Annotated in this window: 44 protein-coding genes and 2 pseudogenes; 10 read left to right on the top strand and 36 right to left on the bottom strand. The window is 68.8% G+C overall.

Annotated features, from left to right (window positions below):
• The 10 genes and pseudogenes from FL344_RS23425 to sppA form a co-directional block, all read right to left on the bottom strand.
• A pseudogene (locus FL344_RS23425) lies at positions 1-407 on the bottom strand (hypothetical protein); the annotation flags it as partial.
• Between the two features lie 4 nt (positions 408-411).
• The gene (locus tag FL344_RS23420) at positions 412-1,188 is read right to left on the bottom strand and encodes an enoyl-CoA hydratase/isomerase family protein (RefSeq protein ID WP_141620060.1); all 777 of its coding nucleotides are present in this window, start codon (positions 1,186-1,188) and stop codon (positions 412-414) included.
• A gap of 39 nt (positions 1,189-1,227) precedes the next feature.
• Positions 1,228-2,076: a 3-hydroxyacyl-CoA dehydrogenase family protein gene (locus FL344_RS23415; RefSeq protein WP_140862915.1), complete on the bottom strand. Its 849-nt coding sequence runs from the start codon at positions 2,074-2,076 to the stop codon at positions 1,228-1,230.
• 76 nt (positions 2,077-2,152) lie between these two features.
• Positions 2,153-2,596, bottom strand: a complete 444-nt coding sequence (locus FL344_RS23410) for a hypothetical protein (protein ID WP_141590593.1) — start codon at positions 2,594-2,596, stop codon at positions 2,153-2,155.
• Between the two features lie 2 nt (positions 2,597-2,598).
• Positions 2,599-3,099: a hypothetical protein gene (locus FL344_RS23405; protein WP_141620059.1), complete on the bottom strand. Its 501-nt coding sequence runs from the start codon at positions 3,097-3,099 to the stop codon at positions 2,599-2,601.
• A gap of 16 nt (positions 3,100-3,115) precedes the next feature.
• Positions 3,116-4,201, bottom strand: coding sequence for an iron-sulfur cluster carrier protein ApbC (apbC, locus tag FL344_RS23400; RefSeq protein WP_011553815.1), 1,086 nt, complete (start codon positions 4,199-4,201; stop codon positions 3,116-3,118).
• A gap of 376 nt (positions 4,202-4,577) precedes the next feature.
• Entirely contained in the window at positions 4,578-5,063 is a 486-nt protein-coding gene (locus FL344_RS23395) for a DUF4265 domain-containing protein (protein WP_141620058.1), read from the bottom strand.
• A 1,481-nt stretch (positions 5,064-6,544) separates the two neighbouring features.
• Positions 6,545-6,937 carry a DUF6086 family protein gene (locus FL344_RS23380; protein ID WP_141620055.1) on the bottom strand — a complete coding sequence of 131 codons (393 nt, stop codon included), beginning with the start codon at positions 6,935-6,937 and terminating at the stop codon, positions 6,545-6,547.
• Between the two features lie 34 nt (positions 6,938-6,971).
• Complete coding sequence (locus FL344_RS23375) at positions 6,972-8,045, bottom strand: lipid A deacylase LpxR family protein (RefSeq protein WP_141620054.1); 1,074 nt, start codon at positions 8,043-8,045, stop codon at positions 6,972-6,974.
• A 25-nt stretch (positions 8,046-8,070) separates the two neighbouring features.
• Positions 8,071-9,888 (bottom strand): signal peptide peptidase SppA, encoded by a 1,818-nt coding sequence (gene sppA / locus FL344_RS23370; protein ID WP_141620053.1) that lies wholly within the window; start codon positions 9,886-9,888, stop codon positions 8,071-8,073.
• 78 nt (positions 9,889-9,966) lie between these two features.
• On the opposite strand from sppA, the gene FL344_RS23365 reads away from it, so the two are divergent.
• Positions 9,967-10,290 (top strand): hypothetical protein, encoded by a 324-nt coding sequence (locus FL344_RS23365; protein ID WP_020478128.1) that lies wholly within the window; start codon positions 9,967-9,969, stop codon positions 10,288-10,290.
• Between the two features lie 19 nt (positions 10,291-10,309).
• Here FL344_RS23365 and rtcA read toward each other — a convergent pair whose 3' ends face one another.
• The 7 genes from rtcA to FL344_RS23330 all read right to left on the bottom strand — a co-directional run bounded on the left by rtcA (position 10,310) and on the right by FL344_RS23330 (position 18,904).
• Complete coding sequence (rtcA, locus tag FL344_RS23360; protein WP_141590619.1) at positions 10,310-11,392, bottom strand: RNA 3'-terminal phosphate cyclase; 1,083 nt, start codon at positions 11,390-11,392, stop codon at positions 10,310-10,312.
• Between the two features lie 153 nt (positions 11,393-11,545).
• Positions 11,546-13,483 (bottom strand): CocE/NonD family hydrolase, encoded by a 1,938-nt coding sequence (locus FL344_RS23355; protein ID WP_141620052.1) that lies wholly within the window; start codon positions 13,481-13,483, stop codon positions 11,546-11,548.
• 70 nt (positions 13,484-13,553) lie between these two features.
• Positions 13,554-14,987, bottom strand: a complete 1,434-nt coding sequence (locus tag FL344_RS23350) for a sigma-54 dependent transcriptional regulator (protein ID WP_141620051.1) — start codon at positions 14,985-14,987, stop codon at positions 13,554-13,556.
• On the bottom strand, positions 14,977-16,314 hold the full coding sequence (locus FL344_RS23345) for a PAS domain-containing sensor histidine kinase (protein WP_141620050.1): 1,338 nt from the start codon (positions 16,312-16,314) through the stop codon (positions 14,977-14,979). Before FL344_RS23345 ends, FL344_RS23350 begins: the two co-directional genes overlap by 11 nt.
• 28 nt (positions 16,315-16,342) lie before the next feature.
• Positions 16,343-16,546 (bottom strand): hypothetical protein, encoded by a 204-nt coding sequence (locus FL344_RS23340; RefSeq protein WP_141590627.1) that lies wholly within the window; start codon positions 16,544-16,546, stop codon positions 16,343-16,345.
• A gap of 338 nt (positions 16,547-16,884) precedes the next feature.
• Positions 16,885-17,496 (bottom strand): YdeI family protein, encoded by a 612-nt coding sequence (locus FL344_RS23335; protein WP_141620049.1) that lies wholly within the window; start codon positions 17,494-17,496, stop codon positions 16,885-16,887.
• A gap of 46 nt (positions 17,497-17,542) precedes the next feature.
• Positions 17,543-18,904 (bottom strand): hypothetical protein, encoded by a 1,362-nt coding sequence (locus tag FL344_RS23330; RefSeq protein ID WP_141620048.1) that lies wholly within the window; start codon positions 18,902-18,904, stop codon positions 17,543-17,545.
• A gap of 74 nt (positions 18,905-18,978) precedes the next feature.
• Here FL344_RS23330 and FL344_RS23325 point away from each other — a divergent pair, with 74 nt between their 5' ends.
• Positions 18,979-20,286, top strand: coding sequence for an MFS transporter (locus FL344_RS23325; RefSeq protein WP_141620047.1), 1,308 nt, complete (start codon positions 18,979-18,981; stop codon positions 20,284-20,286).
• Positions 20,287-20,299: 13 nt separating this feature from the next.
• Here the strand turns inward: FL344_RS23325 and FL344_RS23320 are convergent, their stop codons facing one another.
• On the bottom strand, positions 20,300-20,494 hold the full coding sequence (locus FL344_RS23320) for a hypothetical protein (RefSeq protein ID WP_090494403.1): 195 nt from the start codon (positions 20,492-20,494) through the stop codon (positions 20,300-20,302).
• Between the two features lie 303 nt (positions 20,495-20,797).
• Here FL344_RS23320 and FL344_RS23315 point away from each other — a divergent pair, with 303 nt between their 5' ends.
• From FL344_RS23315 to FL344_RS23305, 3 genes are all read left to right on the top strand, one after another.
• The gene (locus FL344_RS23315) at positions 20,798-21,796 is read left to right on the top strand and encodes a bile acid:sodium symporter family protein (RefSeq protein ID WP_141620046.1); all 999 of its coding nucleotides are present in this window, start codon (positions 20,798-20,800) and stop codon (positions 21,794-21,796) included.
• A 126-nt stretch (positions 21,797-21,922) separates the two neighbouring features.
• A complete protein-coding gene (locus FL344_RS23310; protein WP_228558002.1) occupies positions 21,923-22,477 on the top strand; it encodes a DUF2378 family protein in 555 nt (184 codons plus the stop codon).
• Positions 22,478-22,557: 80 nt separating this feature from the next.
• The gene (locus FL344_RS23305; RefSeq protein ID WP_194863217.1) at positions 22,558-23,634 is read left to right on the top strand and encodes a hypothetical protein; all 1,077 of its coding nucleotides are present in this window, start codon (positions 22,558-22,560) and stop codon (positions 23,632-23,634) included.
• Between the two features lie 30 nt (positions 23,635-23,664).
• Here the strand turns inward: FL344_RS23305 and FL344_RS23300 are convergent, their stop codons facing one another.
• From FL344_RS23300 to FL344_RS23285, 4 genes are all read right to left on the bottom strand, one after another.
• Entirely contained in the window at positions 23,665-24,708 is a 1,044-nt protein-coding gene (locus tag FL344_RS23300) for an alpha/beta fold hydrolase (RefSeq protein WP_141620044.1), read from the bottom strand.
• Entirely contained in the window at positions 24,705-26,276 is a 1,572-nt protein-coding gene (locus FL344_RS23295) for a GMC oxidoreductase (protein ID WP_141620043.1), read from the bottom strand. Before FL344_RS23295 ends, FL344_RS23300 begins: the two co-directional genes overlap by 4 nt.
• Before the next feature lie 12 nt (positions 26,277-26,288).
• Positions 26,289-28,652 carry a GMC oxidoreductase gene (locus FL344_RS23290; RefSeq protein ID WP_141620042.1) on the bottom strand — a complete coding sequence of 788 codons (2,364 nt, stop codon included), beginning with the start codon at positions 28,650-28,652 and terminating at the stop codon, positions 26,289-26,291.
• Between the two features lie 151 nt (positions 28,653-28,803).
• Positions 28,804-30,279 carry an ELWxxDGT repeat protein gene (locus FL344_RS23285; protein ID WP_141620041.1) on the bottom strand — a complete coding sequence of 492 codons (1,476 nt, stop codon included), beginning with the start codon at positions 30,277-30,279 and terminating at the stop codon, positions 28,804-28,806.
• Between the two features lie 314 nt (positions 30,280-30,593).
• Between FL344_RS23285 and gspG the strand changes: the two genes are divergently transcribed.
• Positions 30,594-31,046, top strand: a complete 453-nt coding sequence (gene gspG, locus FL344_RS23280) for a type II secretion system major pseudopilin GspG (RefSeq protein ID WP_141620040.1) — start codon at positions 30,594-30,596, stop codon at positions 31,044-31,046.
• Between the two features lie 18 nt (positions 31,047-31,064).
• On the opposite strand, the gene FL344_RS23275 is transcribed toward gspG, so the two are convergent.
• The 4 genes from FL344_RS23275 to tesB form a co-directional block, all read right to left on the bottom strand.
• Positions 31,065-31,766 carry a glutamine amidotransferase gene (locus FL344_RS23275; protein WP_141620039.1) on the bottom strand — a complete coding sequence of 234 codons (702 nt, stop codon included), beginning with the start codon at positions 31,764-31,766 and terminating at the stop codon, positions 31,065-31,067.
• Between the two features lie 40 nt (positions 31,767-31,806).
• Complete coding sequence (locus tag FL344_RS23270; protein WP_228565300.1) at positions 31,807-32,085, bottom strand: hypothetical protein; 279 nt, start codon at positions 32,083-32,085, stop codon at positions 31,807-31,809.
• 85 nt (positions 32,086-32,170) lie between these two features.
• A complete protein-coding gene (locus FL344_RS23265) occupies positions 32,171-33,136 on the bottom strand; it encodes a DUF1588 domain-containing protein (protein WP_228565299.1) in 966 nt (321 codons plus the stop codon).
• 106 nt (positions 33,137-33,242) lie between these two features.
• Positions 33,243-34,112 carry an acyl-CoA thioesterase II gene (tesB, locus tag FL344_RS23260; RefSeq protein WP_141620037.1) on the bottom strand — a complete coding sequence of 290 codons (870 nt, stop codon included), beginning with the start codon at positions 34,110-34,112 and terminating at the stop codon, positions 33,243-33,245.
• A gap of 266 nt (positions 34,113-34,378) precedes the next feature.
• On the opposite strand from tesB, the gene FL344_RS23255 reads away from it, so the two are divergent.
• The gene (locus FL344_RS23255) at positions 34,379-35,302 is read left to right on the top strand and encodes a bile acid:sodium symporter family protein (RefSeq protein ID WP_141620036.1); all 924 of its coding nucleotides are present in this window, start codon (positions 34,379-34,381) and stop codon (positions 35,300-35,302) included.
• Complete coding sequence (locus FL344_RS23250; RefSeq protein ID WP_141620035.1) at positions 35,299-36,276, top strand: hypothetical protein; 978 nt, start codon at positions 35,299-35,301, stop codon at positions 36,274-36,276. The genes FL344_RS23255 and FL344_RS23250 overlap by 4 nt, the downstream gene beginning before the upstream one ends.
• A gap of 82 nt (positions 36,277-36,358) precedes the next feature.
• Here the strand turns inward: FL344_RS23250 and FL344_RS23245 are convergent, their stop codons facing one another.
• From FL344_RS23245 to FL344_RS23235, 3 genes are all read right to left on the bottom strand, one after another.
• Positions 36,359-36,841, bottom strand: coding sequence for a peptidylprolyl isomerase (locus FL344_RS23245; protein WP_011553843.1), 483 nt, complete (start codon positions 36,839-36,841; stop codon positions 36,359-36,361).
• Between the two features lie 118 nt (positions 36,842-36,959).
• Complete coding sequence (locus FL344_RS23240) at positions 36,960-38,531, bottom strand: ribonuclease H-like domain-containing protein (protein ID WP_141620034.1); 1,572 nt, start codon at positions 38,529-38,531, stop codon at positions 36,960-36,962.
• A gap of 15 nt (positions 38,532-38,546) precedes the next feature.
• The gene (locus FL344_RS23235) at positions 38,547-40,964 is read right to left on the bottom strand and encodes a DEAD/DEAH box helicase (RefSeq protein ID WP_228558581.1); all 2,418 of its coding nucleotides are present in this window, start codon (positions 40,962-40,964) and stop codon (positions 38,547-38,549) included.
• Positions 40,965-41,085: 121 nt separating this feature from the next.
• Between FL344_RS23235 and FL344_RS23230 the strand changes: the two genes are divergently transcribed.
• The gene (locus FL344_RS23230; protein WP_141594238.1) at positions 41,086-42,333 is read left to right on the top strand and encodes an SLC13 family permease; all 1,248 of its coding nucleotides are present in this window, start codon (positions 41,086-41,088) and stop codon (positions 42,331-42,333) included.
• A gap of 15 nt (positions 42,334-42,348) precedes the next feature.
• Here the strand turns inward: FL344_RS23230 and FL344_RS23225 are convergent, their stop codons facing one another.
• On the bottom strand, positions 42,349-43,185 hold the full coding sequence (locus FL344_RS23225) for a hypothetical protein (protein WP_194858682.1): 837 nt from the start codon (positions 43,183-43,185) through the stop codon (positions 42,349-42,351).
• Between the two features lie 173 nt (positions 43,186-43,358).
• Between FL344_RS23225 and FL344_RS23220 the strand changes: the two genes are divergently transcribed.
• Positions 43,359-44,057 carry a general secretion pathway protein GspE gene (locus FL344_RS23220; protein WP_141620033.1) on the top strand — a complete coding sequence of 233 codons (699 nt, stop codon included), beginning with the start codon at positions 43,359-43,361 and terminating at the stop codon, positions 44,055-44,057.
• Between the two features lie 2 nt (positions 44,058-44,059).
• On the opposite strand, the gene FL344_RS23215 is transcribed toward FL344_RS23220, so the two are convergent.
• The 6 genes and pseudogenes from FL344_RS23215 to FL344_RS23190 form a co-directional block, all read right to left on the bottom strand.
• Positions 44,060-46,207 (bottom strand): cyclic nucleotide-binding domain-containing protein, encoded by a 2,148-nt coding sequence (locus FL344_RS23215; RefSeq protein ID WP_141620032.1) that lies wholly within the window; start codon positions 46,205-46,207, stop codon positions 44,060-44,062.
• On the bottom strand, positions 46,207-48,327 hold the full coding sequence (locus FL344_RS23210; protein ID WP_141620031.1) for a HEAT repeat domain-containing protein: 2,121 nt from the start codon (positions 48,325-48,327) through the stop codon (positions 46,207-46,209). Before FL344_RS23210 ends, FL344_RS23215 begins: the two co-directional genes overlap by 1 nt.
• A gap of 86 nt (positions 48,328-48,413) precedes the next feature.
• The gene (locus tag FL344_RS23205) at positions 48,414-50,768 is read right to left on the bottom strand and encodes a pseudouridine synthase (protein ID WP_141620030.1); all 2,355 of its coding nucleotides are present in this window, start codon (positions 50,766-50,768) and stop codon (positions 48,414-48,416) included.
• Between the two features lie 24 nt (positions 50,769-50,792).
• The gene (gene scpB, locus FL344_RS23200) at positions 50,793-51,782 is read right to left on the bottom strand and encodes an SMC-Scp complex subunit ScpB (protein WP_090494442.1); all 990 of its coding nucleotides are present in this window, start codon (positions 51,780-51,782) and stop codon (positions 50,793-50,795) included.
• Entirely contained in the window at positions 51,769-52,638 is an 870-nt protein-coding gene (locus FL344_RS23195; RefSeq protein ID WP_090494444.1) for a ScpA family protein, read from the bottom strand. The genes scpB and FL344_RS23195 overlap by 14 nt, the downstream gene beginning before the upstream one ends.
• Positions 52,639-52,801: 163 nt before the next feature.
• Positions 52,802-53,002: pseudogene (locus FL344_RS23190) on the bottom strand (tryptophan--tRNA ligase); the annotation flags it as partial.

Below are 53,002 nucleotides of genomic sequence, written 5' to 3'. Positions count from 1 at the left end.
CGCCCCCACAGCCCCGCGCCTTCGGCCAACACTCCGAAGCGCGCTGCGTCAGGAAACGCATACACCCGTGCCCCGGCGAGCATCCGGAAGGCCGTCCGTCCCAGCCGGAGCTGAGGCTCCAGGAACGGCGATACCACCAGCGTGGGCCCTGGCACGTCCAGCGGCGGCAGGGCCCACGGGTGGATGGGCCAGGACAGCACCCAACCCTCCTGGGCACCCGGCTCCCACTCGTAGCGGACGTCGGGGATGAGCGGCTCCAGGAAGCAGCCCGTGTAGAGGCACAGCGAGCGCTTCCAGGACACCAGCACGGGGGCTCGCTCGTCCTCGCCCCCACCGTCTTCCGAAGCCTGGGCCGGCACGGCGGCCAGGAGACACGCCAGCAGTCCCCCGGCCGCGAGCCCCTTCACCGCGCTACTTCCCGGTGAAGGTCGCGGGGCGCTTCTCCAGGAAGGCCTTCATGCCTTCGCGCTGGTCCTCGGAGCCGAACAGGTCGCCGAAGGCCTTGCGCTCGATGTCGTTCGCCGCGCGCAGGTCCTGGTCGGCGCCGGCCTCGATGACCTGCTTGGCCTTGGAGATGGCCAGCGGGCTGTTCTTGAGAATCTTCTCCGCCACGGCGCGGCAGTGCGCGAGCAGACCGTCCGCGGGGAGGACCTCCAGCACCATGCCAATCTCCTTCGCCTTCGCCGCGTCGATGCGGTCGCCGGTGAAAATGAGCTCCTTGGCGCGGGCGCGGCCCACCACGCGGGTGAGGCGCTGGGTGCCGCCGAAGCCGGGGATGACGCCCAGGCCGACTTCCGGCAGGCCGAGCTTGGCCTTCTCGGAGGCGTAGATGAAGTCACAGGCCAGGGCCAGCTCGGAGCCGCCGCCGAGCGCGAAGCCATTCACGGCCGCGATGGTCGGAATGGGCAGCGCCTCCAGCGCGGCCATGACCCGGTGCCCCAGGGCGCCGAACTCCTGGGCCTGCGCGTCGGTGAGCGCGGCCATCTCCGCGATGTCCGCGCCCGCGATGAAGGCCTTCTCGCCGCCGCCGGTGACGATGAGGACGCGCACGTCCGCGGGAAGGGACTTCAGCGCGGACTCGAGCTCCTGCAGCGTCTTCGTATTGAGGGCGTTGAGCGCCTTGGGGCGGTCGATGAAGAGGGTCGCGATGGCGCCCTCCTGCTCCAGCCGGATGTTCTCGTAGGCCATGTTCGAGGCTCCTGGGGTGGAAGTGGGTAACCGCGGGGCTCAGTACTTGTAGAAGCCGCGGCCGTTCTTCTTGCCGTACCAGCCGGCTTCCACGTACTGCCGCAGCAGGGGGCTGGGGCGGTACTTGGGGTCGCCCAGGCCCTTGTGGAGCACCTCGGCGATGTAGAGCACGGTGTCCAGGCCGATGAAGTCCGCCAACTGCAACGGGCCCATGGGCTGGTTGGTGCCCAGCTTCATCGCGGTGTCGATGTCCTCGACGGAGCCCAGGCCCTCCATGACGGCGAAGCAGGCCTCGTTGAGCATGGGGATGAGGATGCGGTTGACGATGAAGCCCGGGTAGTCCTTGGAGACCACCGTCGTCTTGCCCATCTTCTCCGCGAGGGCCCGCGTGGTGGCATACGTCTCATCGGACGTGGCGGCGCCGCGGATGATCTCCACGAGCTGCATCACCGGCACCGGGTTCATGAAGTGCATGCCGATGACGGACTCGGGGCGCTTGGTATACGCGGCGATCCGGGTGATGGGGATGGACGACGTGTTGGTGGCGAGCACGCCGCCCGGGCGCACGATTTCGTCCAGGTCCAGGAAGATGCCGCGCTTGAGGCCCTCGCTCTCCGTCACGGCCTCGACGGCGAAGTCCACGTCCTTGGCGTCGGTGACCTTCGTCACGGTGACGAGGTTGGCCTCGGCGGCCTGCTGCTTTGCCGCGTCGAGCTTGCCCTTCTCCACCAGCTTCTTCAGGCCGGCGCGGATGCGGTCGGCGCCCTTGGCGAGCCCCGCCTCGGAGACGTCCGCCAGCGTGACGCGAAGGCCCGCGACGAGTGCCACCTGCGCGATGCCCGCGCCCATCTGCCCTGCCCCGACGACGACAATGTGTTCCGTTGCCATGGCGTGTACGCACCTCTTGGGTCGGAAAGAGTGAAGAACGTTGTGCGGGCGGCCTTAGCCCACGCCCCCAGGTCGGTCAACGAACTGCGGCGGGCAACTGAAGCTGCCGGACGATGTACTGCCCTTCGCCGACGACGAGTTCCGTCTCCAAGCGCACACGGGTGTCGCTGCCCTCACGTTTCACGAAGAGCGCCGCGTCCCAGGTGCCCTCGGGCAGGTCCACCTTGTACGTGAGCTCAGGCGGTGGTCCCGAGGGGAAGAACCGCTCCTCGCGCTTGATGAGCTGGCCTTCCGGGTCGGAGATCTGCAGGTCCACGGCGCGCACGGAGGCCCAGCCCGGGCCCGCGAGCTGGAAGGCGACGTCGCGCTCGGGGGTGCCCGTCACCTGCCACAGGTAGAGCCCCAGGGCGACGAGCAGGAGCAACGGCAGCCGCTTGGCCAGCGCGCTCTTCCGTTCGTTCGGGCGCGGAGGCGGCGCGGCACTCGAGGGGGACTCAGCGGGAGGGGGCGTGTCCGCCACCGTTACTCCTTCTTGGTGCGCTTCGCGCTGGGGCGCTTCGCGTTGAGCTCGGAGATGACCACGCTGGGCGTGGCGGACCGGCGGGACTTGGTGGGGGCTTCCGACTCGGAGGACTTCTCCTCCTTCTCGGGAGGCACCAGGCGGATCTGCGCCTTGATCTCCACCGTCATGCCGGACATGAGCTTGAGGAACTCGTCGCGGAGCTTCTCGGACTGGAGGAAGCGGCGGAGCTCCTCGGTGACGGCGCGCGTCACCTCGTCCTTGGTCTTTTCGGCCTGACCGAGGATGAAGCCCAGGGCTTCCTTGGGGAGTTTGAGCTGGCCTGCGAGGTTGCGGATGCCCTCTTCCGTCATGAAGAGGGCACCCAGGCCGGCCACGGCCATGCGGCGGACGAACTCCGGAACGAAGCCCGCGGGCCCGTTGGAGCCACTGGAGCGGTCCTGCCGTTCGTCTTCGTCGAGCAGCGGATCGGGCGGGAAGTCGTCGTTGCCGGCCGGGGCCATGATGTCTCCTCGATAGTTAGCGGGCCTGCATCACCGGCAACGGAACGCTCTTGATGCTCTGGGCGGACACGCGCCCTGCGACGTTCCGCGCGACTTCCTGGAAGGCCTTCGCCTCCGGGCTGTCCTTGGCCCCCACGACCACCGGAACGCCGGAGTCTCCAGACTCCCGCACCTTCAGGTCCAGAGGGATTTCACCCAGGAATGGAATCCCGAACATCTGCGCGGCCTTGCGGCCGCCGCCGTGGTTGAAGATGGCCGTGGTGTGCGAGCAGTTCGGGCAGACGAACTGGCTCATGTTCTCCACGATGCCCAGCACGGGGATGTGGACCTTGTCGAACATCTGCTTGGCGCGAACCACGTCCGCGAGCGCCACGTCCTGCGGCGTGGTGACGAGCACGGCGCCCGCGGCCCGGACGGACTGGGACAGCGTGAGCGCCACGTCGCCGGTGCCGGGCGGCAGGTCGAGGACGAGGTAGTCGAGCTCGCCCCAGTTCACGTCCCGGACGAGCTGCATCAGCGCGCCGTGGAGCATGGGGCCGCGCCAGATGAGCGCCTGGTCGGCCTCCACGAGGAAGCCGATGGACATGACCTTGAGGCCGTGGGCCTCGAGCGGGTTGAGCGACTTGCCGTCCGGGCTGACGGGGCGCTTGTCGCCCAGGCCGGTCATCAGGGGGACGGAGGGGCCGTAGAAGTCCGCGTCGAGCAGGCCCACCTTGGCGCCGTGCTGGGCCAGGGCCGTGGCGAGGTTGAGGGCGACGGTGGACTTGCCCACTCCGCCCTTCCCCGCGCCGACGAGGATGATGTTCTTCACCTGGGGGAGCAGCGCGCCAGCGGGCATGCCCCCGCCGGCCGGGCGGACCCGGGCGCCCCACTCGATGTCGAAGGACTTGAGGCCGGGGACGGCCTTGAGGGCGGCCTCGGAGTCGGCCTGGATCTTCCCCTTCATGGGGCAGGCAGGCGTGGTGAGCTCGATCTTGAGTTTCGCGGTGTCCCCACTGACGTGGATGTCCTTCACCATTCCCGCCTTCACGAGATCGATGTGAAGCTCGGGATCCATCACCTTCGACATCGCAGCGAGGATGTCGGCCTGGGTAACGCTCATCAGGACACCTGAAACCTTTGGAAAACGGGCGGTTGTCAGCCGCCAACGGGCGCGGAATCTGCCAGCCCAGGGGGGGCTGTCAACGTCGTTTAACGGGGCTGTACGCCCAGCGCACCCTGTAGGTCCCAAGGACGGCCGGTGAGTGTCGGCCCGCTGAACGGGCCTATCAGGAGCGCTGGTGCGGGGGCCGGACGGGGGGACGAGGGCCCGGTGCGCTACTCGCTGGCTGCAACGGGGAAATCATTGTTTCGAGCACGGGTCGGACCACGAGGTTGTCATCGAAGTAAGGACACGACATCAGCCACATGCACGCAAATGTAATTTAGGTGTCGAGGGGGCGAGCACGTCAGAAGTTTTTTGCAAAGCATTACCCGTCCTATGTGGCCCAAGTTTGCCACCAGTCGAGCGGCGCCCCGGAAGTCGGCTCGTACGCATTGGAAAAACTCCAAGCAGAATCAGCGATGCGCAAGACGGCGTCATCAAAAAAGTCCGCAATCCTGTCGAAGCCACTGGCTGCGGGAACGGTAAAGACGAGGGTTGTTTCCCCTCCACCATCCATTCGACCTCCAATGCTGGCGACCTCATGCACGAGACGCTGAGCCTCTGCGCTGTAATTCATTCCCTGCTTCGGGAAGAAAAACCAAATACAGAAGTTTCCGCCGCGCCGTGTCACTTTGAAGCCCGATGGCTCGGCGGCGTTAATTGCGAACTCATCCCCCGCTGCGAGGCTCTCAACTAATCCAGGGGAAAACACCAGCCGGTAGTGATTGTCCTCAAGCTCATCCGCCGTAAGAATTTCAGTCAAGGGGCGCTGCCCTGGACCGATGCGCACCGGCAATTTGACTTCAACGCTCTTTTTCATAATCGCTCCCTATCTGCCATATGGGGCACCACAACTGCCTCGTTCAGCACATGACATGCTTGGCGTCACTCCTCCACGATTGTTAGTGGAGAGATTGCACGCCGCACGTCCGGTCGCTCCACCGCGAATCCACGGTGAAGTGCAACAATCGCTCGTGCATGGCATCCACCCGCTTGGGGTCCGGACACGCACGGGCGGCGATGGGCTCCACGCTCTTGCGCTCCCCTCCCGCAGCAGGCCCATGGCGTAGAGTGTCAGGGACCGGGGTAACGGACCGCGTTTGGGTCGGCCAAACGGATCGCGACTCCTGAACGATCAGAACTGGCCGCTCGCGGCCGACTGCTCTTTGCCGGCGCGCGGAGGGAGGGTCAAGGGCGCAGAACCGTTCAGGTTTCGGCGCAGCCGAACCTTGATGCTCCCGAGCACGCTGGCTGGTCGGACTGATCGAAACTGCGATCCGACGAGGTGACCCACGAGCGATCCGATAGGGCGGCCCATGACACGTAGAGGGCGAACGATCCGCGCCGACTCTCCTCGCCCAACACCTCGCCGATTCGCTGGAAATGCCTCTCAAGCCGCGGAACCGCGGCGGCGTTCATGAAGGAGTCGATGCCTGCTTTATGAGTGGGGCGGGTGGCGGCCAATGCAATCATGGCCTGCCCGCCCGGCCCTCCGTTACCCACTCCCCCTTCGGACTACCGCTGGCGCAGTGGTGCTAGGCAGTGGCTGGCAGACGCACGGGCTGCAAGGCGCAATGTGGAGCTCGTAATTATTACTGGCCCTCGAACGGCAGTGGTCGATACTGCCTGCGCACGCTGGTGACGTCGGCGGAGGCCGTGGACGTGGAGGTGCCACGCACGAGGCACCGCGGTAGACGGCGTCATCAAAAAAGTCCGCAATCCTGTCGAAGCCACTGGCCGCGGGTTGAGCACGCATGGCGCAGCGACCGCATTTTCGGAAGGCGCAGCGGATGAGAGGTCTCAAGTCAAGCGGGACGCACTCTACTTCTCACGTGCTCAATAAACTCCGCATGCAAGGGCGCATTGTACTTCTCCAGGTAATAGACAAGATCGGTAGGCCAAAACCAAACGCCGTCCGTAAGCACTGCCAAAGGCCCAATTATCTCCCTGGACGGTTCTAGCACATCACGCACAAGCCCAGCCGAAGCCGCGTAGACCTGCCCGTTCCGCAAGTACCTAGCTATAGCGACCTGGTCAGGAAGCCGAGGCTCACACGTTCGATTCGCGAGTGCGTCGCCACTCTTGTCGCCGTGCTTCAAATTCGAAAAGAAGCCAACGCGCTTTTGCATGACTTCACACCTCCTCCGGAGCCCTCACTGACTCCAGGCGAACCTTTGACCTTCGCTGGACGCCTATCACTTCCGGTGAGGGGAAAAGCCATCGCCATCGGACGGTAGCATCGGTTCAAAGCTGTGCTGTCGGACGCCCGGGTGTCAGGGCAGATACGATGACGACTCCCCATTAATCAATAAGCCCTTCATAAATAGGTCCCACCCGCGATTGCCCCGACACCAGTAATTGACCTCGGCGCGCAAGACGTTCCGTATCTCCGCGCATAGGAGAGGTCGAACCTGGCTCGCAAGCCAGAAGAATTCCATGCGATATTGAAAACGGACCAGCGAACAATGTCTTAGTTGCATTGCTCGTTTCGGAATCTAGTTCGTTCATTAGTGCTGAGACAAACGGCCTGAGCAGTAAAGGATTGATTTCCACCTCATCAGCGACCACTTCGCCAATTCCACTCTGTAGTTCCACTGCATTTTCTAAAGCTCGAACCTGGGCAAGAAATAGACGGGCCAGTCTGGGCGACGGATCCCACACCACTTCACCTTGCCACTTGAAGAAGACGCCCATGTCTGACCTCCATTGGTCCTTAGTTTCGACGCCTTCAGTGCAGATACGAGAGCTGAATCTGGGTGAACCGGTGTCCTGACAGGAGCGGATTGGGCGGGTCAGCCAGTTCCTGGGAGCGGAAGACCATGCCCAGGCCGAACTGGAACCCGCCCGTCCGGAAGGCCGCGCCGAACTCGCTGTCCCCGACGATGGGCGCCTTCCGGACGCTGATGCTCGGCCGAAAGAGCGTGCCATCCAGGAACAGGTTCCTCGCGACCACCCTCACCTGCCCTCGGGCGTACAGGTAGGCCTCCCAGGCGCGTTCATCTCGAATGGCCATCAGCTCCGAGGAGGCCTCCCCCGGCGCCCGCTGAGCCTCCAGTTCCTTGACCACGGACGGCATGATGGGCGCCAGGCCATACGGCCGGGCCAGATAGCCCACACGGACCGTCCCTCCCAGGCTCGCGTTCACGAAGACTGTGCCCAGCATCGCCCCGGCGGACCACGTCACGTCCACCACGGGGCTCCAGAGCAGCGGCTGCTCGCGGAGCGCGGAGAAGTGGAATGCGGGCTCGGTGGGCAACTGCTTCTCCCAACCCACCGGAATCCTTGCCACCGTGCGCCCGAAGATGTCGTTCAGCGTCCGGTGGACCCAGCGCTGCGTCTTCGCCGCCCCGGACGCCGGCCCCGTGACGCCCACCGTGGCCTGGAGCGTCAGCCTCGACGAGTCCGCGGGCGCCCTCCCCGCATAGATGTGCTGGAAGAAGATGCCCCCGTGCAGCCAGCCCCCGTAGGGCCGGTCGTTCGGGTCCGGGAACACGTCCTGCTCCGGCAGCGGAACAATCCGGCTCGGCGTGTACATGTTCTGCGCCAGCGAGCCGCCACACAGGTAGCGGTGCTGCACGCTGTCCGGAAGCCGCAGCGTCCGCGCGATGGAACGGCACCCGTCGTACTCCCCGAAGTGCTCGATGCGGACGCCGTTCGTGTAGAGCCGGTCGCTCTTGGCGAGCACGTCATTCTCGAAGTGGAGGCTCGTGACGAACGGCAGCTTCTCCTCCACCTTCGCGGCGGAAGAAGCCTCCGCCTGGGCCAGACAGGATGCAGTCAGCAACGCGAGTGCCTTCAGCATCCCTCCAGTCTACCGCTCGCGCCCGTCAGCCCCCGAATGGCCACTGGTCATCAGAAAACACTCTACCCACCACGTCGGCCACCCCGAAGCGCGCGGCATCTTCAAACGCCTCCGTGCCGCCCAACCCATTCAGGCTCAAGGCCGTGGGGCACAGCGCATACGTCTGCGCATGGGACGCCCCCATCAACAGCTTCAGCAGGTTCACCCGTTGCTTGGGCGCGCCATAGGTCATGATTTCGAACCGCTCCGCCGCCGGCACCTTCGCCAGCGAGAGCGCGTGGCGACAGGCCTCCTCGAAGCCCGCGACCTGGTCCACCAGCCCCACGGCCTTCCCGCGCACGCCCGAGTACACGCGGCCTTCCGCCAACTGGTGAATTTCCTCCTTCGTCCGCCCCCTCCCCTTCGCGACGATGTCGAGGAAGGCCTGGTACATCTCCTCCACCTCTGCCTCCAGCGTGGCCTCCTCTTGCGGCGTGAAGCCACGCGAGAACGAGAGCATGGCCGCGTTCTGTCCCCGGACCAGCACCGTCTTGTGCACCCCGAGCTTCTCCATCAGCCCGGACATGTCGAACTTGCCCGCGAAGACACCAATCGAGCCCACCATGGCGTGCGGCGCGGACCAGATCTCCTTCGCGCCCACCGCCACCATGTACCCTGCGCTGGCGCACACCCGGTCCATGTACGCGATGACGGGTTTCTTCCGCGCCACGCGTTGCACGGCCTCCAGCATCTGCTCCGACGCCAGCGGCGTCCCGCCCGGACTGCTGATGTAGACGACCACCGCCTTCGACCGCTTGTCCCGCCCCGCGGCACGCAGCGCCTTCACCACCGTCTCCGAGGTCGCCATCTTCCCGCTGGCCCCCTTGCCCGGGATGATGATTCCAGACACGGGCACCACCGCGACACGCGGGTTCCGCCGCAGCCGCTTCCATCGGACCGGCGGGAACGGAATCGTGGAGAGATAGGTCTCCATCGGCTCCAGCTCCGTCTCCTCCTCTCCATCCCCCGGCTTCGCCAGCCCGAGGTGCGCGGGCAGGTTCGCCTCGCTCACCAGTGCGTCCGCCAGCCCCGCGTCCACCGCCCGGCGAGCACTGAAGGGCCCCTGGTCGATCAGCGCCCGGACCTCCTCCGGCGTCTTGCGCCGCCCCCGAGCCACCACGTCCACCAGGTCCGCGTAGCGCTCATCCAGGAACGACTCCACCGTCCGCGTCTGGATGTCCGACACGACGGGCCGGGTGAAGAGCTCCGGCGCCGTCTTGTAATCCCCGCGCCGGATGAATTGCGGCCGGATGCCCACGCGCGACAGGCCCACGCCCAGGGCGGTGGACTCGGCGGCGTAGCCCACCAGCTCCACGCGGCCCATGGGGGGCAGGAGCACCTCGTCCGCCGAGCACAGGAGGGCATATCCCTCGTTGTCCACGTGGACCGCCCAGCCCACCACCCGCTTGCCCTGGGCGCGGAAGGCCCTCAACACCGCCACCAGCGCATCCCGCTTCGCCGCGGGCACGGCCAGGTCCTCCACCTCCAGGAGGATGCCCTTCACCCGGCCGTCCTTCGCCAGGAGCTCCAACGACTCGCGGAGGCGCTCCACGGACGTGACATCCGACGGCTCGGGGCGGCTGCCCCCCAGCTGCAACCGGCGCCGGCGTCGCTCGCGGTACGGCGGATCCCCCGTCAGCCGGAAGCGGACGTAGGCGGGCCGGTGGCTGGCGGCCATCATCCGGAAGGGCGCGCCCAGCAGGGAGACCAGGAGGAGGTACAGGTTGGCGAGGACGATGAAGGGCAGGCGCAGCATGGCGTCCGGGATGGAAATGTGGGTCCCCGGCCCGTAATGGACGCTCACTCAGCGTGCAAGCCCTGTTCAGTCCATCCGTTGGGTCGTGATAGCCTCCCCCGCCATATGCGATACCTCGTTCCCCGGATGTTCCTCGTCCTCGCGCTCAGCTCGGGTGGTGCCGCGCTGGCCCAGCCTCGCAAGCAGGTCCAGGATTTCCAGGCCCCCCGCGAGATGACCGCCGAGGAGCGTGAGGCCGCCAAGCAGCGCGCCATGGGCAACAACCTCAACTCCTACGGCAAGGACGTCCAGCTCAAGCAGAAGCCGATTCCGTGGATGGCCATCGGCCTCGCGGGGCTCGTGTTCGTGGTCGCCGTGCCTTTCGGCATCCGCGCCTACCGGAACACGTCCAAGGACATCGCCGGGCAGAACACCTTCGGCGCCAACCGCGGCGACGACGAAGTGGCCTGAGCCGGTTCCGGCCCGGACTTCAGGCGGGCCGGACCTCCACGGAACCTCCCGCCTCCACCGTGACGCGCACGGGCAGGAAGCGCTCCACGACACGGGCGTGGGTGGTGAGGTGGTCGGTGATTCGCGCCGCCGTGAAGCGCGTGGTGCCCGGTGACGCCGGCCCCAGGCGCCCGGCGGCCAGCAGCGCGGCGGGCAGGAGAATCTGATCGGCGAGGTGCTCATCGAGCGCCCCACCCGTCTCCATGAACCGCGCCAGGGCCTCTCCGCCCTCGCGGCCCACGTCCTCGGCGGGGCGGCCCCGCTCTCCCAGCGCGGTGAAGCCCGCGATGGTGTGCTCGAACTGGGCCAGGACGAAAGTGACGGTCCCCACCGAGCGCGTCACCGCCAGCGGGCGGTTGTCCGCCTCCGCCAGGATGCCGCGCTCACGCAGCGCTCCCACGGCGGCCCTGGATTGACGCTCGGCGATGGTGAACGGCAGCCCGCCGGTGAAGGACGACACGCGGACCTCGCGCAACATGCCTCGCGCGGGCAGCTCCACCAGCCGGGGCGGCTCCTGCGGCGGCCCCACCTCCGCGACAATCTCCCCCGCGCCCTCCGGGTAGAAGCCGGCGTGCACCAGGGACAGCAACACCGGCAGGCCATACGCATGCGCCACCGGCTGCCAGACGGTGGCCACGTAGTGGAAGCTGGGGCTGTGCGGCAGGTGCGTGCCGCCTCGCAAGGTCAGCCGTCCTCCGCCGGCCAGGGCCAGCGGATAGACGAGGCACTGGAAGAGCAACGGCGTGCTGCCCGCGGTGCCCACCTCCAGCAGGTAGTCGCCGGCGCGCACGGGGGCCGGGGTGAAGGAGAGCTCGGAGGCGCCGACGGTGGCGCCCTCGGAAGAAGCGGCGCCGCCACACAGGGCCTCGGCGCCGCGGACGCAGGCCAGGTGCTGGGGACGCAGACCGGGCGGATCACGTCGCTCGCGCAGGCGCGTGATGTGGAACGGGCGGCCGGTGATGAGCGACAGCGACAGCGCGGAGCGGAGAATCTGGCCGCCCCCTTCGCCCTCACTCCCATCCAGCCGCACCAGCCCGGTGTCGGGCCCCTGGGTGCCGGTCATGTCCCTCCCGTTTCAGGTGCCACCGCGTGAATGAAAGCCCAGGGTAACAGGAACGCAAGGCCGGCACCCCCACGAGAACACCCTTCCCTTCGCCGCTGCACAGAAGCAGCCCTGATGGCGGCGAACGGAGGGCTCCGCGTGGGGGGCCTCGCGCTACTCGTCCAACGAGGGCAGCACGCCCACCTTGATGAAGCTGGGGTTCGCCGTGGAGTGGTAGACGCGGTGGAAGGCGCGCGTGAAGTGCTCCTCCTTCGCCTCGAAGATGTTGGGCACGTAGGTCTGCGGGTTGCGGTCGATGAACGGGAACCAGCTCGACTGGACCTGAATCATCACGCGGTGCCCACGCTGGAAGGTGTGGAACACGTCGTTGATGACGAAGCGCACCTTCGTCACCTCGTTGGGCTTGAAGGGCTTGGGCTCGCTGTAGCTGTCGCGGAACCGGCCGCGGAAGGGCTCGCCGCGCACCAGCGTCTGCTGATGCCCCCGGTTCTTGTTTCCCTTCTCTTCATCGCCCTTGCGCCACCCGCGCACCTTGCCCGGGTTGACGTCCACCAGCTTTACCACCCAGTCCGCGTCGGTGCCCGTCGTGGAAACCCACAACTCCGCCTCCAGCGGTCCCGCCAGCGTGAGGTCGCGCTCCAGCGGCTCCGTCTCGAACACCAGCACGTCCGGCCGGCGCGCGGCGAAGCGCTGGTCCTCCGTCATGTAGTCCTTGCTCCAGCCCGTCATCATCTCCTGCGTGTACGGCACGGGCTTGGCCGGGTCGCTCACGTACTCGGCGAAGGACGCGCCCGTCGTCTTCGGCGCCGTCGTGGCCAGGCCCCCCTTGGGCTGGAAGTAGAGCCGCGTCTCACGCAGCCCCTTGGGCGGCCACGTGTCGAAGCGGCGCCAGCGGTTGGCGCCCGTCTCGAACACCATGGCCTCCGGCACGTCCGGCTTCGCGCCGCCCTTGAGGTGGTGCTTGAAGAAGTCCAGCGCCAACGTCTGGTAGGCCTCGCTGGTGGCGAAGCCGAAGTCCGCGTCGCCCAGGGACTCGCCTCCGCCGCGCTGCCAGCCGCCGTGCGGCCACGGGCCCATGATGAGGCTGTTGGAGATGCCGGGGTTCTGCTTCTCGATGGCGGCGTAGGTCCGCAGGGGGCCGTAGAGGTCCTCGGTGTCGTACCAGCCGCCCACCGTGAGCACCGCCGCCTTGATGTTCTTCAGGTGCGGGAGCAGGTTCCGCGCCTGCCAGAAGCTGTCGTAGTTGGGATGCGAGGTGACGTCCTTCCAGAAGGCGACGTCCCCCTTGAGGTGCTTCGCGTCCGCGTTGCCCAGGGGACCCAGGTCCAGGAAGAACTGGTAGCCGTCCGGCGTGCCGTGCTCGAAGCGCTGCCACTCCTCGTTGTCCGTGGGATGGGGCCGGGGCTTGCCGAACGTGGAGAAGAAGTTGAATGCCAGCGCCAGGTTGAAGGCGCCGTGGCGGTGCATGTCATCCCAGAACCAGTCGGCGATGGGGGCCTGCGGCGACACCGCCTTGAGCGCCGGGTGCGAATCAATGGCGCCCGCCGACGCGTAGAAGCCGGGGTACGAAATCCCCCACTGGCCCACGCGGCCGTTGTTGTTCGCCACGCGCTTCACCAACCACTCGATGGTGTCGTACGTGTCGGTGCTCTCGTCGAAGTCCTTGGGCCCGGCCTTCTTCGGCTTGTGGGGGCGGACGTTGACGAACTCGCCTTCGGACATGTTGCGGCCGCGCACGTCCTGGAAGGCGAAGATGAAGCCGTCCTTCTCGAACGCCTCGGTGGGGGCCAACGCGGGGGGATACCGGTCCACGCCATAGGGCGCGACGCTGTACGGCGTGCGCACCAGGATGATGGGATAGCGCTTCCCCGGTGACGCGTCCGCGGGGACGTAGACGGAGGTGAACAGGCGCGTCCCGTCCCGCATGGGAATGCGGTACTCGAACTTGGTGTACTGCGAGCGGACGCGTTCGGTGCGCTCGGGAGAGATGCTGTAGGGGCGCTTCGGGGCTGGCGGGGTGGACTGCGCCTGCGCCGGGCCTGCGACGGTGGCCAGCAGGACAGCCGCGAGGCATCGGGTCACGGGATGCATGCACGCTCCTGGAACGATGACGCTGGAAGGCCGGCCCGCAACACCGCGAGCGGCCCGCTTGTTCCCGGAATCAGCTCCGCTCTTCCCCGCCGTCGTCCAGCCCGTACTTGCGCAGCTTGTCATGCAGGGTGGCCCGGCCAATGCCCAGCCGCCGCGCCGCTTCACTGCGGTTTCCGCCCGCCATGCGCAGCGCGTCCAGGACCAGGCCGCGCTCGTACGCCTCCACGCGCTCCTTGAGCCCCGCGCCGGGAGCCCCGTCCTGCGGCCCTGGACGGACCGGGTCCGACGACGCCCCCGGGAAACCACTATCCGCGCCTGTCGGCTCGGCGGAAGGCAACGGGCCCAGGTCCAGCCGCCCCTCGCTGGACAGCGCGACCAGGCTCTCCAGCGTGTTCTCCAGCTCGCGCACGTTCCCTGGCCACGGCAAGGCACGGAGCTGCTCGAAGAAGCCGTCGGGGATTTTCAGTGGGCCGGTGTGGAACCGGTCGATGAAGCGGTCCAGGAACACCCGCGCCAACACGGGGATGTCCTCGGGGCGCTCGCGCAGCGGCGGCACCCGGAGCTGGACGACGTTGAGCCGGTAGTAGAGGTCCTCGCGGAACGCACCCTCCAGGGCCAGGCGGCGCAAGTCCCTGTGAGTGGCGGCGATGATGCGCACGTCCACCGTCACTGGCCGGTCCTCCCCCACCGGGCGCACCTCGCCCTCCTGAAGCACGCGAAGGAGCCGGGCCTGGAGCGTGGGTGCCAGCTCGCCCACCTCGTCCAGCAGCAGCGTGCCGCCATCCGCCTCACGGAAGAGCCCAGGCCGCGCGCGGTGGGCTCCGGTGAAGGCGCCCCGGGCGTGGCCGAACAGCTCGGCCTCCGCCAGCTCCTCGGTGAGTGCCGCGCAGTTGAAGCGCAGGAAGGGCCGGTTCGCGCGCGGCGAGGCCCGGACGAGCGCGTCCGCCACCCGCTCCTTGCCCGTGCCGCTCTCGCCGGTGATGAGCACCGTCACATCCCGTGAGCCCGCCCGTTGCACGAGCTGCGCGAGCCGGGCCATGGGCTCCGAGACGAACACCAACGAGCGGGACAGGTTCAGCTCACCTGATAGCCGTGCGTTCTCCTCGCGGAGCCGGACCGACTCCAGCGCGCGGGAGACGACCGCCAGCAGCTCATCCACCTCGAAGGGCTTGCGGAAGTAGTCGTAGGCCCCCGCCTTCATGGCCTCCACCGCGAAGCGCTCGGAACCATGCGCGGTGATGACGATGACACGAGGCGCTCGGGAGAACAGACTCAGCCGGCGCACCAGTTCCATGCCATCCATCCGAGGCATGCGCAGGTCGGAGATGACCAGCTCGTAGGGCCTGGCCGACAGCTTCTCCAGCGCGTCCTCGCCATCCACGGCTTCATCCACCTCGACGCCGGAGAGGCTCTTGAGCATCTCCCGCAGCGTGAAGCGAACGCCCGCGTCGTCATCCACCACCAGGACGCGCGTGGTGCCACCCTCCTTGGCATCATCCCACATTCGCGACTCCGTGCAGCGGCCGCATGATCTCCGCTGGCAGCTCTCGCGGGAGCGTCAACGCCGCCTCGCATCCGCCTCCTACCGCATTCGCCAGCGTGACGTCTCCGCCGTGCTGTCTCGCCAGGGCACGCGCCACCGTCAGGCCCAACCCGGAGCCCCTGGCCTTGGTCGTCACGCCCGCGTCGAACACACGGGGCTCGAGCTCGGAGGCCAGTCCAGGCCCTGAGTCGCGCACGAAGACGCGGGCCTCGCCCACGGGCAGCGCGCGGACCTCCACGGTGACACGCCCGCCCGTGGGACAGGCCTCGATGGCGTTGTGCAGCAGGTTCATCAACACCTGCTTCACCTTGCGCGAGTCACACACCGCCTCCACGCCCTCCGTGCCCTTGCGCTCCAGCCGCACGCCGTGTCCCGCCGCCAGTCCTTCGTGCAGCACCAGGGCTTCATCGCACAACGCGCCCAGGTCCACGGGGCTCACCGTCAAAGGCACCAGCGGCCGAGTGAAGTTGAGGAACTCCTCCAGGATGCCCTGCATCCGCACCACCTCGCCCGACAGCACCTGCAGGCGTTCGGCGGGCTGGGCGCGACCTGCTTCGCGCGCCATGAGCTGGGTGAGGCCCTTCACCGTGGCCAGCGGGTTCTTCAGCTCGTGGGCAATCTCTCCGGACATGGCCTCCAGGGCGCCCGCATACGAGCGATGCGTGGCCAGCAGTTCGTCGCGGCTGGCGAGCGCTTCGCTCAGCATGTTGTCGAAGGTCGTCCGGATGGCGCCGCCCGCCGCGCTGCACACGCAGAGCATGATGGCGGTGACGAGGGCGCCCGCGACGAGCAGGACGGACGACGGCGCGCCGAGGAACCACAGGGGCAGCCCCTGAACCAGCCCGGAAATCTGGACGAAGGAGACGGCCATCAGCGTGGACAACTGCGCCATCAACAGCCGCGAGCGATCCCGGGGCGTCGCCGCGAGGCTCGACAAGAAGCCCAGGGGCAGCGCGGCGGGCAGCACGGGGCTGGCGATGCCGCCGGTCCCCACGATGATGCTCGTCAGGATGATCTGCCCCATCCACAGATTGAGCGGCACGCTGCGCGCGTCAACGCCGTCGCGCTGAAAGCGGCGGAACTCATGGAAGAAGTAGGTAAAGGCGCCCACCCCCACCACGCTCATGAACACGCATCGCCAGCGCGCGCCGTCGATGACGGCGACACACACGGCGGACAGCAGCAGCAGCAGCGACAGGAACAGTCGGACGCGAACGAGCCGGCCGAAGAGGCGCCCGAAGTGCTTGAGCTGGATGTCCTCGAAGTAGCGCTGGGTCCGCGAGTCCATGGGGTCTCTCCCGCTCACGCCTCCCCGCTCATCGTATGTCAGCCGCGCCCCCCTCGATGACCGTCAACTGGGGCGCCGCCTTTCGCTCCGGGGCGCGGGCCCCGGACACGCTCTGCCCTCCCGTCGCCGTGCGCTCGGTGGAGGAGGTGCGGGGTTGGCTGGCCTGGGACACAGCGCGGCGCGGCGCGGGCCGCAGTGGCAAGCCGAAGTACAGGTACATGTCGAGCAACATGGATTGACTTCCCCTTGGCGGATGCGTGAACGCTGAAACGCATCCGGCCTGGAGCAATGGTGATGCCACCGGCTGTCCGGCCGTTCACCGGGGCGCGCCACTTCGCGAGGAAGCGGCGAAACGCACCGTGCCATGGGCTCCAGGCGCTCTTTCGTGAAAAAGGATGAAGTTGCGTGAGGCAAGCGCGGAGGCGACGTGCGCGTGAAGCCACCCCGAGGGGCCGGGTCACCGCCGGGGTTCCGGCAGGGTGCCGGATTTCCGGCAGGTCCGCCGCACGGCCCTCCGGCACACGGGCGGCGCCGGATATCGGCATGGGACTTGCCGGGGCTCGTCCCCGTTCATGCCTGCAGCGATTCGTGCCGAGCCAGCATCTCGACGAACTGTTCAATTCGCCGAGCCCGCGTCTCCGCCTTCTTCGCGGTGTGGACGCGCCACAGGATGGCGTACCGGTTCGCTGCGTTGAGCGTGGCGAAGAACGCGGCCGCCTTCGCATTCGCGGCCAGGGCGCGGGCCAGGTCCTCGGGCACGGTGGTCTTGCTCTGGGATTCGTAGGCGGCGTCCCAGCGGCCATCCTGCTTGGCGAGCGCCACGGCCTCCATGCCCGCCGGCTTCATCCGGCCCGCGGCGATGAGCGCTTCCACCTTCTCGCAGTTGATCTTGGACCAGACGCTCTTCGCGCCCCGGGGAGTGAACTTCTGGAGCCACGCGGTGTCATCGAAGGCGTTCTTCTGACCGTCAATCCAGCCCCACTCGAGCGCGACGTCGACCGCTTCGGCGTAGGTGACGGATTCGATGCCCGAGCCCTTCTTCGCCAGCTTCAACCAGAGGCCGCGCGACGAGGCATGGTTCGCTTCGAGCCAGGACGCCCATTCCGCGGGCGACGCGAAGGCAATCGTGGGGAGCTCAGCGGCGGGGGCCTTCTTCGCGGCGGCCTTCTTCGTCGGACTCATGGTGGCGTCAGCGGATAGCACGGGCCGCCAGCGCCCCGCCAACAACCTACGGAGGACCCTCCGCCGCCGTCTTCGTGTCGCCTCCACCGCCCAGCAGCTTCTCCTTCAATGTGCTCAGGCCCTTGCTACCGGCGGCCCGCACGCCCTCGAAGGAATCCCCCGCCGCGCGGGCGAAGTCGTCCATGGAGCGCTGCGCGAGGCCTTGACGGACCCGGTCCATCCACAGGATGGGCGCCAGGACCTGCCCTGCCCGCTCCGGTCCCAGGAGCGTGACGAGAATCTTCTCCGGGCCCCCCGCCCTCGCCACGAGCGCCTGTCCCAGGATGGCGGCGGCCCGCGCTTGGAGGAAGATGGGCAGCCGTTCGCCGTGCTTGCGCATCGCGTCCGCGCTGGCCTGGAGGTCACGCCGCTCGGTCTCGCCCAGGTACGGACTCTTCGCCAGGGTGTCGAGGTAGCGCGCGGATTCGTCGTAGCGCTCCCGGCGGAAGTGGATGAAGGCCCAGCCCCACCACGTCAGCTCATTCTCGATGCCAAGCTTCTCCAGGGAGCCCAGGCCCCGCTCGATGTCGTCCTCCGCCGCACGCTCGCGCTTGAGCCCCATGCGGTTCCAGGCCCGCAGGAAGTAGCCCGTGGCGAGCAGCGTCTCGCGAACCTGTGCCGGCGTGGCATTCCGCATTGCTGGAAAGTCGCTGGCGGGCATCGCCTCGGCTTCGAACAGGAACGCATTCAGCTCCTCCTCGGCTGCGTAGTGATAGCCCGCGCCGCAGAAGGCCATCCCCCGGCTGCCGCGAACCGACACGCGCAGCCCTGGCGGCCACGCGGGCTGAGGCGTGGCGCGCGACAGCTCATAGAGCACCAGGTCAGTCGCGGGGACACGGTTGCCCGAGTCCGCCGCATCCAGCACGAACCACAGCGCGGAGAGGAACGCATGCTCCTGGCCGGCGTCGTAGCCCTGCAGCGGAGGCGGCTGGTCCGGCTGAAAGCGGTTCCACAGGAGGGGGAACTCGTCTTCGTCGCGCTGCTCCAGCGTCTTCTTGGCCTTGTAGAAGGCGACGCCCAGGTCCAGGTACGCCTTCGCCACCCGGAGTGCTTCTTCCTCGGAGGCAGCCTTCGCCGGCAGCTCCCGCGTGGCCGCCAGCGTCTGCCAGAGCGCGGCGATCTCAGCGGGAGCGTTCGGCTGACCTTCCGCGCGCATCGTCAGCTTGAGCGCCCGGTATGGGACCAGCGAGTAGGCGTCGCGAATGCGCGCTTCGATTTCCTCCCGCTCCTGTGCGGCTCGCTCCGCATCGGACTTGCGGCAGCCGCCCAGAACCGTCAGCAGCATCACGGCGATGACGCGTCCCAGGAGGCGTGGAGCCGAGCGTGGCGTGGAGACCTGGTTCACCCCGTCCTTCGCGTCCTTGTTCATCGGGAAAGGAAGGTATCACGGCGACCTTGGCGTACCCATGCCCCTGCCGCCTTGGGAGCCGACACAGTCAGACGGTGGCGCGCGACGGGCCCGTGGATTACAGCGCCGCCAGCATGACTCATCAGGCTGCGGCTTCCGGGCTCTCCATCTTCCAACATCGAGACTTCCGCTTCTATCTGCTGGCGCGCCTGTGCGCGGTGCTGGCCGTCCAGATTGAGTCGGTGGCCATTGGCTGGCAGGTCTACGAGCTCACGGGCAGCGCGCTCGCGCTCGGATACACGGGGCTGGCGCAGTTCCTGCCGTTCCTGTCGCTGTGTCTGGTGGGTGGCCAGGTGGCGGACCGCGTGGACCGGCGGACCATCCTGGCGGTGTGCCAGACGGTGATGCTGGTCTGCAGCCTGCTGCTGCTCGCCTTCACCTTGGGCCATATCCGCGACGTGCGATTCGTCTATGGCGTCCTGGTGCTCTTCGGCGCGGCGCGCGCGTTCCATGCCCCTGCGGGCTCCGCGCTCACCCCGCATCTGGTGCCGCCCGAGCACCTGACCCGCGCCGTGGCCATCAACTCCACCACGTGGCAGGTGGCCACCATTGGCGGCCCGGCCGTGGGCGGCATCCTTTATGGCTGGATCGGCGCCGCGGGGGCCTACTCGGCCTCCGCGACGTTGTGCGCCCTCTCCGTCATCTGGATTCTCATCCTCAAGGTGCGGACCGGGCGCGCATCCGCCGAGCCCCTCTCCCTGTCGACCCTGGTCGCGGGACTCGGATTCGTTCGACGGCAGCGCCTGCTGCTGGGCAGCATCACCCTGGACCTGTTCGCCGTGCTCTTCGGTGGCGCGGTGGCGCTCCTGCCCATCTATGCGCGGGACATCCTGCACACGGGGCCATGGGGCCTGGGGCTGCTGCGCTGTGCGCCCGCGTTCGGCGCCGCGGTGGTGGCCGTCTTCCTGGCCATGCGGCCCATGGGCGGCAACACCGGCCGGAAGATGTTCATCGCGGTCGCCATCTTCGGCGCGGCCACGCTCGTCTTCGGGATGAGCCGCTCGCTGCCCCTGTCGCTGGCGGCGCTGGCGATAGCAGGCGCCGCGGACATGATTAGCGTCGTGGTCCGCCACACGCTGGAGTTGATGGCCACTCCGGACGACATGCGTGGCCGCGTGGGCGCGGTGAACATGATGGCCATTGGTGCCTCCAACGAACTGGGCGAGTTCCGCGCGGGCGGGTTCGCCGAGTACGTGGGCGCCGTACCCGCGGTGGTCGCGGGCGCGGTGGGCACGCTGGCGGTGGTCGCGCTCTGGGCGTGGGCGTTTCCCGAGCTGCGGCGGGTGGACCGCCTGGAGTCCTTCGCGCAGACGAAGGAGCCTCCAGCGGCGCCCGCGAGTTGATGGCCCGCGATGCTCAAGCCTGCGCGCCGTCGTAGCTGACGCGCAGGCCGCGATGGGTCACGGTGATGAGGGGGCGGCCCAGCCAGCCACAATGGCGGCACACGGCGCTGGGACCGGAGGCGGTGACGCGCACGGGCAGGTCCGCCGCGCAGACGGGGCACCCCTCGGGAAGCGTGTAGTCACGCGAGCTTGCGTTCACTTCGGTCATGTATTTCAGGTAACGCAGTCGCGCGTCGCCGCAAGCAGCCGGCCAGGCACGTTGGCGTGCAGCCGGCGCTGGGCACGCCAGTCAGGCCGCTGGCGCCCGCACTCCCTGCGCCGTGAGGGCTTCCGCCACCGCGAGGCCGATTCCGTGAGCCACACCCGAGGCTCGTGTGCACCGACATGAATGCGGCTTCATGTTCATCTCGGAATGGTGGAGCATGGCGCTGGCGCCGGCAGTGTCTCCACCTGCCCGCCCGGCGCACTCCGCGGTAGAGGTCCGCGGCTGCCCGGAGTAAGGGGGGCAAACATGCCCCTTCGCCTCGTGAAACGACTTGCCCGGGACTGGTTCCTGCTGGGGATGTTCGGCGCCGTCATCCTGGCCGCGCTCTTCCCGGAGTTCGGTACGTCGGGCGGGCCGATGCACGCGGACGTCGTCGCCGACGTGGGCATCTTCGCGGTGTTCCTGCTCCACGGCCTGGGCCTGCCCGCAGCCCAGCTCCGCGCGGGCGTGGTGACGTGGCGGGTCCACGTGGTGGTTCAGGTCTTCACGTTCGTGGTGTTTCCACTGCTGTGGTGGCTGGGCGACGTGCTGGTGGGCCGCTGGATGCCAGCGGACCTGTCGCTGGGGCTGCTCTATCTCTGCGCGGTGCCGTCGACCATCTCCTCCTCGGTCGCGATGACGGGCGTCGCCCGAGGCAATGTGCCCGCCGCCATCTTCAACGCCAGCCTGTCCAGCCTGCTGGGCATCGTGTTGACGCCGCTCATCATCGGCCTGTTCGCCAGCGCCACCGGGCACTCCCTGCCCATGGGCCAGGCCATCCTCAAGCTGTCGATCCTCCTGCTGCTCCCCCTGGCACTGGGGCAATTGCTGCGCCCGCTGGTGGGCGGCTGGTTCGCCCGCTACCGGCCTTACACGAATGCCTTCGACCGGGTGGTGATCCTGCTCCTCGTCTATTCGTCGTTCTGTGACTCGATCACCTCGGGCCTGTTCTCCGACTACGGCGCGGCGGTGCTGGGCGTGGCCTTCGTGGGCGCGATGATCATCCTGGCCATCGTGCTGATGCTGACCACGCGGACGGCTCGGGCGCTGGGCTTCTCCAAGGAGGACGAAATCACGGTGGTCTTCTGTGGGTCGAAGAAGACACTGGCCTCAGGGGTGCCCATGGCGCGGCTGCTCTTCGGCGCCAATCCCGCCCTGGGGCTCATCGTCCTACCGTTGATGTTCTATCATCAGGCCCAGCTCCTCGTGTGTTCGCTCCTGGCGGAACGCTACGCGAAGCGCCCGGTGGGACAACCTGCCGCGTAGGCCTCGGTGCGCATCCCCGGCGGACCGGCACTGTGATAGGTGCGCAAACCACGTATGTCAGAGCCGCACAGAACGTCAGGGGCCTGGCTTGACCCAGCCGGTACAGCCCGGGCTGGAATGCACTCCATGGCCGAACGACTCGTCTTCCCGCCCATCGTGGAAGGGCTCTTCGTCCGGGGGCTCTCCGGGCGGGTGACGCCCCTGCTCAAGGAGCAGTTGCGAAGCGAGGGACTGGACCTGGACCGGCCACTCCTCCCCGCCTACTCCCTGGAGTCGTGGATTCGCTGCGTCACGCTGACAGCGAAGGCGCTGCACCCCCAGGAGCCCGACGAGGTGGCGTGGCGGATGCTCGGCGAGCGGATGATTGACGGTTACCGCGACACGCTGATGGGCCGCGCCCTGCTCGGGGTGATGAAGCTGCTGGGGCCCTGGCGGATGCTGTCGAAGGCACAGCACGGATTCCGGACGAGCAACAACTACACCGAGGTCCGCATCACGGAGACGGGACCGACGGAGGCCGAGGTCTGGCTCAACGAGCCCGGAATGCTGCGCTACTTCAAGCAGGGCGTCATGCTCGCCATGTCCCGGGCCGCCGGTGGCGTGGCCGCGTCGGTGGATGTCCGCACCTTCGACGAACACTGCGTCACGTACCGCGTCTCCTGGAAGGACTCGGGCCGCTGAGGCAGCTTGCCCTGGGGGCCGCCCCTCTGCGACGGTAGTCCCGCGACGGCGCTCCGGCGCCGTTGGTGAGGGGGGACGATATGCCGTCGAGCGAGCGCGCCAATCTTCCGCGCTGGAAGGGGCAGCAAGGCTTCTTCGAAATCTGGTTCCTGTGTGTGCTCGACCCTGGGGGCGAGCGCGCCTGGTGGTTCCGCTACACGATTTTCACCCCCGCGCCGGGAGCCCCCGGTGAGCCTCGTGCCCTGCTGTGGGCGGCGGCCTTCGACTGCGCCACCGCCACGCCCGCGCTGGGGCTGAAGGCCATCCATCCCCTCTCCCGCTTCTCCTCCGAAGCCTCGGGCCGCTTCGGCATCCGGATTGGTGACGCGGAGCTCGCGCCGGGCCGGTGCCATGGCCGCGTCGCCTCGGGAGGCCATTCCATCGAATGGGATTTGCGCTACACGCCGGAGACCGCGGAGGCGGTGCGACGCGCTCCTCGGGGCGCCGACCTGCTGCCGCTCACGACGCACGTGGCCCATGCGCATGACGACATCGCCTTCACCGGCGCCGTCACCGTGGATGGGCACCGGTATGACGTCCAGGGCGCGCCGGGGCTCCAGAAGCACCTGTGGGGACACCGCCGGCTGGAGGAGCTGACGTGGCTCTACGTGCCACGCTTCCAGGAGGACCCAGAGGCCCGCCTGGAGGTGCTGTCCGTGCGCTCCCGCCAGCATCCGCTCAGTCCCCGGCTGTCGCCCATCTACCTGCGCACCGCGCGGCGGGAACACCGGTTCCACGAGGCCCCGGACATGCTGCTCACACGCCTGCAGTCGCCGCAGCCGGGTGAGCTGTGCTTCCAGGCCCGCTCGGCCACCGTGGCCGTGAAGGGCCGCGCGTGGTGCGATCCCAAGACACTGGTGGGCTACGCCTACCGGGACCCGACGGGCTGGGACGTGCACGTGGCCCAGAGCGACGTGGCCACCTGTGAGCTGGAGCGCTTCACCCGCCCCCATCCCTTCGCGGCGTGGAGACCGGACGGACGGCTCACGTCCACCGTGGGCGCCCTGGAGTTCCACGCGCCCGAGCCCCTGGAGGGCGTGCGTTACATCGGATGGGATGAGACGTCAGTCTCGGATGCAGCGGGCGAGGCACCGCCCGCGGTGGCCGAAGGCGCGTAGCGGCGCGAGTGCTCAGGGCGCCGTCTCCGCTCAGGCCATGGCCTCCAGCGCGTCGCGTATCACCGGATACGTATCCTGCGACGCAGTGCTTCCCATGAAGGTGTCCAGGTGGCCGTACCCCGCCAGAACCTTCCGCCGGTAATACGACGCACCGTTCTCTTCGCGCAGCCACTCGTAGGTGAGCTCCGTGGACGCGGGCATGTACGTGCCATTCAGTTCTCCGGACACGAAGGTGATGGGACGCTTGAGGTGCTCCGCGCGCAGGTACGACGGCGGCCGCTCTCGGCCATAGCGCCGGAGGTTCTCCTCTCGGCCATGGTCGAAGCCCACCGCGTAGCCCGAGCGGGCCATCTGCGCCAGGTGACGGAACGTCAGCATGTTGCAAGGGCCGAACTGCTCGTCGAGCCGGTCATGCGTCTCCCGATTGATGCGCGCGTGCCGGAAGAGCTGCCCGTACATGAACGTCAGCCGGCGGCAGACGGTGCTGTCGCATTCATGGCGCCACAGGTCCACGAAGGCGCCGAAGGCGGCCTGGAACAAGGGGCTGCTCGGGTCCTCGTCCGGCGTCAGGTAGTCGCGGGTGATGTCCAGCACGTCCGGCAACCGCAGCATTGCCTTGAGCTGTGTCGAAGGCGGGACGATGTGGTGCAGCGCCACCTGCGAGGCGACCACGCTCTGGACGTCCGGCAGCAGCCCCGCCGCCATCGCCATGAAGAACGTCGCCGAGCCCGCGCAGTGCACCACCGCCTGCACGGAGTCCGCGCCAGTGCGCTCGCGGACCCACCGGACGGCGGCGGGCATGTCGTGGCGGGCGGCGTCATCCAGCGTGAACTGCCGCAGCGGCAACTCCACGCTGGCGCGCCAGTCCAGAAGCCAGGTGTCGTAGCCGTGGCGCACCAGGTGCTGCACGAAGTTCTCCCGCACCGTGGGCAGCATGAACATGCCGCTCCACACCCCCGCGCCATGGACGAGGAGGACAGGCCCCTTCGCGCCGCCCTGGTAACGCGTGAGCTGCAATGGAACGCCGTCGCCCGCGGGAAAGTCGTGCCTTTCGGCGGAAGGAAGCGTGTTCATGAAGCGCTCCTCGAATGGGATGAGAATCCGTGCACCACGGCCTCGGCGATGCGCTCGGCCACCGCGCTGATGGTCATCACCGGGTGGAAGCCGATAGCTGTCGGGATGACGGAGCCGTCCGCCACGTGCAGCCCGGGATAGTGGAACACCTCTCCCTCGGTGGACACCACGCCGCGCTCGGGAGCTTCCGCCAGATGGGCACCGCCAAGCGAATGCACCGTGAAAGGCCGCTTGAAGAGCTGCCAGGTGATCAGCGGCGCGAAGGTGGCACCGTACTGGGCCGCCAGGTCCCGCATCGCGTCCGTCATCCGCCGCACCAACTCCGCGTTCTCCCCAGCGAAGTCCCACGACACGTCGAGCTGCCCGTCATCGAGGTGCATCCGGCCGTTGGCGTTGTCCTGGCCGATGCCGAACAGGTTGGACGTGCGAGCCGCATCCACGTTGGTACGCAGGGGCCGGCTCATCAGCCCCTTCTTGAGCGCCGCGTGAACGGCCGGGCCCAGGCAGGTCCATAGCGGTGCCCCCAGGCCCTGGAGCCGTCCGAGGTTCGGCTGCCCCAGGCCCGCGAGGACTTCCGTGGCGGGCTGGTTGAACGTGGCCGTCACCAGCGTGAAGCGCGGCTGCCGGTCGGTGAAGCGCATCACGGTGGACACGTCGGGGCCCACCCAGGGCTGGATGTCCTCGCGCGCGCCCTGCATCGACGCCAGGAAGTCCCCGTTGCCCGAATAGCCGTGGCCCAGCCGCCGGCTCACCCGAGGCAGCGTCCGCGTGACGTCCCGGCTGCGCAGCAATATCTCCACCGTGCCCAGCGTCCCTGCGGCCAGCACCACCCGCGAGCCCTCCACGGTGTGCCGCTCTCCCGACACCAGGTCCTGGCAGTGGACGCGGTACCCATCCCGCACCGGCTCCACGTGGGAGACGAGCGTGCGGGCCAGGACCAGCGCCCCCAGCGCCTCCGCCCGCGCCAGGTACGTCAGGTCCATGGTGTTCTTCGCGCCGTGCTGGCAGCCAAACTCGCACTCGGCGCAGAGCTGGCACACGCGCCGGCCCGGTCCCGGCGGCTCCGAGAAGGCCACGGCCACGGGCGGGTCGAAGGTCTCGCGCCCCATGCCCCGTGCCGCGCGCTGGAAGAGGTCGCGCTTGCGCAGCGGCATCGAGGGCGGCACCGGATTCAACCGCAGCTCCCGCGCCACCTTGTCGAAGTAAGGCTCCAGCGAGTCCCGGCGGTACGCCCGGGGCCAGCGCGGGTCCTCGAACACCTCGGCGTCCGGACGCACGTGGACGTTGGCGTAGATGAGCGAGCCGCCGCCGACGCCGCTGGCCGTCACCGTGCCGATGCCGGACAGGAAGCGCACGTCATAGAGGCCCTGCGCCTTGCGCCGCGTGGCATGGCGCCAGAGCACCTCGTCCGTTCGCGTCACGTCTCGGGGAAAGTCACCGGGCCGGTAGCGCTTGCCGCGCTCCAGGACCAGCACGGACTTGCCCGCCTGAGCCAGGCGCAGCGCGCTGATGGAGCCCCCAAAGCCGGAGCCCACGACGACCACGTCGTACCGCGATGCCTTCGCCACGATGCGCCTCTCTTACTCCAGCTTGGTTCGCGCGAAGACGTCCCAGAGGTTGCCCATGAACATGCTCCCAAAACGCTTCAGGGCCTGAGCCTTCGCCAGCGGTGATGTCGTTCCCAGCACGGCGAAGGTCGTGAGCTGCTGGAGGAAGTCCGGCATGCCCAGACGGATGATGCCGCTGGCCACCGCGGGCGCATGCCGGTCGCTGCCCCGGCGGATGACGGTGTAGAGCGTGGACGTGTCGGACCACATGTCGAAGCCGTCGTCGTCCCGGACATGCTTGTAGCCATCCAGCAGGTACTGCTGGCCGTCCAGGCCGGTGAAGGGCAGCAGGTAGAGCATCCGCCGCTCGTAGTAGCTGTCCGTGTCCACGAAGAGGTTGAAGACGCCGTGGTCCACCTTCGCCCCGCCAGGAGGCGTGAGGCCGTGGACGTGGACGGTGCCTTGCGCGATGCCGGAATGGGCCTTCTCCGCGAGGAAGCGGTCCAGGTTGGGCAAGGTGATGGTGAGGATGAACTCGGCCACCCTGCCCTCTGACTTGCCCTCCTCCTCGGCGCCCGCGTAATCCGTGTCCGGCAGGTGGCCGTGGTTGATGAAGCCGCGCATCCGCTCGGTGAAGCGCAGCCCCACCACGGGCGTTGGCGACAACACCGTGCCTCCCTCTGGAATCACTACGCTCCGCATCGGATCCTCTCTTGGCACCACCCGCGTGGGTGCCACACTCGTGCTCATCCGCATCGACGCGCGGAACGGTTCCGCCGCCGCCCGGCCCGAAGCCGTTCCGGCCCGCTCAGGGGCGGTCCAGGTGGGGTTCCCCAGCACCTGCCGGATGGCGGCCTCGACGTTGCGCTCCGCCACCGCGGCGATGGTGGATGACGGGTTCACCCCGGTGCTCGCGGGCAGCGCGGCGCCATCCAGCACGTACAGCCCAGGGTGGCCGTGCACCTCACCGTCCGGGGTCAGCACACCGTAGGCCGGCTCCTCCGCCATGGTGCAGCCGCCCAGGTTGTGGACGGACACGGGGATGTGAAGCCGATCCCACAGGGGGTTGAAGACGGCGCGTGCCCCGAGCGCCCGAGCGATGTCCTGGCAGATCTGCTCCTGCGTCCGGTACAGCGGCAGGTTGGAAGGCACGTCCCAGCGCACCTCCATGTCCCGAGTCAAAGGTCGCAGCGCGAGCCGCCCGTTGGCGCGATCCCTCCCCATGGCCAGGAACACGGCCTGGAAGCGCCCGCGCTCCTTGCCCATGACGGTTTCAGGCTTGGAGCGCCGGCGCAGGGCGCGAACCAGTTGCTTCTGGAGCAGGTCCGCGGGGACACGGAAGTCCCGGCCCATGTCCAGCACCTGAAGCAGCCCCGCCGCCTGCCCGGGGTGCCCGCCCTCCTGGAAGAGGAACCACGTCTTGTCCGCGCCCTGCCCCTGGTCCACCACCAGACTGGTGGTGATGGTGGGGCCTTCGGACGGGTCCCACACCTCGCGCGTCTCGAAGGCGAAGGCCAGGAAGTCGCCGTTGGCCGAATAGCGGCACCCCAGCCGGTCGCTGATGCGCGGGAGCGTGCCCCACTGGTCGCGGCAGCGCAGCAGCAGCTCCGTGGTGTTCACCGTGCCGGCGCACAGGAACACGCGGCGGGCCTCCACGGTGCGCTCGGCGCCGCCCGCGGCATGGTCGGTATAGGTGACGCGATAGCCCGCGGGAGACAGCGGCTCGATTCGCGTGGCCTCCGCCTGGGTGGTCATCTCCGCGCCCTGCTGTTCAGCGACGGCCAGGTAGTTCAGGTCCAGCGTGTTCTTCGCGCGGACGTTGCATCCGATGTCGCATTCGCCGCAGTAGTTGCAGCCCTCCTGGGCGACGCCGAACTTGTTGGGCATCGGCTCGCCGGCGGGGGCGAAGCGCACGGCGAGGTCCGGGTAGAAGAACTGCTGCTCGCGGCCGAGTTTGCGCGCGACCTCCCGCATCCGCTTCGCCTTGGTGGGCAGGCCACGCGCGGACGCGGTGATGGGCTGGAGGTCCAGCATGTACGCGACCAGGTCGTAGTACGGATCCAACGCTGCGCGGCTGTAGCCCTCCGGCCAGTCGGTGTCGAAGGTCTCCGCGGGCGGGCGCAGGTGGACGTTGGCGTAGATGAGCGAGCCGCCGCCGTAGCCCGCGGCCTGGACAATGCTCATCCCCGGCAGCAGCTTCACGTCGAAGAGGCCCTGGCCGTACCGCCACAGCCAGCCGTTGAGCGGGTTGCTCCAGTCGCGGGGAAAGCTCCCCTTCGGGTAGCGCAGGCCCCGCTCCAGGACGCGCACGGTCAGGCCCGCCTGTGCCAGCCGGCACGCCGCCACCGCTCCCCCAAAGCCGGTGCCAATGACCAGCGCGTCGTACGTCGGCGCCATGTTCCCCCTCGTCGAGACCTGTCCCCGCGGCAGGTTTCAACTGACACCTTATTAACGCACGAGGGTCTGATCCTTCGACCTCCACCCATCCGGGGAACCCAACCCCTTGGAATCGTTGTCACCAAACGGGGCTGGGCGTGGGCGCCGAAGCTCAGTAGGCGTGGTGCTGCCTGCACTCCCCCTTCGGACGGAACGGCAAGGCCCACAGCTCGCGTCCCGTCTTCCCGTCATCCGCCGAGAAGAACACGTCCCAGCCCGAGCGCACGAAGTCGCGCGGCGACGAGGAAGCGCTCCCGTGCGCCAGACCTCGCAGCGCCTTGGTGCCCGAACGGGTGCCATCGCTCACCCAGGGCTCGTGCCCATGCACCCCATCGCTCGCGGAGAAGAACAGCGTGCCTTCAATGGAGGCGAGCGCTTCGGGATCCGAGGAGCCACCACCGGGCGCCAGATCCTTGAAGAGCCTGGTCCCCGAACCGGTGCCGTTGCTCACCCAGAGTTCACGTCCCTCTCCGGAGCCATCATTCGCGGCGAAGAAGACTCGCGACTTCAGAACCGCCAGAGAGCTTGGTGAGGAGCTCATGGGCCCTGGCCAGATGTCCTTCACCAGATTCGTGCTTGCAGTCGAACCATTGCTGCTCCAGAGCTCCTCACCCTCTGGCTCACCTGCCCCGGCGCTGAAGACGACACGTGAGCCCAGCGCGACCAGATCGTGCGGATACTCTCCGTAGAAGTACCGCAACTGGTGCGTGTTCGAGGCGGCCCCATCCGTCTTCCACAGACTGGCCTCGCCCTCGTCGTTGTCCACGAGGAAGTAGAGGCGCGACTTCACGGCCAGGAGATTGAAGAGAACGTTGTCGCCCGCCCGGGTGAGGACGGGAACGGCGCCTGGCACTCCCGTGCTACGCCAGAGATGCACCTCGTCGCTCATGGGCCCGTCCTTGGCCCCGACGAAGTAGAAGGCGTAGTTGCCCACGCGAACAAAGCTTCGCGGGAAGGAGCTGGCGGGTCCGGGCTCGATGTCCTCGAAGAGGTACGTCCCCGCGTCTGTTCCATCACTGCGCCACACTTCGTTTCCGTGCACGCCGTCGTTCGCACCGAAGTACAGGACACCACCGAACTCAACCAGCAGGGGCTCACTCCGCCTGATGAAGGGGGACGGACGGCGAATTCCATCCTCCGGCCCCGGGTAGATGTCCTTCACCAGGTACGTGCCGGCCGACGTCCCGTCGGTCACCCACAACTCGTAGCCGTGGACGCCGTCATCCGCGGCGAAGAACACCCGGTTCCCCACCCGAGTGAGATTCGAAATCTCCGACCCCGCCAACCCTGGGTAGATGTCCTTCACCAGTGACGTGCCGATTCCTTCCGTTCCGCTGCTTCGCCACAACTCGCGCCCATGCACCCCGTCGTCCGCAGTGAAGAAGAGGACCCGGTCGCCGTGGATCAGATCGGCCGGATTGGACCCCGCGGGGCCAGGATGGATGTCCGCCAATCGAACGGCCTCCTTCCCGCACAGCTCCCACTTCTGACTCAGGGCGGACTCCTGACTCGTGAAGTCGGCATCATCGACTTCGGTGCCACAACCCGCGGCGCCCACGAGAATGAGGAGTGGAAGATGGGGCTTCATGACGGCCTCCGTTGACGGTGCGGTTCATCCGCGCCGAATCCGGAGGGTGAGAGTCATGCGTACCCGCATCTACCTGCGCAGGAGTGGCACTCCGCGCGTGGAAAGCGACAGTCGCTCACGCGGCGCAAGCGGAGACAGCGGCGCGTGCGGTCAGGCACGACGACTGCAATGGCGAACGTCCGCGCCGGGCGTCGAAGTCCTGCTCCAGGCGCACGCAACCCGCGGCATGTGCAACGCCCTTGCACCGGCAGACATGACGACACGTCGGCCACGCACGCGCCGGACACAACGTCACACGAGGTCACAACTCAAAGATGAATCCAACCCAGCAGAAGCTGAACGCTCGGCGTCGTCACGTTCGCGGATTTACGCTGATTGAAATCATGGTCGTCATCACCATCCTCGGGCTCATCGCCGCGGCGGTGGGCGTCTCCGTGATGTCGAACCTGGAGGAGGCCAAGCTGAAGACCGCCGCCCTGGACATCAAGACATTGGAGACGGGGCTCAAGCTCCACTACATGAAGACCGGCAGCTTCCCGGAGACCCAGGCCGGCCTGGAAGAACTCCTCCAGGCGCGCTCGCTGGAGCGACTGCCCCAGGACCCGTGGAATCGCGACTACGTGTACATGAATGAGGGCGGCAGCCCTGTCATCCTGTCGTATGGCGCGGACGGTGTCCCAGGGGGTGATGGCAGCGACGCGGACATCTCCTCCCAGCTGGAGTCACCATCCGCGAGCGCGGCCCGCCGCCCCAAGGGGCTCCGTTAGTCCGAGCCCTCGCGCACGTCAGCGGCCCGCCGCCACGCGCGCGAAGTGGTGCGCGAGGCGGTGCAGCACCTCCGTGTTGTCGGCCTCGGCCGCCTTGAGCTTGGGCAGCTGCGCCTTCAGCTCCTGGAGGTTCTTTCCGCGTTGCTGGAGGCCGTCCGCTTCGAGGTCAATCCATCGCCCCAGCTCGCTGGCGGTCAGCTCCAGGTGGAACTGGAAGCCGTAGGACGTGCCCAGCCGGAAGGCCTGCTGGGTGTACCGGTCCGTGGACGCCAACAGCGTGGCGTCTGGGACGGGCGCATAGGAGTCACCGTGCCAGTGCGCCACCACCGTGCGCGGACGGGCCCCGGACAACACGGGGTCCTTCTGCGCCTCCGGCGTCCATCGCACCGGGCCCACGCCCACCTCGAGGCCATTCTTCCCGGGGAACACGTCCGCGCCCGCCGCCGCCGCGAGCATCTGGGCGCCCAGGCAGACGCCCAGGCACGGGCGCTCGTAGGCGAGCCGCTCCATGAGGATGCCCAGTTCCTGCCGTAGGAAGGGATGCTGCTCGGATTCGTAGACGGCCATGCGGCCGCCCATGACGACCAGCAGCTCCGCGTCCACGTCCTCCCGGCGCACGGCGCGGAAGCGGTTCACCAGCGTGAAGCCCGCCGCCTGCAACACCGGCCCCAGCAGGCCGGGCCCTTCGTGCTCCTCGTGCTGGAACACCACCGCGCGCATCGACGTCACCTCCCAAGCCGCGGGCGCCCTGCCCACCGGCTCAATCGTATTCGCAGGACGTGCAGATGTTGAGGCAGGTCCCCACCTGCTCTCTGTACTCCTTCACACACTCCTGGTTGGAGGCGCAGTTCACGTCGCTGGTACAGCCGGGCTCGCAATAGCTGAGCGCGGCGTCCGCGCAGTACTGCCCCGGCTGGCAGGGGTCATCGCCCATGAAATCCCCGCACTCGGTGTACCCGGGCTGAAGGGGCGCCATGACACAGGCGCTGCTTCCCAGTGCGAGCAGGGCAAGGACGACGGGCCAGAGACGGGTACGCATCGAAATACCTTTCGGGAGCAAGCGGAGGATGCCCGCTTGCTCCCGACGGCCGTCCGAGCGCCGTATTCACGGCCCGTGCGTCGTTCTACTCCGCCGCCGGCACCGGGCAGCGGTTGCGGAAGCTGTCGCTGAGGGCCACGGCCACCAGCAGTTCGGGGAGCCGGTGCCCTCCCGCCGAGAAGCGCGTGTCCACGTAGCGCACGGTGGCCTCGTCCTCGTCCGTCAGCGCGCGGCCCAAGCCATAGGCCAGCGCCTGCCGCGTCATGCACGTCGCGAAGGCCGGGTCGCCCTTGAGGATGGTCGCCAGCTCACGCGGTCCCTGGAACGACACGCCCTTGAAGTTGCCCGTGGCGTCCACCGGCGAGCCGTTGTCCGTCTCTCGCCAGGCCCCGGCCGCGTCGTAGTTCTCCAGGCCGAAGCCGATGGGGTCCAGCGTGTCGTGGCAGCTCGCGCAAGCGGGGTTCGCGCGATGCAGCTCGGTGATCTGCCGCAGCGTGGAGCCCGGCGGGACCTGCGTGGGCAGCGCCTCCACGCCGGGAGGCGGCGGAGGGGGCTCCTGGCACAGCAGCTTGCCCAGCACCCACTTGCCGCGAAGCACCGGCGAGGTGCGCGTGGCCAGCGACGCCTGCGCCAGCACACCTGCCTGGCCCAGCACGCCGCCGCGCCGTCCGTCGCCCGTGCTCACGCGCGTGACGGAGGCGGAGCCCGGGCGAGGCAGGCCGTAGTAGTCCGCGAGCCGGTCGTTGACGTAGGTGAAGTCCGCGTCCAGCAGCTCCAGCTCGCTGCGGTCCTCATTGAGGAAGGCGCGGAAGAAGCTCTCCCCTTCCTCGCGCATGGCGCGCTTGAGCTCGGAATCCATGCCGGGGAACAGCGACGGGTCCGCGGTGATGCCGTCCACCTTCCGCAGGCCCAGCCACTGGCCGGCGAAGTTCTGCACCAGCGCTTCAGACCGCGGGTCCTTCAGCATCCGGCGCACCTGCGCCTCCAGCACCTCCGGGTCGGGGGGCCTTGTTGTCTGAGCCGCCGCATTGCCCAGCAACGAGGGTGCCACTCCTGAAAGCACTAGGAATTCCGGAGAGTTGCAGCCCTCGTGGATTCCCGAGGGCGCGGCGGAGGGCTCGACCCCACACGCCGGTGTGGGGTGTCGTCCCCGTTTCTCAGGCCTTGGGCTTGCGGATGCGCAGCAGCCCTTCCTGGGCCACCGAGGCCACCAGCCGGCCGTCACGCGTGTAGACGCTGCCGCGCGACAGGCCGCGCGCGTTGCCCGCCCACGGGCTGTCCATGGAGTACAGCAGCCAGTCGCTCACCTTCAGGTCTCCGTGGAACCACAGGGCATGGTCCAGGCTGGCGCCCAGGATGCGGGGCTGGAAGAAGCTGGCCGCGTGGGGCAGGAGCGCGGTGCTGATGAGGTTGAAGTCGGACGCGTAGGCCAGCACGTACCGGTGCACCTGTGGATCCTCCGGCAGGTCGCCGTTGGCGCGAAACCACACGTGCTTGATGGGCGCCTTCGCCTCCGGGTTGAACGGATCCACCGGCGCCACCGGCCGGATCTCAATCGGCTTCTCCCCCAGGAACTTCTCCCGCAGGGCTTCCGGGATGCGGGCGGACAGGCGGCTCAGCAGCTCCTGCTCCGAGGCCAGCGCCTCCGGGCCTGGCACCTCCGGCATGGGCGCCTGGTGGGCAAAGCCCTCTTCGTCCCCGTGGAAGGAGGCGATCATCGTCAGGATGGGCTCGCCCTTCTGCACGGCCACGACGCGGCGCGTGGTGATGCTGCCGCCGTCCCGCACCCGGTCCACTGTGTAGACGACTGGAAGCGTCGCGTCGCCCGGGCGCAGGAAGTAGCCGTGCAGGGAGTGGACATGGCGGCCGGCGGGCACCGTCTGGCTGCCCGCGGACAGCGCCTGCCCCAGCACCTGGCCCCCGAAGAGCTGGCGGAACCCCAGGTCTTGACTCCGGCCACGAAACAGATTTTCCTCGATTTTCTCCAGTTTAAGGAGCGACAACAGCTCATCCAGGACTCGGCTCATGGCCCCTGTCGTAATCGACCGGGGCACCGGTGTCTCGGGAAGCGGCGCCCCATCCATGGTCCCTTGCCGGGTCCCGCCCGACCGCGAAGCCGTGTCGGTTCACGATGAGAATAGACGGCTCATGCGCAGCGCCGCAGTGCATCAATGACATACGGCGTCATGGGTAGCCTCCACTTTAGCAACCTTTGAGAGCGGAGACGCTTGAAGCGCCCCGCACTCTTGCGCGACGCTAATGCTCAACGCTGGACACTCCATCCGGGGGGCGAATGCAGTCGAATGTCTTCACGGCGGTACTCATGCCGCTGGCGCTGGCCGTCATCATGCTCGGGCTTGGCCTGACGCTGACGCTGGCGGACTTCAAGCGGGTCATTGTCTATCCGCGCGCCATCCTGGTGGGCCTCGGCTGCCAGATGTTGGTGTTGCCGGTGGCGTGCCTGCTCATCGCCCACGCCTTCCGTCTGCCGCCGGAGCTGGCGGTGGGATTGATGCTGCTGGCGGCCTCCCCTGGCGGCGCGACAGCGAACCTCTTCAGCCACCTGGCCCGCGGTGACGTGGCGCTCAACATCACGCTGACGGCGGTGAACAGCGCGCTGTCGCTCGTCACGCTGCCACTCATCATCAACCTGTCGCTGGCGCACTTCATGGACGAGGGCCGCGCGGTCCCCATGCAGTTCGCGAAGATCGTGCAGGTGGTGCTCATCGTGCTGGGGCCGGTGAGCCTGGGCATGTTCATCCGCTCGCGCAGCGCGGCCGTGGCGCAGCGCATGGACAAGCCCATTCGCATCCTGTCCACCCTCTTCCTCGTCGCGGTGATTGCAGCGTCCGTGTACACGGAGCGCGCGAATGCGCTGAGCTTCTTCCGCCAGGTGGGCCCGGCGGCGCTGGCCTTCAACCTGGTGAGCCTCGCGGTGGGCTACTTTGTACCCATCCTGCTGCGCCTGCCCCGGCGGCAAGCGGTTGCCATTGGCATGGAGATTGGCATTCACAACGGAATGCTTGCGATTGCCATCGCGCTCAGCCCGACGCTGCTAGCGAACTCGACCATGGCCATTCCCCCGGCCATCTACAGCCTCATCATGTACTTCACCGCGGCGGCCTTCGGCTTCTATGTCAGCCGGCGCTACGCGGATGAGCAGGACCCCGCTGTACTCCGCCCCCCCACGTCACTCCCCGAGAAGGTGTCTCGATGACGCTGCGTCGACCGCTGTCCGTGCTTTCCCTGTCACTTTGCCTGGGATTCTCCGCACCAGCCGCCGCCGAAGAGCCCGAAGCCGCTGCCCTGCCGTCGACCCCGCAGACAGCCCCCAAGCCCACGGACGCCCCCACGGCCCCCACGCTCCCGCCGCTGGGGCCCGACACCCGCCTGTATTTCGCCAACATCAACTTCCTGCGTTGGAACCCGCTGGGCATGGAGACCCAGAACCGGATCATCCTCCAGAAGCGGATGTTCGACGGCGAGTCCATGTTGACGCGCGACAACTTCGTCAACGGCGCGTTCGCCATCAAGGCCAACCCGGCCTCGGTGAAGGTTGGCCCCGTCTTCGAGATTCAGCCGCTGGCCATCTTCAACCTGCGGGCGACCTATGAGTACGTCCGGTACTTCGGCACCTTCGGGTTCCTCCAGTCGTACAACAACCCGATGCTGGACTTCTCCGACGACGCGCGCGACCTGACGGAGGACGCCGCGTACAGCACCTCGGGTCACCACTACATGGTGGAGCCCACGCTCCAGGCGCGCTTCGGCTCGTTCGTGGTGCGGAGCAAGGCGTCCATCGAGTACTGGAACGTGGCGCTTCGCGAGGGCAACGGCGCCTCCTTCTACGACGCGCTGCTGGACACGCTCATCCCCGGCCGGGGCTGGGTGTTCACCAATGACACCGACCTGATGATGCTGACGACGCCGCAGCTCACGCTGGGGGCCCGCTTCAGCGGTGTGTGGCCGCGCTACCAGGATGGCTCGGGCGGAGCGCAGAACGTGGACAACAGCCACACGCGCATCGGCCCCATGCTGGCGTACGCCCTGAACACGCGCGAGGGCTCGTCGTTCAACCGGCCAACGATCCTGCTGAACTTCGCGTGGTACCTGAACCACCCGAACCGTGGCGGCGCCCTGCCCTACATGATGGGCGCCTTCGCCTTCACGTCCGACTTCCTGGGCGGCTAGGCGGAGGACTTCCGCCGGGCGCCCTGTCTTGGGGACGCCCGGCGGCGAAGCAAGGAGGGGCCCGCGAAGGCGCCCGTCCGAATCAGTGAGAGTCGTGGGGCCCGTGGGCGTGGCCGTGCTCCAGCTCCTCGGCCGTCGCGGCGCGGACGTCCCGCACGGTGACCTCGAAGTGCAGCGTCTTGCCGGCCAGCGGGTGGTTGAAGTCCACCAGCACGGAGTCGGCCTTCACTTCCTTGATGAAGAAGTCCACCTCGTCCCCGTCCGGGTCGGTGGCGCTGAGCACGCCGCCCGCCACCAGCTCCAGGCCCTCCGGGAACTCCGTCTTCGGGACTTCCTCGATGCCTTCCGGGTCGTAGTCGCCGTAGCCCTCGTCGGGACCCACCGTCACCTGGAGGGTGTCACCGCGCGACTTGCCCTCGAGCGCCTTCTCCAGGCCCGGGACGATTTCCTCGTGCCCCTGCAGATAGACGAGCGGCTCCCCCGGCTCGCTCTCGTCCACGGCCTTGCCGTCGCCGAGGTGGAGGCGGAAATCGATGGAGACGACGCTGTCCTTGGTAATTTTCATGGGGCCCTCATAGCGCACGGCCGTGGCGTGTGCCTCAATCATGTGCCTGTCTGACAATGAGGCGAGCGTCCCGCCCGGATCGACTGTCCGATTCCAGTGGTGCGGAAGCCCAGAATCGTCAGGTTCCCGAGCGCGGGCTCCCCATTCCCAGGTCCAGCGAGGCCGCCCGGGTGCTCCGGGCCAGGCGCGTCTCCAGGCGAAGGATTCGGCGGTGGTGGTCCGCGGGCAGCTCCGCCGCCGAGGCCAGCTTCGCGTGGTGCAGCGCCCGCGCGAGGTCCTTGAGGCCATGCTCGTACAGCTTGGTGAGCTGGAGGTGCAGCGTCGCGGCCTGGAAGCCCTGGGCAGTCTGCAGTGCCTGGTGCAGGTGCGCCGCAGCGGCCGAGGCGTCACCCGCCTTGCGTGACAGCCGGGAGGCCAGGGCCAGGGCTTCGATGCCCACGGCGCCGGTGTCCCCCGCCGCCGCGGCCCGGGCGAAGGCCTGGGCGCGCTCGTAGTCGCGGGCCCGGAGCGCCACGCCCGCGAAGCCGAGCAGGTCGCGAGGGTCCGCGTCCCGGGGCACGGAGGCGCCTGCGCCCCCTGCTCGGAAGCGGCGGACCAGCTCACCGAGCAGGGCCGCCAGGAGGAGGAGGTCGTTGACGTTGTGCTCCAGCACGGGCGTCAGCGCCGAGCCGTCTCCGCCGCGCAGGTAGCGGAAGTACAGGTCGGGAATCAGCGAGCCGTCCACGTCGTCGACGCGCCGGAAGCCGAGCACCTGGTCTTCCAGGTGGACCAGTCGCGTGCCGGCGCCCCGGTGCTTGAAGACGCGGCGGGCGCAGTGGAGCAGGTCCAGGTGGGGCAGCTCCACGGGTGCGGGGACGCGGTTGAGGACGAAGCGCGTCCGCAGGAGCGGCCAGTCGAAGCTCTTGCCGTTGAAGGTGACGAGGCAGGAGGACGCAGCCATGCGCTCAGCGAGCGAGCGCAACATGGGGGCCTCTTCTCCCAGGCGCCGCAGGAAGAGCTGGTGCACCTTGAGCGAGCGGCCCTCGAACCACGCCAGCCCCACGAGGAATGGCACGGTGCCCGTTCCTCCCGCGAGCCCGGTGGTCTCCGTGTCCAGGAAGAGCATCCGCTGGAAGTCCACGCCCGCCAGGTCCGCGTGCAGCGCGAGGCTGGCGACCAGGGGGCCCTCCACGTCCAGGGCCGCGGCGAGAGGCGCGGAGCCGTGGTGGTGTTCCGGGGAGAGGATGCGCTCGGAGATGTGGACCGTGCCGTGGGCCGTGGCACGGGACTCCACGGGCAGCGGGCCAGGAGGTGCTGGCGGCGGCGTGCCCCGGCGCGCGGCGGCCAGGCCCTGACGCTCCGACCAGTCCGACAGCATCCGGCGCAGGCTGTCGATGCGGGGATCTCGGGGGGCGGGTGGAGGCGACGCCGTGACGGGGCGTGCTGCCGGAGCCTCCACCGAGCCCTCCGCGCCGGCAACTTGCGATTCCGCGTCGGCGGGCGTGGACGGCGCCTCCATCCGCCGTGCTTGAACCAGCTTCGCCAACTGCGCGGCGAGCGCGTCGGGCACGCCCGCTTCGGCCGCAGGCGCGGGCATGGAATCAGCGCGCGCGGCGGGCTCGGCCTGTGGCTCCGCCACGGGGGGCTTCGGGGGTGACTTGCCCCCGGGGCCCACGCTCGTCAGGCGCGCCAGCTTGCGCTTGAGGTCCACGGCCGCGCCTCCCGGTTACTGCATTCCCGCGATGCCCAGCGCCGATAGCACTTCGAGCGCCAGTCGCTTGCGCGGATGCGGGTCCACGGGCGCCTGCCCCGGCATCGCACCGGCCGCAGGGCCGATACACGCCGGACAGCCATCCTCGCACGCGCACGACTCCAGCAGCCGGCGCGCACGGTTCAGCAGCTCGTCCCGCTGGTCGTACAGCCGCGCCGCCAGCCCCACGCCGCCGGGCACGTTGTCGTACAAGAACAGCGTCGGGTCGAAGCCCACGCCACCATCCTTGCGTGGCGGTCCCTCCGCGTCATCCCGGCTCCCCAGTGTCTTGCCGATATCCCGAGGGTCGATCATCAACCCCACGCACGCCACCGTGCGCAGCGCCGTGGTCAGGCCGCGAAGCGCGTCGATGACCGCCGGTCGCGGCGCCCGCATGGCGCGCACCACCGCCTCCGGCACCGTCAGCCAGAGCGCCGTGGTGTGCATCTGCATCTCCGGCAGCGCCACGTCGCCGTAACCCACGTTCTCATGCGTGTGGTACTTGATCTTCTTGTACCCCACGACCTTCTCGATGACGCTCACCTCGCCCATGCCCGCCTGAAGGTCCGGGCCCATGGGCGCGGCCTGGTCCTCCTGGATGACGTGCACGCGCACGTAGGTCATCGCGTCGGTGAAGTAGTCCGGCGCCACCTTCCGCACGAAGGCCTTGTGGTTCTCGTAGTCGAAGCGCTCGACCTGATACTGCTCGGCCTCGTGTTGGTAGATGGCCTGCTCGTGCAGCATCGTGTGCGCCGAACGGAAGTCCATCTCCGCCAGCGTCCGGTCCGTCCCCTTCTCGATGATGACCACGTTGTCCCAGCCCACGCTGCGCAGTGACACGTGGTTGGCCGGATACGCATCCGTGGACCAGTGGAACACGCGACGGCCCGCCTCGCCCACGGTGGGGTGCACCACCTCGTGCTGCGCGAGGAACCCGAGCGCCTCCGTGGTGGACTCCGGCGGCACGTCCCCGAAGGGCTCCCCCTCCTCGAAGGGCAGCTCGAAGGACGCGCACTTGAGGTGCTGGACCAGAATCTCCACGTTGTCCGGGTCGATGCGCGCGTGCTCCACCGGCGAGCCCACGAGGAAGCGCGGGTCGCCGGCGAGGTACTGGTCCAGCGGCGCGCTCGACGTCACCAGCAGCGCCAGGCTCCCCTCACCGCGCCGCCCTGCCCGGCCGAATCGCTGCATCAGCGCCGCCACCGAACCCGGGTAGCCCGCGCACACCACCGCGTCCAGCGAGCCGATGTCGATGCCCAGCTCCAGCGCGTTGGTGGCCACCACGCAGCGGACTTCACCCGCCCGCAGCGCCGCCTCCGTGGCGCGCCGCGTGCCCGGCAGATACCCACCGCGGTAGCCCTGGATGAGGGATGGGTCCAACTTCTCCTCGACGAAGCGGTCGCGGAGGTACTTGAGCATCACCTCGATGTTGTTGCGCGACTGCCCGAAGAGCAGCGTCGACACGCCCGCGCGCACCAGGTCGGCCGTCAGCCGCACCGCCGTCTTGAGATAGCTGGCCCGGATGCCCAGCTCCGCGTTCACCACGGGCGGGTTGAACACCATGACGCGGCGCTCGCCGGAAGGCGCTCCGCTCTCCGACACCAGCGTCACGTCCCGCCCGAGCATCCGCCGCGCGTGGGCCTCCGGATTGCCAATGGTGGCCGACGCCGCGACGAACACCGGGTCCGCGCCGTGGAAGCGCGCCACGCGCTGGAGCCTGCGCAGCACGTTGGCCAGGTGAGAGCCGAAGACGCCCCGGTACGTGTGCAGCTCGTCGATGACGACGTAGCGCAGATTGGAGAACAGGCGCGCCCAGCTCGCGTGATGCGGAAGGATGCCCGTGTGCAGCATGTCCGGGTTGGTGAGCAGCACGCCGCTGCGCTCCCGCGCGGCCCGGCGCGCATCCGCCGGCGTGTCACCGTCGAAGGTGATGGCGCCGTGGGACAGGCCCGCCTCGCGCATCAGCGCGCGCAGGGACTCTTCCTGATCTCTGGACAGGGCCTTGGTGGGAAACAGGTACAGCGCTCGCGCCTGGGGCTCCCGCGCGAAGCGGTCCAGCAGCGGCAGGTTGTAACAAAGGCTCTTGCCGGACGCGGTGGGCGTGGCGATGACCAGGCTCTGGCCCGCCCGCGCCAGCCGGTACGCCTCCGCCTGGTGCGAGAAGAGCTGCTGGATGCCCCGCTTCTCGAGCGCGTCACGCACCTGGGGCGCCACCTCTTCCGGAATGGGCGCGAAGACGCCCGCCCGCGCGGGGGTGGCCTCATCCAGGACGAAGCAGGAGCGGAGCTGCCGGTCCGACCGCCACCCCTCCAGCACGGAGTCCAACCCGCGAGGCGCGTTCCACGGCGTGCGACGGGCCCCTCCGAAAGCGCCCGGTTCCTTCTCTGGCTTCATGGGCCGGGCACTGTACAGACGTGTACCGAGGCAAACAACGCGGGAGCGCGCCTCATTGGTTTGAGCTCCAGCCAATACGCACAGAGGCGGACGTGCGGGCACTCCACTAGTGTGCCGCGCCGTGGCCCTCGCCATCTTCCTGTTCACCTACGTCTTCATCGCCGGTGCGCGCCTTCCGTACCTGAAGCTGGACCGCCCCGGGGGCGCGCTGCTGGGCGCCGTGCTGATGGTCGTCTTCGGCGTCGTCACTCCGGCCGAGGTCTACAACCACAGCGCCGACGCGAACCGTCACGCCATCGACGCGGACACCATCGTCCTCCTGCTGGGGATGATGCTGCTGGCGGCGTACATGTCCCAGGCGTCCTTCTTCCGCACCGCGGGCGCGTGGGCCGTGCGCAGGGCGCACACGCCCCGGCGGTTGCTGCTCGCCGTGACGTTCATTTCGGCCGCGCTGTCCGCGTTCCTGGTGAATGACACCGTGTGCTTGATGCTCACGCCCCTGGTGCTGGCCACCGTGGAGGACGCGCGCCTGCCGCCGGCTCCGTACCTGCTCGCGGTGTGCATGGGCAGCAACAGCGGCTCGGTGGCGACCTTCACCGGCAACCCGCAGAACATGCTCATCCAGGGGGCCTCCGGGCTGTCCTACGCCAGCTTCGCGGCGTACATGGCCCTGCCTGCCCTGCTCTCCACGGCGGTGGTCGCCGCCGGACTCCTGTACCTGTTCCGGCATGACCTGCCCGTGAAGCAATTCGAGCCCAACCCTCCGCCTCCGCCCGTGGACCGGGGCATGATGGTGCTCACCTTGACGGTGCTGTCCGGGGTTGTCGTGGCCTTCTTCGCCGGGCTGCCCATGAGCTGGAGCGCCCTGGCCGGCGCGGCCCTGGTGATGGCCCTGGCCCGCCGCGAGCCCCGCGAGGCGCTGGAGCGCGTGGACTGGGTGCTGCTGCTCTTCTTCGCCAGCCTGTTCGTGGTCGTCTATGGCGTGAACAAGCACGGCTACGCGGAGGACATCCGCGTCCTGTTCGAGCCCCTCATGGCGGGCCCGCCCCTGCGGGAGACGCTGGGCTTCGCGGGGCTGACGCTGGTGGCGTCCAACCTGTTCAGCAACGTGCCCTTCGTCATGCTGGCGCGGACGTGGGTGCCCACGCTGCACGACGTGGAGCTGGGCTGGCACGTGCTCGCGCTGGGCTCCACGCTGGCGGGCAACCTCACGCTGGTGGGGAGTGTGGCCAACCTCATCGTGTTCGAGGCCGCGCGCGGGAAGGTCAACATGAGCTTTCTCCGCTTCCTCCGCGTGGGCCTCCCGGTGACGCTCGTCAGCTTCGTCGTGGGGCTGAGCGTGCTCCTGGTGGAGCACGCGCTGTTCTGAAGCAGGCCGTGTGACTCAGGGGTCGGGGTCCGGCAGCTCGCCGGGCGCCAGCTCGTCTTCCGGAGGCTTCGTCGCCTCGGGTGCCGGAGCCGGGGCGCCCGCCTTGCCGGGCACCACGTCCGAAGCCGCCGCGGAAGCCCGGGGCGGCGGCGCGCCACCGCGGTCGGTGGGCGTCAGGTCCTTCACGAACATTCGCGCCACCTCGTCCAGCATGGACGTCATCGCCGCGCGGAAGAGTGACGGGTCCTTGCCCACCTTGAACGGGTCCAGGTGCTCCTTGCCCTCGGCCACCTGGTCCATGGCGAACGGACGGCGCCACACCTCCGTGCGCCCGTCCAGGGTGAACATGCGGCCATAGCCTCGCAGGTACGCGCCCGCGCGGCCGTCTTCGCTGCGCATGCCGTAGTCCTGGATGACGAACTCGACGATGGTGTCCGCGCCCAGCGACGCCACCAGGTCGTAGTCCGGCGCGTTGGCCGGCACCTCCTCCACCAGGAAGCTCTCCAGCACCGAGGCCACCCGCGCGGGGTCCACCACGTGCGTCCACGGGAACTCACGCGGCAGTTGCGACAACGTGGTGACCCGGAGGCGCTCGGAGATCTCGAAGCGCGTGACGGCTTGAAGCAGCTTCACCGTCAGCCGCCGGTCCGCCTCCACCGGCTCCAGCTTCTTGAGCTTGTTCCGGTACGCCGAGTCATCGCGGAACACGTGGCTCTTGGGGCCGGCCCCGTCTTCGATGCGGGAGATGAAGGCCGGACGCTGGACGCGGTCCAGGTCCGCGCCAGCCAGTCGCTGCGACGCACAGCCCGAAGCCAGCAGCAGTGCGAGAAACGGCAGTATCCGTTGCGTCATGAAGGGACTGTTCTACCCCATTCCCGTCCCTCACGCTCCTCCCCGGCCTCCTGGGTGTTGGCTGGTCTCCGGTCGTGCCTGACTGGCTGCTATGCTTCACGGCTGTGAAACAGCCGCCTGTCACACCCTCTGTCTCGCTCCCTGGCCGCAAGCGCCGGCTCGGGGAGATTCTCATGGACGCCGGGCTCCTCTCGGAAACCCAGCTCCGCTCCGCCCTCGCGGAACAACGCAAATGGGGCGGCAAGCTGGGCCTCACCCTGGTGCAGATGGGGTACGTGGACGAAAGCTCCATGGTCCACGCCCTGTCGCGGCAGCTCGCCATTCCCACGGTGGATCTGGAGCAGCACACAGCGTCCGCGGTGGCGTTGCAGGCGCTCCGGGCGGACATCGCCGAGCGCTACACCGTCTTCCCCATCGCCGCGGAGCCGGCCACGAAGACGCTCACCGTCGCCACCGCCGACCCCACCAACGTGGAGGCGTTCCAGGAGCTGGCCTTCCACTGTGGCCAGCGCCTCCAGGTGGTCGTCTCGAGCGCCTCGTCCATCGAGCGCGCCATCCGCCGCCACTACCACGGGGAGGTCACCTCCACGACGGCGACCCCGCTGTCCTTCGGCATGGACGAGCCCACCTTCGAGCTGGCGCCCCCGGCCGAAAGCGCTCCCGTGTCGATGGCCGTGCGCGCGGCCTCTGCGACCCTGGCGCAGCCCGGTCGTGAGACGGAGCTCACCCAGCGCGTGGAGGAGCTGACGCAGCAGGTGGCGGGGCTGGAGCGGATGGTGGCCCAGCAGGCCCGCTCGCTGCGGGCCATGCTGGAGCTCCTGGAGACGCGCGGCCTGGTGACGCGAGACGACTACCTCGCCAAGGTGCGCTGACGTCAGACGAGGATGAGGTCTTCCTCGATGCCGGCTTCGGTCAGCACGCGCTGCGTGCGCCGGAGCCGTTCGTCGCTCAGGTCTGAAATCAGGGCCAGGATTTGCGGGTGGCTGGAGATGAGCGCGTCGAAGTCGGCGCGCGGCAACCGCAGCAGCGTGGTGTGCCGGGTGGCGGAGACGGTCGCGGTGGCAGGTGTCTTCTGGAGCAGGGAAATCTCTCCGAACACGTCCCCTTCCCGGAGCTGCGTCAGCAGGTGGCCGTCCTTGCGCACCTCCACCTCGCCGGACAGGACCACGTAGAGGCCGTCCGTCGCGTCGCCGTCACGGATGATGACGGTGTCTCGCTCCACGTCCCGGGAGCGGAAGCGCTCCACGAGCGCGCGCCGGTCCTTCCGCCCGAAGAGGCGGAACAGCTCCGACGTGTTCATCACGTTCGTCAGCATGCGCTGCCGGCAGAACTTCTTCAGGGCCTGGGCCACCTGCGGGTGGCTTCCCGAGAGCTCGCCGAGCACGCTGGCGGAGATCTCCAGGAGCTGGGTGTCGTCGGACGCGGACTCCACCGAGGCCGTGCGCGCCGCGCCGGACAGCAGGGCCATCTCTCCGAAGAAGGTGCCTCCTTCGAGCGTCGCGATGTCCTGGCGCTGGCCCTCCTCCGTCCGGAAGACGCGCACCGCGCCCTCGCAGATGACGTAGAACGCATCGCCGTGACTGCCCTGGTCGATGATTCGCTCACCCGGGCCGAAGCGGCGCAGCGGGCAGCGCTCGAACAGCTCGATGAAGGCGTCACGAGGCAGGTCCGAGAAGAGCGGAATCGTGGGCAGCGCGTCCAGGGAGCCCGCTTCGGGAGGGACCTCCTCCGTCAGGCTGTAGAGCTCCTCCTCAAGGCCGTCGCTGATGGACGTGGCCCCCAGGCCTTGTCGATCCAAGCCCGCCTGCGCGGCCAGCTCCACCGCGTGCAACAGGGAGTCGGCTTCCAGCTCCAACTCGGTGAAGGAGGACGGACGCGTCGCCGTCCGGAAGGAGGCGCCCAGCGCGGGTGACAGGTCGTGGCCCGGGAGCGCGGTGGCGCCCGCGGGGACCGGTGGGTCGGCACGACGCGACCGCAGTCCAGGGGGCGCGGAGGAGGCCGCGGCTTCAGCAGCGGCGGGCGCGGCCTGCGTGGTGATGGGCGACGACAGGGCTTGCCAGCGGCCGCTGTTCGAGACGGACCGTGGCGGTGCAGACGGCGCGGGCTCGGGCGCGCGAGCAGCGCCCACCGCGGGCAGCCGCTGCGACGCGCGCGGTGCCAGTCCTGGCGGCAACGCGCTCGTCGCCGGACGCGCGCCTCCGGGTTGAACAGCGGGAATCCGGGTCGCGAGCTGCGGCGCTTCTGGCTCACGGATGGCCATCGCGGGCGGGATTGAGGCCGCCACGCGCGTGGATGCCTGGACAGACGTGACCAATTCGGACGTCATCGAATCGGTTCCGGACGCGTCGTCCACCAGCGTCCCTGCCACGACGGGCTCCATGTCCAGCGTCAACTCCACGCCAGCGGTTCCCTCTTCCGACGCCAGTCCTACCTCGACCGAGTGGACGACTTCTTCGGTGCCACGCGTGGACGCGTTGGTGGACAACACCAGCTCTGGAGGCAGCTCCGCGGACAGGTTCACCGCGGGACCGCCGGCCTCCAACGGGGCTGGCGAAGCACCGTCCTCTGCCTCCCCCACATCAATGGCGGAGCCGGACGCGCGCACTGTCTCGGGCAGGCGCGACGCCCCAGCAGGCGCGGAGGACGGCTTCACCGTCACGGACGATGCGCTGCTCATCGGGCCCCGGGCCCGTGCGCCCATGGGCGTTCCCCGGCGCGCGTACAGGTCCGCGAGCATCTGCTGCACGCCCCGGTGCGCGGGGTCCAACTCGAGGATGAGCTTGCTCGCGGCGATGGCGCGCGGCAGGAACCCCTCGCGCGCGAAGCCTTCCGCCGCGGATTGATACGCCGAGATGGCCCGATCCCTCTGCCCCGCCTTCACCCAGGCATCCCCGGAGCGCAGGCGTGACTGATGGTCCTTGGGCTCGGCCCGGCAGTAGTCCTCGTAGAGCTCCGCCGCCTTGGAAAAGCGTCCCTTGGTGAAAGCCTCGGACGCCTTGTCCTTGAGCTTGCGCAACTCCATCAGCGAGCACCCTCCGACGCGGTGCTCGCGGACGCCGGTGCGGCGCCCGCGGCCTCACGCACCGTCCGGAAGTAGTCCGCCTTGAGGGCCTCCAACTGGTCCGCATGTGCGGCGCTGCCCAGCTTCCGGAGCGACGACGCCGCAGCGGCGCGAATCTCGGGCAGGTCGTGGAACAGGTCCTTGGCCACCGCGTCCGCCGCCTGCGCGTCGCCGATGCTCCCCAGCGCCAGCAGCACGTCGCGGCGGGCCACGCTGTTGGGTTCGTCCAGCGCCTTCACCAGCGTGGGCACGGCGTCCTTTGCCTGCATCCGTCCCAGCAGGGCCGCCGCGAGCGCCGCTTCCGGTCCACCTTCGCGCACCACGGCCTGGAGCTGCGCGGAAGCGGAGCCCGGCACGGCGCCGGCGCGCGTGAGCGCATCCAACACCAGCAGCTTCTCGCTCCCCATCTTCGGCAGCACTTCGATGAGCGCGGCCTGCCCCGCCTCGCCGGCCTCCGCCAGCGCCTGGGCCAGGGCCTTCTGCAGGTCGCGGTCCGGCTCGACGAGCCCGGCCTTGGCCACGTTGACGCCCTCGGGGCCCAGCCGCGCCAGTCCCACCAGGGCCGCCATGCGCAGCGCGGCGCTGGAATCCTGGGTGTAGCCGGTGAGCAGTTCCAGGGCGCCGGGCGCCTTCAGCGCCCCCAACGCTCGCAGCAGCGTCGCCAGCGGCACCAGCCGCTCCGGCGCCACGTCGTCGTACAGCTCGGTGGGCACGCGGTGCCGCACCACGTCCCGCCCGGACTCACGCACCCGGGCGGCATTGAGCTCCTTCACCCGCCCCAGCAGGTCCGCGTGCCGCGACGGCCGCTCATCCTTCAGGCCAGGCGTCGACGGGCTGGGCGGCATGGTCGAAGGGTCGAACCCCACGCCGAACTTCTCCGGGAGCGCTTGGGTCACCCAGTCGGCGCGCAGCGCTTCCAGTCCCTTGACCTCCTGCTCGTAGAGCTTTTGCAGAGTGGGCACCACGGAGGCATCCCCCACCTCCGCCACGGCCTCCACCGCGAGCAAGCGCAGCGTGGCGTCCGGATGACTCAGCCACGGCACCACCTTGCCGAGCAGCGGCAGCGCCGCGGGTCCCAGCCCCTCGACGGCCTGGAGGCCACTGGCGGCCGTGGCCGGACGTGCCAGCCGCTCGCCAATGGTGTCCAACGGACAGCCGCCGCGTGAGCGCATGCTCCGGCCCGCGACGAGCGCCTCCGCCGGTGCGCCCTCCATGACGATGGCGCACAGCGCAGCGTCCGTCTGCGGCGTCCGGGGGAAGGACACGATGGCGTCGATGGCCAGCGGGCTGACGGCGCTCTTCTCCACCGCCACCAACTGGAGGCGCTGCGTGGCTACCGGATCCTGAAGCTTCATCAGCGCGTGGATGGCGGACTCGCGCAGCTCGGGGAAGTTCTCCTCCAGCAGCAACGCGATGGGGCTCACCGCGCGCTTGTCGCCGGCGTCACCCAGCCCGCGCACGGCGGCGGCGGCGAGGATGACCTGGCTGTCGCGAACCAAGGGCAGCAGCCGGTTGACGGCGTCGGGACGGCCACTCTTGCCCAGCTCCTCGGCGGCGCCCACGCGCTCGGGCAGCGCGCCTTCGGTCAACGCGAGCTGGTTGCGGTCCCACTGGGAGCGGGCCTCGGCGGCGACCACCTCCGCCATGGCCCCCGGAACGTTGGCGTTCTTCAGGGCCTGGACGATGACCTGACGTGTGGCGCGGCCCCGCCGTCCGTACTGGAGCGTGAGGTACGCCTTGGCCTTTTCGTTGTTCACCTTGGACAGCGCCATGGCGGCGCGGCCCTGGACCTCTTCGTCCTGGTCCTCGAGCAATTCGCCCAGGAGGTCCACGACGCGGGCGTCCTGGCTCTCTCCCAGCGCCACGGCGGCCTCGGCCCGGACGATGGCGGCGAAGTCCTTCGCCGCGCGGGTGAAGAGGACGAGGTCATCCGGGTTGCCCTGCCCGGCCAGCTTCTTCACCGCGAGAGCGCGGACCTCCGGACGAGGACTCTGGAGGTCCGCGAGAAGCTGGTCCCTGCTGCCGTTGCAGCCGAGGAGCAGGGCAAGTGCGAGAATGAGGGGGCGTGCGCCGGTTCGCATCGGTCTCCGGTGAGGGAAACGGTGTAGGAGTTGGCGCCGGTTATATCAATCCCCCTCGATTCCCGCCCAATCCACCGCGTCATGTATCAACGCGGACGGCGAGGCCCCCGGGGAGGCGGCCTGCCCGCGCCGCCGCGGGGACGCTCATTGCTCCAGCTCGGGGCGCTTGCTCGCTCCTTCTTCTTGCCCCAGTCCTGGAATCCGCCGGACTTCTCGGCGGGAGGACCCTTGCGAGCCCCGGCCCGGACGACGCGTTCACGGGGATTCCCGCTTTCGTCGGTGGGCGTCCAGGTGCTGCGTGCGGGGCGTCCGCCCTCTGAGCCCTCACGGCGAGGACCACCCCGGCCACGCGGAGCGTCTGCCCCTTCGGCGCGAGGCTTCCACTCACGGCGCTCCGGGCGGCCAGCACCCGCGCCTCCGGAACGGGGCGAGTACGGACGGCCTTCACCCCGCGGGGCACGGCCGGCGCCGCCGCCAGCACCCCACGACTTGCGCTCCGGACGGCCTTCGCCACCCGCGCGCGGTGCGCGAGTCCGCGGCGCGGCGTCTCCGCCCGCGCTCCACTCACGGCGCTCCGGACGACCCGCGCCACGGCTCTTGGGGGCGCCGCCCTCGTCACTGCCAAACGAGCGACGGGCGCCGCCAGCACCACCGAATGCGCGCCCCGTACCGCGAGCGCCCGTGTCACGGCTCCGCGGACCGCTGCCCGCATCGCCGCCGAAGGAGCGGCCCGGACCACGGCTCCGAGGAGCGCCGCCCTCGTCACCACCGAAGGATCGGCCCGGACCACGACTCCGAGGAGCGCCTGCCTTGTCACCGCCGAAGGACCGGCCGCGCGGTGCGCCCTCATCGCCACCGAACGAACGGCGCGCGGGCCTGCCCTCGTCACTGCCGAAGGAACGGCGCGCGGGCTTACCCTCGTCACTGCCGAAGGAGCGGCGTGCGGGCCTGCCCTCGTCACCACCGAAGGAACGACGCGCGGGCTTGCCCTCGTCGCCGCCGAAGGAGCGGCGCGCGGGCTTACCCTCGTCACCGCCGAAGGAGCGGCGTGCGGGCTTACCCTCGTCACCACCGAAGGAACGACGCGCGGGCCTGCCCTCGTCACTGCCGAAAGAACGGCGCGCGGGCCTGCCCTCGTCACTGCCGAAAGAACGGCGCGCGGGCCTGCCCTCGTCACTGCCGAAGGAACGGCGCGCGGGCTTACCCTCGTCACTGCCGAAGGAGCGGCGTGCGGGCCTGCCCTCGTCACCACCGAAGGAACGGCGCGCGGGCTTGCCCGCGTCGCCGCCGAAGGAGCGGCGCGCGGGCTTACCCTCGTCACTGCCGAAGGAGCGGCGCGCGGGCCTGCCCTCGTCACCACCAAAGGAACGACGCGCGGGCTTGCCCTCGTCACCACCGAAGGAGCGGCCACGCGGCGCGCCAGCCTTGTCACCACCGAAGGAACGGCCACGCGGCGCGCCCTCATCGCTACCGAACGAACGGCGCGCGGGCTTGCCCTCGGCCGAAGCCGCCTTGGGCCGACCGAAACGCGCCAGGCTCGAACCACCCGCGGACGCGGCCTTGGCCGCACGGGCCGGCGCCTTGCGCGCGGGCTTGGCGGCCACGGGCGCATCGTCATCCATGGACAGCTCCGCCTCATCGTCAGAGTCGAAGCCCGGAGCCGCCCGGCCATGCCGGCGCGGAGGCAGCCTCAGCTCCCCCGTCGGCGGCGCGGCCTTGCCATCCGACACCGCGTTCAGCAGCTCCACCTCGCTCGTCTTGAGCGGGCGCAGTTCGCCGGGGCGCAGACCTTCCACGCCCACGCCGGCGTAGGACGGACGGAACAGGCGCACCACCGGGTGCCCCACCGCCGCGCACAGCCGCTTGATGAGGTGCGGGCGTCCTTCCGCCACGACAATCTTCAGCCAGGTGTTCCGCTCCGCCGCCTCGAACACGCTCACCGACACCGGCGTGGCCATGCCGTCCTCGAGCCGCACGCCGCCGCGCAGCTTGTCCAGCGTGGCCGTGTCCGGAGCGCCCTTCACCTTCGCCAGGTAGGTGCGCGGCACCTGGAAGCTGGGGTGCGTCAGCTTGTGCGCCAGCGCCCCATCATCCGTGAACAGCAGCGCGCCCTCGGCGTCGTAGTCCAGACGGCCTACCGGGAACAGGCGCTTGCCCGTCTCTTCCACGTAGTTGGCCACCGTGGGCCGGCCCTGCGGATCCGACAGCGTCGTCACGACGCCCACGGGCTTGTAGAGCAGGAAGTAGGAGGATTCATCCGGAGGCGTGACGAGCGTCCCGTCCACCGTCACCAGGTCGGTACCGGGCTCCACCCGGCTGCCCAGCTCCGTCACCGTCTTGTTGTTCACCGCGACGCGGCCCGCGGTAATCAGCTCTTCTGCATGCCGGCGCGAAGCAACTCCCGCGCGGGCCAGGTACTTCTGTAGTCGTTCGGCCGCCATACCATCCTTCTTCCATGCTGCCCGTCACTCGGGCTTGGGCCCCGTCGTATCACCCGTCTCGGGTTTCGGGGGCGTCGTGTCCAGGACGCTGGAGCTGACCTTTTGTGTCCGGTCCGCGGCCGCCATGGCCTCTTCCAGGTCCTCCAGCGCGGCTTCACTGGCCGCCGCGCTCTTCTCCATCCGCTTCGTGAATGCCGGGTCCGACAGCGCTTCCACCGTCCCCGCAGCCGGGGGCGCCGGCTTGTCTTCCTTCTCGACGATCTCCCGGTGCTCCTGCGTCAGCTCGTGGAACTCACGCAGCGTGGGCAGGGCAGACAGGTCCTTCAGTGCGAAGAACTCCAGGAACTCACGCGACGTTCCATAGAGGATGGGCCGCCCCACTTCCTCACGCTTGCCCAGGATCTTCACCAGCTTGCGGTCCATCAACGCCTTGATGACCGCGCCGCAGTCCACGCCGCGGATGTCCTCGATTTCTGGCCGGGTCACCGGCTGCCGGTACGCGATGATGGCCAGCGTCTCCACCGCCGCCCGGGTCAGCCGCTGTGGCTTCACCCGCAGGTAACGCCGGACATATTCACCCGAATGCGGGTCCGTCCGGAACTGCCACCCACCGGCCACCTCGTACAGCACGATGCCGCTGATGCCGTCGCGGTGGATGCCGGAGAGCTGGTTGAGGGCCTCGGCGATGAGCTCCCGCTCGATGCCGGTGGCCATATACAGCTCGTCCACCGACAGCGGACGCTCCGCCACGAAGAGCACGCTCTCGATGACGGTGCGGATGCGGTCCGTGGACAGCTTGCGGCTCTTGGAGAGGAGCTTCTCAAAGGACGTCTCCAGGTCCGGAGGCGCCTCGTCCGAGTCCTCCTCGATGGAGGCCGCTTCCAGTTCGTCCAGCTCATCCGCCGGGCCGGGGCCCGTGACAGCAGCGATTTCCTCTTCGGAGAACGGGCCGGGGCCACCGGGCGTGCCCGGTTCGGGAGTCTCGTCCTGCGGTCCGTTGCTACCGGTAGTCACTGTCGTCGACCTCCGTGGGAGCCAGCTTCTCCAGCGCGTCCCCGTTGGGCAGCAGCAGGATGGGCCCCAGCGGCTCGTCCTGCACCACCCGGATGAGCCGCCGCTTCACCATCTCCAGGATGGCCAGGAAGGTGATGACCACCTCCTGTCGCGACGGGGTTTCCTCTTCCGTGAACAAGCTCTCGAACAGAACCTGTCCATGCGGGCGCAGGCGCTCTACTACGCGGAGGATGGCCTCGGACAGCGTCACGCGCTCCCGGACCACCTCGTGCTGCAGTTTGGGCTGCAACCGCTCCAGCACCCGGTCGAGCGCCTCCACCAGCTTGAGGACGCTGAACTCCTGGAGACCCACCTCCTCCTCGGGGATGGGCACCGCCTCCACCGGGACGTTGCGGGCGAAGACGTCGCGGCCGAGCAGGTCCTGCGTGGCGAGCTGTTCAGCGGCGTCCTTGTACTTCTGGTACTCCAGCAGGCGCCGCACCAGTTCCGCGCGCGGGTCCTCGGTCTCCTCGGCGACCGCGAGCACCTCCGCCCCCTCCTGCGCCGAGACGACGTCCTGCCGGGGCAGCAACATGCGGCTCTTGAGGTGCGCCAGGGTGGAGGCCATCACCAGGAACTCCCCGGCGATGTCGAGGTTGATCTCCCGCATCCGCTCCAGGTGCTCGAGGTACTTCTCCGTAATCAGCGCCAGCGGAATGTCGAAGATGTCGACCCGATGCTCCTTGATGAGATGGAGCAGCAGGTCCAGCGGACCTTCGAAATTGGGCAACGCGATGCGGAAGTTGTCGCCAGGACTCCGCGGCAACTCCCCTTCCCGAGGGGCCTCATCGGTCGGCGAGCGACGGTCCTCACTCACCGGATGTCCTGGATGGCGTCAACGGTGTGGGTGGGGGCGCGTCATCGCGTAAGGGCCCGACTTTCTTAGGCAGCGGGCACGAGCCTGGAGGACACACACCCATACCAGTGCCCCCCAGGAGGGTCAAACAATCGGCAGTGAAAGCCCGTTCAGGCACACGGACTCATGGAACTCCCACGGCCTTGCGGACCTGGTCCATGAGGCGGCTCGCCTCCGCCCTGGCCCGGCTGGCGCCGTCCTGGAGGATGCGCTCCACCTCGCCCGGGTCGGCCGCCAGCTCGGCGTACCGCTGACGGGCCGGGCCAAAGGCCGCATGGTAGGCCTCCAGGAGCTTCTTCTTGTAGTCGCCGTAGCCCTTCCCGCC

The sequence above is a fragment of the Myxococcus sp. AB036A genome, assembly GCF_006547355.1.
Lineage (GTDB): Bacteria > Myxococcota > Myxococcia > Myxococcales > Myxococcaceae > Myxococcus > Myxococcus virescens.
This window is presented reverse-complemented; position numbering and strand designations above follow the sequence as displayed.

Coding starts and splice junctions, on each gene's coding strand:
- FL344_RS23420 (WP_141620060.1), bottom strand. CDS start 1,188: ATGGCCTACGAGAACATCCGGCTGGAGCAGGAGGGCGCCATCGCGACC.
- FL344_RS23415 (WP_140862915.1), bottom strand. CDS start 2,076: ATGGCAACGGAACACATTGTCGTCGTCGGGGCAGGGCAGATGGGCGCG.
- FL344_RS23405 (WP_141620059.1), bottom strand. CDS start 3,099: ATGGCCCCGGCCGGCAACGACGACTTCCCGCCCGATCCGCTGCTCGAC.
- apbC (WP_011553815.1), bottom strand. CDS start 4,201: ATGAGCGTTACCCAGGCCGACATCCTCGCTGCGATGTCGAAGGTGATG.
- FL344_RS23395 (WP_141620058.1), bottom strand. CDS start 5,063: ATGAAAAAGAGCGTTGAAGTCAAATTGCCGGTGCGCATCGGTCCAGGG.
- FL344_RS23380 (WP_141620055.1), bottom strand. CDS start 6,937: ATGGGCGTCTTCTTCAAGTGGCAAGGTGAAGTGGTGTGGGATCCGTCG.
- FL344_RS23375 (WP_141620054.1), bottom strand. CDS start 8,045: ATGCTGAAGGCACTCGCGTTGCTGACTGCATCCTGTCTGGCCCAGGCG.
- FL344_RS23365 (WP_020478128.1), top strand. CDS start 9,967: ATGTTCCTCGTCCTCGCGCTCAGCTCGGGTGGTGCCGCGCTGGCCCAG.
- rtcA (WP_141590619.1), bottom strand. CDS start 11,392: ATGACCGGCACCCAGGGGCCCGACACCGGGCTGGTGCGGCTGGATGGG.
- FL344_RS23355 (WP_141620052.1), bottom strand. CDS start 13,483: ATGCATCCCGTGACCCGATGCCTCGCGGCTGTCCTGCTGGCCACCGTC.
- FL344_RS23350 (WP_141620051.1), bottom strand. CDS start 14,987: ATGTGGGATGATGCCAAGGAGGGTGGCACCACGCGCGTCCTGGTGGTG.
- FL344_RS23345 (WP_141620050.1), bottom strand. CDS start 16,314: ATGGACTCGCGGACCCAGCGCTACTTCGAGGACATCCAGCTCAAGCAC.
- FL344_RS23340 (WP_141590627.1), bottom strand. CDS start 16,546: ATGTTGCTCGACATGTACCTGTACTTCGGCTTGCCACTGCGGCCCGCG.
- FL344_RS23335 (WP_141620049.1), bottom strand. CDS start 17,496: ATGAGTCCGACGAAGAAGGCCGCCGCGAAGAAGGCCCCCGCCGCTGAG.
- FL344_RS23330 (WP_141620048.1), bottom strand. CDS start 18,904: ATGAACAAGGACGCGAAGGACGGGGTGAACCAGGTCTCCACGCCACGC.
- FL344_RS23320 (WP_090494403.1), bottom strand. CDS start 20,494: ATGACCGAAGTGAACGCAAGCTCGCGTGACTACACGCTTCCCGAGGGG.
- FL344_RS23315 (WP_141620046.1), top strand. CDS start 20,798: ATGCCCCTTCGCCTCGTGAAACGACTTGCCCGGGACTGGTTCCTGCTG.
- FL344_RS23310 (WP_228558002.1), top strand. CDS start 21,923: ATGGCCGAACGACTCGTCTTCCCGCCCATCGTGGAAGGGCTCTTCGTC.
- FL344_RS23305 (WP_194863217.1), top strand. CDS start 22,558: ATGCCGTCGAGCGAGCGCGCCAATCTTCCGCGCTGGAAGGGGCAGCAA.
- FL344_RS23300 (WP_141620044.1), bottom strand. CDS start 24,708: ATGAACACGCTTCCTTCCGCCGAAAGGCACGACTTTCCCGCGGGCGAC.
- FL344_RS23290 (WP_141620042.1), bottom strand. CDS start 28,652: ATGGCGCCGACGTACGACGCGCTGGTCATTGGCACCGGCTTTGGGGGA.
- FL344_RS23285 (WP_141620041.1), bottom strand. CDS start 30,279: ATGAAGCCCCATCTTCCACTCCTCATTCTCGTGGGCGCCGCGGGTTGT.
- gspG (WP_141620040.1), top strand. CDS start 30,594: ATGAATCCAACCCAGCAGAAGCTGAACGCTCGGCGTCGTCACGTTCGC.
- FL344_RS23275 (WP_141620039.1), bottom strand. CDS start 31,766: ATGCGCGCGGTGGTGTTCCAGCACGAGGAGCACGAAGGGCCCGGCCTG.
- FL344_RS23270 (WP_228565300.1), bottom strand. CDS start 32,085: ATGCGTACCCGTCTCTGGCCCGTCGTCCTTGCCCTGCTCGCACTGGGA.
- tesB (WP_141620037.1), bottom strand. CDS start 34,112: ATGAGCCGAGTCCTGGATGAGCTGTTGTCGCTCCTTAAACTGGAGAAA.
- FL344_RS23255 (WP_141620036.1), top strand. CDS start 34,379: ATGCAGTCGAATGTCTTCACGGCGGTACTCATGCCGCTGGCGCTGGCC.
- FL344_RS23250 (WP_141620035.1), top strand. CDS start 35,299: ATGACGCTGCGTCGACCGCTGTCCGTGCTTTCCCTGTCACTTTGCCTG.
- FL344_RS23245 (WP_011553843.1), bottom strand. CDS start 36,841: ATGAAAATTACCAAGGACAGCGTCGTCTCCATCGATTTCCGCCTCCAC.
- FL344_RS23235 (WP_228558581.1), bottom strand. CDS start 40,964: ATGAAGCCAGAGAAGGAACCGGGCGCTTTCGGAGGGGCCCGTCGCACG.
- FL344_RS23225 (WP_194858682.1), bottom strand. CDS start 43,185: ATGACGCAACGGATACTGCCGTTTCTCGCACTGCTGCTGGCTTCGGGC.
- FL344_RS23220 (WP_141620033.1), top strand. CDS start 43,359: ATGGACGCCGGGCTCCTCTCGGAAACCCAGCTCCGCTCCGCCCTCGCG.
- FL344_RS23215 (WP_141620032.1), bottom strand. CDS start 46,207: ATGGAGTTGCGCAAGCTCAAGGACAAGGCGTCCGAGGCTTTCACCAAG.
- FL344_RS23210 (WP_141620031.1), bottom strand. CDS start 48,327: ATGCGAACCGGCGCACGCCCCCTCATTCTCGCACTTGCCCTGCTCCTC.
- FL344_RS23205 (WP_141620030.1), bottom strand. CDS start 50,768: ATGGCGGCCGAACGACTACAGAAGTACCTGGCCCGCGCGGGAGTTGCT.